This window comes from Planomonospora alba, from assembly GCF_039534085.1.
In the GTDB taxonomy this organism is placed as follows: Bacteria; Actinomycetota; Actinomycetes; order Streptosporangiales; family Streptosporangiaceae; genus Planomonospora_B; species Planomonospora_B alba.
The window spans coordinates 1-56338 of the sequence record NZ_BAAAUT010000036.1; the positions used below are offsets into that span (position 1 = coordinate 1).

Below are 56338 nucleotides of genomic sequence, written 5' to 3' on the forward strand. Positions count from 1 at the left end.
GGGGCGGGGCGGGCCCCGGCCGCCGGACGGGCCGGGGCCGAGGGGCCGGCAGGCCGCTACGGGCGCGGCGCGTAGGCCCGGAGCAGGAGCTCCTCGGCGTCGTCGAGGTAACGCTCCAGCGCGGCCCCGGCCTCCGCCGTGCGGCCGGCCTCCAGCAGCTCGACCAGCTCCAGGTTGCGGCTCACGAACGGTTCGTGGAAGGCCCGGGGGTTCTCCATCACGTGGAAGACCAGGCGCAGCTCGGCCAAAAGCTGGCGCATGGCCTCGTCCAGCCTCGGGCTGCCGTTCAGCGCGGCCAGCGCCTGGTGGAAGCGGATGTTCGCGGTGCCCACGTCCTGCCAGCCGCCCCGCTCCGCGGCCCGGACCGCGTCGGCGACGGCCTCCCGGAGCGGCGCGAACGCCTCGGGCGGGGCGGCCGCGGCGTGCCGTACGGCGGCGCCCTCGATCACCCGGCGCACCCGGTAGACGTCGGCCACGTCCTGCGCGGACAGCACCCGCACGAACACGCCGCGGTTGAGCCGGTGCTCCAGCAGGCGCTCGTGGCCGAGCAGCCGGAACGCCTCGCGCAGGGTGTTGCGGGAGACCCCGAGGGCCGCCCCGATGGCCTCTTCGGACAGGCGCTGGCCCGGCGCGAAGAGCCCCTGGGCGATCCGCTCGCGCAGGATGTCGGCGACCCGCTCGGCGGTGCTGCTGCGCCCCAGGCGGTCGCGGTCGTGCGCGAGTTCGGCGACGGCGTTGTCCACGGGCCAACAGAATCATCGAACAAGTCTCTTGTCGAATTGTTGAACGATCCTTATGTTGAATCTAGTCCCCCACCGTAAGGAGCGAGTGCGATGGCAGGCTCCCAGACCAGGCGGGTCATCCTCGCCGGACTGATCGGCACCTCACTGGAGTGGTACGACTTCTTCCTGTACGGCTCGGCCGCCGCCCTGGTGTTCAACAAGCTCTTCTTCCCCACCTTCGAGCCTCTGACCGGGACGCTGCTGGCCCTGCTCACCTACGCCATCGGGTTCGTCGCCCGCCCCCTGGGCGGCATCGTCTTCGGCCACTTCGGCGACCGCGTCGGCCGCAAGAACGTGCTCGTGGCGACCCTGCTGCTGATGGGCGTCGCGACCTTCCTCATCGGCCTGCTGCCCACCTACGCCACGCTCGGCGTCACCGCGCCGCTGCTCCTGGTCGCCCTGCGCTTCCTGCAGGGCCTCGGCCTGGGCGGCGAGTGGGGCGGGGCCGTGCTGATGTCCATCGAGCACGGCGATGCGCGCCGGCGCGGCTTCAACGCCAGCTGGCCGCAGGTCGGCGTGCCCGCCGGGAACCTGCTGGCCGCCGGTGTGCTCGGGATCATGTCCGCGGCCCTGCCCGAGGAGGCGTTCCTGTCCTGGGGGTGGCGCGTGCCGTTCCTGCTGTCGGGACTGCTCGTGGTCGTGGGCCTGTGGATCCGGCTCCGGATCGTGGAGTCGCCGCTCTTCGCCGAGGTGGAGCAGAGCGGGAGGAAGGCGAAGACGCCGCTGCTGGAGGTCTTCCGCGCCCACCCGCGGGCGCTGGCCTCGGCCTTCTGCGCGCGCATCGGCGTGGACGTCGCCTTCTACACGTTCGTCACCTACAGCCTCTCCTACGTCAGCGGGACCCTGGGCATGGACCGCGGCGTCGCGCTGAACGCGGTGCTGATCGGCTCGGCCGTCCAGCTCTTCCTCATCCCGCTGTTCGGCGCGCTCTCCGACCGGCTGGGCAGGCGCCCGGTCTACCTGGCGGGCGCGGTCGCGACCGCCGCCTGGGTCTTCGTCTTCTTCCCGCTGCTGGACACCCGCTCCTTCCCGGTGATCGCGCTGGCCTCGATCGCCGCGCTGGCCTGCCACGCCGCGATGTACGGCCCGCAGGCGGCGTTCATCGCCGAGCTGTTCAGCACCCGGCTGCGCTACAGCGGCGCCTCCATGGGCTACCAGGTCGCCGGGGTCTTCGGCGGCGCGCTGGCCCCCATCGTCGCGCTGGAGCTGTACGGCAGGTTCCAGAGCACCGTGGCGATCTCCCTGTACGTGGTGGCGGCGCTCGCCGTCACCGCCATCGGCCTGGTGATCGCCCCGGAGACCCGCGACGCCGACCTCGCCGCCGACCCGGGGGCGTCCGCGGGGGCCGTCCCCCAGGGGGCCTGACATCCCGCCACGGAGGGAGGGCCCGCGCCCGGCGGGGGGGACGGCCGTCCCCGCCGCCGGCTCCGGCTCCCCGCGCCCCGCCGCCGCGGGCGCGCGGGGAGCCGCCCCGCCCTGCCCCGCCCAGGGGATCCGCCCCATGGCCCCGAAATCCGAAAATGGTACGGACCGGAACGATGCCTAGCCGCGGGACTCCTGAGGCGTTAGCGTCAGCGCATGCGCCCTGTTGAGATCTCCGGCAAGAGACTCCGACTGAGGGAAGTGACGCCCGCCGACGTGGACGCCCTGCACGCCGTGTACGGCGACCCGGCGGCCACCGAGCACCTGCCGTTCGATCCCCGGACCCGGGAGGAGGTCGAGGAGATCGTCGCCGAGGCGATCGAAGCGGCCGGAAAGGACCCGCGGCGGCTCTACGTGCTGGCGGTGACCGAGCGGGACAGCGGCGAGGTGATCGGCGTCGCGCGGTTGCACATCGAGGCCGACCACCCGCACAGCGCGGAGATCGGCCTCGGGCTCCGCCCCGACCACTGGGGCCGGGGGATCGGCACCGACCTGATCCGGCTGCTGCTCGACTTCGGCTTCAAGCACCTGCGCCTGCACCGCGTCTGGGGCGCCCGCTCCCCCGCCAACACCGCCGCCCAGCTCGCCATGCTGGTCGCCGGGATGGTCGAGGAGGGCCGGATCCGGCACCACGTGCGGGCCCACGGGGCCTGGCGCGACTCCATCGTGCACTCGGCCCTGGAGGACGAGTGGGAGGGCCACCGCGAGGTCTGACCCGGGGCGGCGGCGCGTCGGGGCGCCTCCACCACCGTTTCGGTGGGTTGTGACAGAATCGGTGCCGTTTTTCGGCAACGGAGCGGTCGAAATGGCCCTAGAGTTCGCGCGTGTGAGTGAGAGTTCCAGCCTCCCCGTGCGCGGACGCGCGGTCCGGCCCTCCGGCCGGCACCGCAAGCCCGTGCCTTCCCAGCTCCCGCCCGAGGCGCCCGCGCTCGTGCTGGCCGTGCCCGGCGACGCGTCGGGCGTCGCCGCCGAGCTCGCGGCCATGGTGCGGGTGGACAACCCGCAGATCGAGGTCCGGCTGGCCGGCCTCGGCGAGGACGGCAAGGAGCTGACCTCCGAGCTGGAGGCCTCCGCCCGCTCCCGGCCCGAGGACGGCACCGCCGCCATCGTGGTTCCCCTCCTGACCGGACCGCACCCCGTCGCCGACCGGATGATCGCCGAGGCGGTCGCGGCGAGCGGCGCGACCGTCACGGTCACCGAGTCGCTCGGGCCGCACCCGCTGCTCGCCGAGGCCCTGCACATCCGTCTGTCGGAGAAGGACCTCGCCCGGCCCGACCGCGTGCGGCTGCTCAACGTCTCCAGCCCGGTCGACGCGGTCGTCCTCGCCACGGTCGGGGGGGACAGGGCGGCCGCGGAGGCGCAGCCGACGGCCGTCCTGCTGGCCTCGCGGCTGACGCTCCCCGTCCTGGTCGCCTCCCTGGACGGCACGCCCGCCGTCGCCGACGCCGCCGAGCGGCTGCGCGGGATCGGCGCCCGGCGCATCGCCGTGTCCCCCTGCCTGATCGGCCCCGAGGCGGACCCCGGCCTGGTGGCCGCCGTCGCCGCGGACGCCGGCGTCGAGTCCGCCGACCCGCTGGGCGCGCACGGCCTCGTCGCCGAGCTGGCGGCCCGCGCCTACGGAAGCGTGCTCGCCGAGGCGTAGCCCTCGGATCACCGGCAACCCGGCGGCCCCGCGGCGAGGCCGCGGTGGTGCCCGCCGCAGCGGGGTTCACCGCGGAGCGTGGTGCCCGGAGTGCGGCCCGCACCCCGCCGCGGGGGGGACGCGGGCCGCGCTCCGGGCAGGCGCCGCGGGAGCGGAACGCACGCCGGCCCGGGATTCCCGCGCGGTCCGGCCTCCGCCATGATTCACGCATGACACGCGAACACCGCTACCGGCTCACCGTCACCTGGACCGGGAACCGCGGCGAGGGCACCGCGGGCTACCGGAACTACGGCCGCGAGCACGAGATCACCGCACCGGGCAAGGCGCCCCTGGCCGGCTCGTCCGACCCCGCCTTCCGGGGCGACCCGGCGCGGTGGAACCCCGAGGAGCTGCTCGTCGCCTCGCTCTCGCAGTGCCACATGCTCTGGTACCTGCACCTGTGCTCCACGGCCGGCGTCGTGGTGACGGGCTACGTGGACGAGCCCGAGGGCACGATGGCGGAGGAGCCGGGCGGAGCCGGCCGGTTCAGCGAGGTCGTGCTCCGCCCGACGGTGACCGTGGCCTCGCCGGAGATGGCGGCCGAGGCGGAGCGCCTCCACCACGAGGTCCACGCCTACTGCTTCATCGCCCGCTCGGTGAACTTCCCCGTCGTCCCCAAGCCCGTGATCATGTTCTGAGCCCGCCGCGGGCCCGTGCCCGTCACCGCAGGAGCGACCGGTAGAGCTCCGCCGTCCGCTCGGCGATCCGGGCCCAGGAGAAGTGCTCCACGGCCCGCACCCGCCCCGCCCGGCCCAGCTCCGCGGCGAGCGCCGGGTCGGCCAGCAGCCGGTTGACCCGCTCGGCGAGGTCGGCGGCGAAGCGGGCCGGGTCGTCCGGCGTGCCGTCCGCGGCGCTCTGCTCGATCGGGACCAGCAGGCCGGTCTCGCCGTCGGCCACCACCTCGGGGATGCCGCCGGTGGCCGTGGCGACCACGGCGGTCTCGCAGGCCATCGCCTCCAGGTTCACGATCCCCATGGGCTCGTAGACCGAGGGGCAGACGAACACGGTGGCGTGGGTGAGGATCTGGATGACCTCGGGGCGCGGGAGCATCTCCGAGATCCACACGACGCCCGCCCGCTCCCGCTCCAGTTCCCGGACGAGCCCCGTCACCTCGGCGGCGATCTCGGGCGTGTCGGGCGCGCCCGCGCAGAGCACCAGCTGGGCGCCGGGATCGAGGTCCCGGGCCGCGTGCAGGAGGTGGACCAGCCCCTTCTGCCGGGTGATCCGGCCGACGAACACCACGTACGGCCGGCCGGCGTCGATGCCGTGCTTCTTCAGCACGTCGGTGCCGTGGTCCGGGGCGTACTCCGCGGTGTCGATGCCGTTGTGGATCACCGAGACCCGTTCCGGGGCGATCTCCGGATAGCAGGCCAGCACGTCCCCGCGCATGCCCTCGGAGACCGCGACGATCGCGTCGGCGCCCGCCAGGGCGGTCCGCTCGGCCCACGACGAGAGCGCGTACCCGCCGCCGAGCTGCTCGGCCTTCCAGGGCCGGAGCGGCTCCAGGCTGTGCGTGGTCACCACGTGCGGCACGCCGTACAGCAGCTTGGCCACGTGGCCGGCGAGGTTCGCGTACCAGGTGTGGCTGTGCACGAGGTCGGCGCCCTCGCACCCGGCGGCCATCTCCAGGTCCACGCCGAGCACCTGCAGCGCGGCGTTGGCCGCCCCCAGCCCCTCCGGGACCCGGTAGGCCGCGACCCCCGGCTCGGACCTCGGCGCCCCGAAGCAGCGGACGCGGGTGTCGGCCAGCCGCCCCAGCTGCCTGGCGAGGTACTCGACGTGCACTCCCGCGCCGCCGTAAACCTCCGGCGGGTACTCTCGGCTCAAAAGATCGACGCGCATGGCCCCACCCTAGTGTTTGGCCCCTGTTGTCGGGGTTAAGGTCATCCCTATGAGAGTCCTCGCGATCGTGCTCGCCGGCGGTGAAGGCAAGAGGCTCATGCCGTTGACGGCGGACCGGGCGAAACCGGCGGTGCCGTTCGGGGGGATCTACCGGCTGATCGACTTCGTGCTGTCGAACCTCGCCAACGGGCACTACCTGAAGATCGTGGTGCTGACGCAGTACAAGAACCACAGCCTCGACCGGCACATCTCGCGCACCTGGCGCCTGTCGGCGATGCTGGGCAACTACGTCACGCCGGTGCCCGCGCAGCAGCGGCTCGGGCCCCACTGGTTCTCCGGGTCGGCCGACGCGCTGTTCCAGAACCTCAACCTGATCTACGACGAGATGCCCGAGCACGTCATCGTGTTCGGCGCCGACCACATCTACCGGATGGACCCCCGGCAGATGGTGGAGCAGCACGTCGAGTCGGGGGCCGACGTGACCGTGGCGGCGATCCGGCAGCCGCTCTCGCTGGCCGACCAGTTCGGGGTGATCGAGACCGACCCGGCGGGGCGGCGGATCACCGCCTTCCGGGAGAAGCCCAAGGACGCCGTGGGCCTGCCGGACGCGCCCGACCAGATCTACGCCTCGATGGGCAACTACGTCTTCCGGACGCAGGCGATGATCGACGCGCTCCGGGAGGACGCGCTCGACCCCACGAGCAAGCACGACCTCGGCGGGAACATCATCCCGATGATGGTCAAGGCCGGCAGCGCCGAGGTGTACGACTTCGCCGACAACGTCGTGCCCGGCTCCACCGAGCGCGACCGCGGCTACTGGCGCGACGTGGGGACCCTGGACGCCTACTACGAGGCGCACATGGACCTCATCTCGGCGCACCCGGTCTTCAACCTCTACAACGACCGCTGGCCGATCTACACCGGCCACGACCCGCTCCCCCCGGCCAAGTTCGTGCACAACGAGGGCGACCGGGTCGGCCGGGCGATCGACTCGCTGGTCTCCGCCGGCGTGATCATCTCCGGCGGCCTCGCCGAGCGCTCCGTCCTCTCCCCCGGCGTGGTGATGCACTCCCACTCCGTGGTGGAGGACTCGGTGCTGATGGGCAACGTGAAGGTCGGGCGCGGCGCGATCGTGCGCCGCGCGATCATCGACAAGAACGTGGTCATCCCGGACGGCGCCCGGATCGGCTTCGACCTGGAGCACGACCGCTCCCGCTTCGCGGTGACCCGCGGCGGCGTCGTGGTCATCGGCAAGAACGAGATCATCGACCGGTGACCTCCCGCCGCGGAGCGCAGAGCCGTACGGCCCTGCGCTCCGGCGCGGGACCCGTCCCGGCCCGGCCACCGCGCCCCGCGTCCGTGCGGGTCCGGCCCCCGGACCGGGCTCCGCGCGCCGGGCCCGCGCCGCCGGCCGCCTGGAGGTACGGCCGGCGCACGCCCCCGTGGGCGCCTACGCCCCGGCGGACCTCGGCTCGGGCAGCCGTTCCAGGATCGCCTGGAACATCGCCGCGTTGGACTTGGCCAGCGCGTCGACCCGGGTGTTCAGCTCACCGACCCGGGCGTTCAGGTCACCGACCTGGGTGCTGAGCCCGTCGATCCGTCCGGTGAGGCGCTCGTCCATCTCGGTGACCCGGCCGTCGAGCTCGTGGACCCGCAGGGCCAGCTGGTCGACCCGGCCGGTCAGCTGGTCGACCCGGCCGGTGAGCCGGTCGTCCATCTCGGTGACCCGCATGGACACCTCGCCGACCCGCTTCTCCAGCCGCTCCGCCCTGTTCTCGAGGCAGTCGAGCCGCCCCTCCAGCCTCCCGAACCGCCCGTCGGCCTTGTCCATCCGGCCGCAGAGACGGCGGTTGAGCTCGGCCAGCTCCTCCATCCGCTCATCGAACGACTCCATGCGCTCGTCGAGCGACTCCATCCGCTCCAGCAGGAGCACGGCGTCCCGCTTCGTCGCCGTGGCCGTCTCCTCGACCGCGGCGAGCCGGTGCTTCGTCTCCTCGATCAGCCGGTAGGCCGGATCCACCGCCTGGTAGGTGTGGTCCAGCGACCGCTGCCTGCATCGCATGCCGAGTTCCATGATCTCGCGCTCCAAGTGGTCGACCCGCTCCTCGAGCGTGGGGGTGGGCACCGTGTCCACGGACTGTCCTCCGGATGTGTCGCAGCGTAGCCGAGGCCCGCCGGCGAGGCGGGGGAATGCCTCGCGGGAAGCAATTCTGGAGGCGCGTGGAACCGTTTCCCCGGAAATCAAAAAACTGAAAAACCTCAGAACCGGGGAATCGACGGATGATCCTTCAACCGCACCGGAAGAAAACCTCACCGGGAGGGTGACGAATCATCCGCTCCTCGATCACACATCTGGAAATGTCCTGACTGGAGGCAGCGGCGCCCCGCCGGAGCGGGTCGCCCGGCGATGTCCCTCCGGCCCCTCATCCGGCCGTTCCCCTGACCCGGTTCCAGAGGCGCCCGGCGGCGGCCCGGGCGGTCAGCGGCCCCAGGTGAAGCGGGGCGCGCGGCGCTCCAGGAAGGCGGCGACCCCCTCGGCCAGCTCGGCGCGGGAGGCCTTCTGCCACTCGCGGAAGCGGTCGTCGCCGGCCCGGCCCTCCACGATCTCCTTGCTGGCCGCCAGCGTGAGCTGCGAACGCCCGGCCATCGTGCGTGCCAGGCCGTACACCCGCCCGGCGAGCTCCTCCGCCGGCAGGAGCTCGTCGACCAGGCCGATGCGCAGGGCCCGCTCGGCGTCGATCAGGTCGCCGGAGTAGAGCAGGAGCTTGGCCGCCGACGGGCCGACGTGCTCGACCAGGCGGCGCGTGGAGGACAGCGGGTAGACGATGCCGAGCTTGGCCGGGGTGACGCCGAAGCGGGTCCCGGCGGCCGCCAGGCGCAGGTCGCAGGCGAGGGCGAGCTGGCAGCCGCCGCCCACGCAGAAGCCCTCGATCATCGCGATGACCGGCTTGGGGAACCGGGTCAGCGCCCGCTCGGCGGTCACGGTCAGGCCGGTGGCGTCGTCTCCCTCGGACAGCTCGGCGACCTCGGTGATGTCGGCCCCGGAGCAGAAGGTGCCGCCCGCCCCGGCGAGCACCAGCACCCGCACCTGCGGGTCGGCCGCCAGCGGCGCGAGGATGCCGGGCAGCGCCCGCCACATGTCCGCGCTCAGCGCGTTGCGCTTGGCCGGCCGGTCGATCAGCAGCGTGGCGACGTGCTCGGCGCGGTCGTGGACGGACAGGCGGAAACCATCAGGTGTGTGCACGGAATGGATTCTCCCGCTACCGTCGTCTGATCATGGAGCAGCCCCCCGCCCCCGTTCCCGTGAGAGGTCCCGGATGCGCCTGACGCGACCGCTGCGGAGGTTGAGCCCGGCCGAGCGGAGGCTCTGGGACGCCTATCCGACCGGCGCCTGGGTGGACCTGCGCTCCGGCGACCCCGCGGCCGACGACCCGGGCAACGGGGCGGACTGGGGTCCGGAGCGGACGGTCCGGGCGGAGGTCATAGCGGCGCTCCTGCTCGGCGCCCGGGAGGCGGAGCCGGGCTCGACGCCCGGCCTCCGGCTGGCCGGGGCGCGGATCACCGGTGACCTGGACCTGTCGGACGCCACCGTCGGGGCCAAGCTCCACCTGCTCAACTGCCACCTGCGCGGGACGGTCGACCTCAGCGACGCCAGGACCCAGGGTCTGCGCTTCCGCGGCTGCGTGCTGGGCCGGGTGCGGGCGGCGCGCAGCACCGTCGACGGGCTGCTGGAGTTCGACGGCTCCTGCCTGCGCGGCCTGCGCATGGACAACGCCCACGTCACCGGCCAGTTCCGGCTGGGCAGGGCGCAGGTGAGCCCTCCCGGCGAGGAGGACATCGCCCGCGCGACGTTCAAGGAGGACGTCAGGAAGCCCTACAGCGAGGCCGAGCGGCGCGAGCGCGGCCTGGACGACGGCCGCCGGTGGGCGGTCTGGGCGGGCGGGCTGGTCGTGGACGGCGGAGCGTTCCTGCGGGGGCTGCGCACCACCGGCGGGCTGCGCCTGGTGGGTGCGAAGTTCCACGGCGGCCTCTACCTGCAGGAGGCCTCGATCACGGCCACCGCGGCCGGCGGGCCCGCGACCGGCGGGTCCGCGGCGGACGGGTCCGCGGCCGACGATCTGGCGAGCGGCGAGGCACCCGTCGCCTACGCCGTCTACGGCGACTTCCTGGAGGCCTCGGCGGTCGAGTTCAGCGCCGGGTTCACCGCCGCGGGCACCGTACGGCTGCGCGGGGCGCGGGTCAACGGCGTGCTCTCGTTCCACCGGGCGGCGGTGAGGGCCTCCGGCAGGGCCCTGCACCTGAGCCACATGCAGGTGGACGAGCTGATCCTCACCGCGGCGGAGATCGAGGGCGGGGTCAACCTCGGCTACTCGCGGATCGGCGTGCTGCTCGACCGGCTCGCGTCCTACCCGGATCAGGTCCAGCTGAACGGGCTGACCTACGAGGCGCTGCGCGGGCCGTGGACCGTGGCCGAGCGGCTGGCGTGGGTCTGCCGGGACCCGGACGGCTACCGGCCGCAGCCGTACGAGCAGCTGGCGGCCTGGTACCGGCGGATCGGCCACGAGCCGGACGCCCGCCGGGTGCTGCTGGCCAAGCAGCGCGGGCACCGCGGCACGCTGCGGCCCACCGGCCGGTTCTGGGGCCGCCTGCTCGACGTCGCCGTCGGGTACGGCTACCGCCCCTGGCTGGCCGGGCTCTGGGCGACGGTGCTGCTGGCCGCGGGTACGACGGTCTTCGCCGCGGTGCCGCCGGTGAAGATCGACCCGGAACACGTCCGGACCTTCAGCTCCTTCGTCTACACCCTGGACCTGCTGGTCCCGGTGAGCGTCTTCGAGCAGCGCGCGGCCTGGGAGCCGGTCGGCTGGACGCGGTGGCTGGCCTGGACCCTGATCGCCTCCGGCTGGGTGCTGGCCACGGCCCTGATCGCCGGCGCCGCCCGGGTGCTCCGGCCTCCGAACACCGCCTGACACCGGCGCCGCCCGGTCCCCGGCGGCCCGCCCTCGCGGCGCACCCGGGGCCGCCGCCCGCCCGGGCCGGTCAGGGAGTGGTCTCCACCCGGAAGCGGGGCAGCGCGTCCGGGTACTTCTCCCGGACGAACCTCACCATGTGCTCGCGGATGTCGCACTTGAGGTCCCAGGCGCTGGCGGAGTCGGCGGCGCTCATCAGCGCGCGCAGCTCCAGCAGCCCGTTGGGCAGGACGTCGGTGACCTGGAGCACCCAGTCCTTCTGGTCCCAGAGCGGATGCTCGCGCAGCGCGTGGTAGAGCTCGGTGCGCAGCTCCTCCACCGGGACGGACCAGTCGACCCGGAACATCACGTGGCCGATCACCCGGCTGCCGTGCCGGGTCCAGTTCTGGAACGGGTTGCTGGTGAAGTAGGAGACGGGCAGCACCAGCCGCCGCTCGTCCCACAGCCGCACGACCACGTAGGTGAGGGTCAGCTCCTCGATCCGGCCCCACTCGTTCTCCACCACGACCACGTCGTCCAGCCGGAGCGCGTCGCTGAAGGCGAGCTGGAGCCCGGCGAGCATGTTGCCCAGGGTGGACTGGGCGGCGATGCCCGCGACCACGCCGGCGATCCCGGCGGAGGCGAGCAGTCCGGCGCCGAGCGCGCGCACCTGCGGGAAGGTGAAGAGCATCGCGCCCAGTGCGACCACGATGACCACCGCCGAGGCGACCCGGCGGACGAGGGCGATCTGGGTGCGGATGCGCCGGGCCCGCATGTTGCGCTCGCCCTCGATCCGGAGCAGCCGGTCCAGCACGACGTCGGTCACCGCGTAGGCGCCCTGGATGACCAGCCAGGTGACGGAGCCGATCATGGCGAGGCTGAGGAGCCGCTGGATGTTCTGGTTGGTCTCGCCGTCGGTCATGCCCGGCTCGTAGACGGTGTAGGCGGCCACCACCGCGGCCGTGGCGAAGGCGGGCCAGGTGCAGCGCCGCACCAGCGGGCCGGCGAGGACCCACCTCTCTCCGATCAGTCGTGAGCGCAGCACCCGCCTCACCACCTCCACGGCCGCGACCGCGGCCAGCACGGAGCCCAACAGGATGATCCAGTCGGACACGGAAGACGTCCCCCCTCGTCAGCTTTCGCCGGTCTTTACCGGCGATTACCGACGGGAGGCTTCCCCTTGGGTTTCACCTGTAATCAGAAATCCTCATCGAATGTGACGTTCCCCTCGACGGCCACCTGATACGCCGAAACCCGGCGTTCGAAGAAGTTCGCCAGTTCCTGCACGTCCTGCAGCTCCATGAAGGCGAACGGGTTGGCCGTGCCGTACCGGACCGGCAGGCCGAGCCGGACCAGGCGCCGGTCGGCCACGTACTCCAGGTACCGCCGCATGTCCCGCACGTCCAGCCCCGGCAGGCCGTCGCCGCACAGATCGGCGGCGAAGGCCAGCTCGGCCGCGACCGCCTCCTCCAGCATCCGGGTGACCCGCGCGCCGAGCTCGTCGTCGAACAGGTCCGGCTCCTCGGCCCGTACGGTGTCCACCACGCCGAAGGCGAACTCCATGTGCATGGACTCGTCGCGGAAGACCCAGTTCGTCCCGGTGGCCAGGCCGCCGAGCAGGCCGCGGGAGCGGAACCAGTAGACGTAGGCGAAGGCGCCGTAGAAGAACAGGCCCTCGATGCACGCGGCGAAGCAGATGAGGTTGAGCAGGAAGGCCCGGCGGTCCTCGCGGGTCTCCAACCGCCTCAGGTCGCCGAGGGAGTCGATCCAGCGGAAGCAGAACTCGGCCTTGTCCCGGATCGACGGGATGTGCTCGACCGCGGCGAAGGCCCGGGCCCGCTCGTCGTGGTCGGGCAGGTAGGTGTCGAGCAGTGTCAGGTAGAACTGCACGTGCACGGCCTCCTCGAACAGCTGGCGGCTGAGGTAGAGCCGCGCCTCGGGGGCGTTGACGTGCTGGTAGAGGTTGAGGACCAGGTTGTTGGCCACGATCGAGTCGCCGGTGGCGAAGAACGCCACCAGCCGGTTGATCAGGTGGCGCTCCTGGGGCGTCATCCTCGCCAGGTCGGCGAGGTCGGAGTGGAGGTCCACCTCCTCCACCGTCCAGGTGTTGCGGATGGCGGCCCGGTAGCGCTCGTAGAAGCCGGGGTAGCGCATCGGGCGCAAGGTCAGGTCCATGCCGGGGTCGAGCAGCATGCTTGCGTGTCTCCGTATCGGTTCGTCCGCGGGCCGCGGGGGCCGTCGCGGGGTGTCGGAGGTCGTCGGCCGCGCGGAGGGCGGCCGTCCGCCGGGAGGGGGCGCCCGCCCGCCGGAAGGCGCCGAGGCGGCCGCGCCGGGCGCTACTGGCAGGCCTCGCAGACCTCGGGGTTCTCCAGGGAGCAGGCGACGGCGCCCGCGTCGGAGGCGGCCGCGCCCCCGGGGGCGGTCCCGGCGGCTGGTCCGGCCTCACCCGCGGCCGCCGGGGCCACGGTGGTCTGGGCGATCCGCGTCGCGGGGCGCGAGCGCAGGTAGTAGGTGGTCTTCAGGCCCGACTTCCAGGCGTAGGCGTACATCGAGGAGAGCTTGCCGATGGTCGGGGTGGCCATGAAGAGGTTCAGCGACTGCGACTGGTCGACGTACGGCGTGCGCGCGGCGGCCAGGTCGATCAGCGCCTTCTGCGGCAGCTCCCAGGCGGTCCGGTACAGGAGTTTGAGGTCGGCGGGGATCTGCGGGACGTCCTGGACCGAGCCGTCGGCCCGCTTGATCGCGTCCCGGACCTCCTCCGTCCACAGGCCGCGCTCCCGCAGGTCGCGGACGAGGTACCGGTTGACCTGGAGGAACTCCCCCGACAGGGTCTCGCGCTTGAAGACGTTGGAGACCTGCGGCTCGACGCACTCGTAGCAGCCGGCGATGGAGGCGATCGTGGCGGTCGGCGCGATCGCGATCAGCAGCGAGTTGCGCAGGCCGGTCTCGGCGATCCGCTCCCGGAGCGCGGCCCACTCCGCCGAGCGGGCGGTCCCGTGGCTGTCGGCGTAGTGGTCGGGGTGGAGCACGCCGGCCGCGGCCCGGGTCGCGCCGTAGGAGGGGTGGCGGCCCCGCTCGGCGGCCAGGTCCGCGGAGGCGGCGTAGGCGGCCAGCGCGATCTCCTCGGCGATCCGGGTGGACAGCTCCAGCGCCTCGCGCGAGTCGAACGGCAGGCGCAGCGCGAAGAACACGTCGGCCAGGCCCATCACGCCCAGCCCGATCGGCCGCCACCGCCGGTTGGCGGCCTCGGCCTCGGGGGTCGGGTAGAAGCCCAGGTCGATGGTGCGGTCCAGGAAGCGCACGGCGGTGCGCACGGTACGGCGCAGCCGCGCCCAGTCGAGGCCGGCGCCGTCGGCGGCCAGGTGGGCGGCGAGGTTGACCGAGCCGAGGTTGCAGACGGCGGTCTCGGCGTCGCTGGTCACCTCCAGGATCTCGGTGCAGAGGTTGGACAGGTGGATGACGTTGCCGGGCAGGGCGGTCTGGTTGGAGGTCCGGTTGGCCGCGTCCTTGAAGGTCATCCAGCCGTTGCCGGTCTGGGCCAGGGTGCGCATCATCCGGCCGTAGAGGGTCCGGGCCGGCAGCCGCCGCACGGCCAGCCCGGCGGCCTCGGCGGCCCGGTAGGCCCCGTCGAAGGCCTCGCCGTACAGGTCGACCAGGTGCGGGACGTCCTTAGGGTCGAACAGCGACCACTGCGCGTCGGCCTCGACCCGGCGCATGAACTCGTCGGGGACCCAGTTGGCCAGGTTGAGGTTGTGGGTGCGGCGGGCCTCCTCGCCGGTGTTGTCGCGCAGCTCCAAGAACTCCTCGACGTCGGCGTGCCAGGTCTCCAGGTAGACGCAGGCCGCGCCCTTGCGGCGGCCGCCCTGGTTGACCGCGGCGACGCTGGCGTCGAGGGTGCGCAGCCACGGCACGATCCCGTTGGAGTGGCCGTTGGTGCCGCGGATCAGCGAGCCCCGGGAGCGGATCCGGCTCCAGGAGATCCCGATGCCCCCGGCGTACTTCGACAGGCGTGCGACCTGCCCGTAGCGCTCGTAGATCGCCTCCAGCTCGTCGCGGGGCGAGTCGAGCAGGAAGCAGGACGACAGCTGCGGGCGGCGGGCGCCGGAGTTGAACAGGGTGGGCGAGCTGGGCAGGTAGGACAGGCTCGCCATGAGCCCGTACAGCTCGGCGGCCTCGGCGACCGTCCCGGACAGGCCGCAGGCCACCCGCAGGAAGAAGTGCTGGGGCCGCTCCAGGACCTTGCGGGTCTCGGGGTGGCGCAGCAGGTAGCGGTCGTAGACCGTGCGCAGCCCGAAGTACTCGAAGCGGGTCTGCTCGCGCACCAGCGCGTCCAGCTCCGCGGCGTGCGCGGCCACGAACTCCGCCAGCCGGTCGGCGACCAGCCCGGCCGCGTGGGTGGCGGCGACGGACTCCGAGAAGGTCCGCACGCCGTGCCCGGCGGTCTCCTCGGCGATCAGCCCGTCCAGCAGGGCCGCGGCGGTCCGGGAGTTCTCCGGGTCGGAGATCACCCGGGCGGCGGCCTCCTCGATGGCCAGCCACCCGGCCGCCGGGCCGCCGGGCTCGGCGCCCGCCGCGCCGCCGGCCCCCGCCGCGGTGTGGGCGGCCGTGCCGCCGGCCGCCCCGGTGCCGTCCATGGTCTGTGTCGGATGCATTCTTCGCGCGCTCGCATTCCCCGTCGTCGGTACGGCTCGGCGGGACGGGCGCGCGTCGGGGGCGGATCCCGGCCTGATGCGGGCATGCGGGACCGCCTCGTCCGCGGGCCCTCCCTCGAGGCCCTGGACTGTCTCCGTGGCGGGAGCCGCGGCCACCGCGCTCCCGCGGGCCGCCCCAGGCGTCCCCGGTCGCCGGACCCGGCTCCCTGACCACGCGTCACCGGCAGGTCTTCGGACTCACGGGCGTCGTGCTGCGCTTCCTACTGGCCGTCGCTTCCCAGGTCTCCCCAGTGCTCGACTGACGGCGGTCGTTCCCGTTCACCGCTGCGGGGCAGTCCCGGAATCCCACCGGGTTCCCTCTTGCCTCGCCCCTCCAGGGGCGAACCGACAACGAGAGGGATCCTACATCTAGGGGCGGATCGCGCAACCGGCCCTACAATTTGTGTTTGAGGGGTTCAGCAGCCCGAGCTCGTAGAGCACTCCGCGGGTGCGTTCGATCTCGGTGGACAGCCACTGCCGGAAGTCGTCCCCGCTCAGGTAGAGGCGGCTCCACCCCTGCCGCGCGCACAGTCCGCGCCAGCGCGGGGAGGCGTCGATCCGCTCGCAGAGCGCGACGGCGGCCTCGCGGTCCTCTGCGCCCATCTCCGCCGGGCCCATCAGCCCGCGCCAGTCGCTGTACTCCAGGCGGACGTCCAGCTCCATGAGCGCCGGGGCGTCGACGCCGTCGACGCGCTCGCGGGAGGAGACCGCCAGCGGCCGCAGCCGCCGCGCGGCGATCTCGGCGGCCAGGGAGCGCACCGGCCCCAGGACCGCGGCCACCCGCCCGCCGTACAGGGCCTCGACGGCCTGGGGGGTGGCGGCGTACCCGGCGTAGTCGAGCAGCCTGGCGTCCACGCCGAGGCACTTGCCGATCATCCCGTACAGGACGTGGTCCGGGCCGCCCGCCGCCCGGCCGCCGACCACCAGCTCCGCGGGGTCGCGCCGGAGCGCGTCGGCGACGTCCTCGAAGGAGCGCAGGCGCGAGTCGGCGGAGACGGCCAGCACCGCCCACTCGCCGACCAGGCGGGCCAGCGGGGTCGTGGACGCGAGCACGGGGGTCGCGCCGGAGATCTCCGCGCCCGCGACCAGCGGCATCCCGGCGACCAGCAGGCCGCCGCCCCGGGCGAAGGGGAGGCCCGGCGGGCCCGCCGCGGCGAGCGCGGCGAGCGCGGCGGCCCCGGCGCCGCCCGGGTGGTTGCCCACCTCGGCGGCCAGGGCCAGCCCGTCGCCGGTCACCGCGGCGGCCAGAGCGCGGGCGACGCGGTCGGCGTCCTGCCCGCGCTCCGCGGGCGCGATGATGGCCAGCCTCCCGGCGACCGGGCCGGGCTCGTCCGCCGCGCCGCATCCCGCCGCGGCGAGCACGAGTCCCGCGGTGAGCCAGCAGAAGCGCCTACGGTGCATCGGTGCCCCTTCCCCAGGGTGCCCTTGCCACCCTAGGTTACAGCACCATCACTTTCTGCCACCGATGGGGACTTGTCTGGATGCATCCCTTCTGCCGGAATCACCCGGGGGCACCGGGGGTCACTCGACGGTGACGCTCTTGGCCAGGTTGCGCGGCTTGTCCACGTCCCGGCCCAGGGCCACCGCGGCGTGGTAGGCGAACAGCTGCAGCGGGATGCCCAGCAGGATCGGGTCCAGCTCGACCTCGTTCTTCGGCACCACCAGGCAGTCGTCGGCCAGCTTGGCGTCGGCGACGCGGTGGCCGACCATGAGCACCTTGCCGCCCCGCGCGCGGATCTCGCCCAGCGTGGTGAGGTTCTTGTCCAGCAGCTCGTCGTCGGGGACGATCGCCACCGTCGGCATCTCCGGGCCGATCAGCGCCAGCGGACCGTGCTTGAGCTCGCTGGCCGGGTACGCCTCGGCGTGCACGTAGGAGACCTCCTTGAGCTTCTGCGCCCCCTCGCGCGCCACCGGGTAGCCCCGGACCCGGCCGACGAACATGATGCTCGGCGAGTCGGCGTACTTGTGGGCGAGCTCCTTGATCTGGGGCTCCAGCGCGAGGATCTCCTTGATCTGGTCGGGCAGCCTGCGCAGGCCCTCGCAGATGCGGCGGCCGTCGGCGGGCGACAGGTCGCGCACCCGCCCCAGGTGGAGGGCGAGCAGCGCGAAGGCCGCGGCGGTGGAGGTGAACGCCTTGGTGCTGGCGACGGAGACCTCGGGACCGGCGTGCAGGTAGACGCCGCCGTCGCACTCGCGGGCGATGGCGCTGCCGACGGTGTTGACGATGCCGAGCACCCGGCCGCCCTTGCGCTTGAGCTCCTGGACCGCCGCCAGGGTGTCGTAGGTCTCCCCGGACTGGCTGATCGCCACGTACAGGGTGTCGGGCTCCACCACCGGGTTGCGGTAGCGGAACTCGCTGGCGGGCTCGGCGTCGGCCGGGATGCGGGCCAGCTCCTCGATGAGCTGCGCGCCGATCTGGCCGGAGTAGTAGGCCGAGCCGCAGCCGATGATCTTCACGCGGCGGAAGGAGCGGGTCTCCCGCGCGTCCATGTTGAGGCCGCCCAGGTGGGCGACGTGGAAGCGGTCGTCGAGACGGCCGCGGAGCGTGCGGGCGACGGTCTCGGGCTGCTCGGAGATCTCCTTGAGCAGGTAGTGCTCGTAGCCGCCGGTGTCGTAGTGCGCGGCCTCCCAGTCGACGGTCAGCGGCTCCTTGGCGGTCTCCCGCGCGTCGCTGGCGAAGGTGCTGAACCCGTCGGCCCGCAGCACCGCGAGCTCGCCGTCCTCCAGGTGCACCACCTGGCGGGTGTAGCGGACCAGCGCGGCCACGTCGGAGGCGGCGAACATCTCCTTCTCGCCGATGCCCAGGACGATCGGGCTGCCGTTGCGGGCCACGACCACCTCGCCGGGGCGCTCGGAGTCGACCACCGCGATGCCGTAGGTGCCGACGACCCGCTTGAGCGCGAGGCGGACGGCCTCCTGCAGGGAGTCCGTCTCCTTGACGGTCCGGGCGATCAGGTGCGCCAGCACCTCGGTGTCGGTCTCGGACAGGAAGGTCGCGCCGTCGGCCTCCAGCTTGCCCCGCAGCTCGTCGGCGTTCTCGATGATGCCGTTGTGCACGACGGCGATGCGCTCGTCGTTGGACAGGTGCGGGTGGGCGTTGACGTCGCTGGGCACGCCGTGCGTGGCCCAGCGGGTGTGGCCGATGCCCGTGGTCCCCTTGAAGCGCGCGGGCACGGCCGCGGCCAGGTCGGCCACGCGCCCCTTGACCTTGCGCATCTTCAGGCCCTTGTTGGCCACCACCACGCCGGCCGAGTCATAGCCGCGGTACTCCAGCCTCTGCAGGCCCTCCAGCAGGATCGGCGCCGCGTCCTTGGGCCCCACGTAGGCCACGATTCCACACATGGTGATCGCCCTTTCGATGCAGTGATATATGCCTTCTTATGCGGTTTCACCCGTAAACGATCCGCCGGAGCTGGCGGAGCGAGAGCCCGGGCGCCGCGACCCGGCGGGCCGCCAGCTCGGCGGCGATACGGGGGAAGATCTGGTCGTTGACCAGCCCCTTCGCCTTGAGCTCGGCGTGCCGCCGCCGGACGTACTCCTCGGCGCTCTCCGAGAAGTACGCCAGCACGTCCGCCACGACCCGCGCCGCCTCCCCCGGACCGAGCGCGCTCGTCCTGACCAGGTGAGTGATCAGCTCCTCGTGCGGATGCCATGTCATGGACACAGAGCAGGACCATATGCAGAAGAGATGCCGCTCGCCAACTTCCCTGCCCGATATCGGGCAGGAACCGGCCCTTTCTCGCCACCGATCCGGTCTCGCTACGATCGGTAGTTTCAAATCACTCTGGGTAGTGGTCCGGGCGGGAGGAACCACTATGAGCCGCCTGCCGTACACCGCCGTCGTCACCGTCCTCGCCGTCCTCGCCGCCCTCGCGGCCTGCGCCGCGGCGGTTCCCGCGTCCGGTGCGGAACCTGCCCCGCGAGCGGGCGCGCAGACGCGCGCCGCGCAGCCTCCCCCTGCCGAGAACCGTCCCGGCAGGCAGGCGGCCTTCGCCCGGGCCGCCCGGACGTACGGCGTGCCGGAGAGCGTGCTGCTGGCCGTCTCCTACCTGCAGTCCCGCTGGGACGCCAACGGCGGTCGGCCGAGCGTCTCCGGCGGCTACGGCCCCATGCACCTGGTCGACGGCGCCGCCGTCCCGGCCCCGCCGCACGGCCGCCGCGGCCATGGCGGCCACCACGGCGCCGGACGGGACGGCCGGGGCGACGGGAGCAGGCCGCTGCGGGTGGCGGCCCCCCGCACGGCCCCCGGCCCGGGCACGCCGGCCCGACCCCGGGACACCCTGGGCCGGGCGGCCCGCCTGACCGGGCTCTCCCCCGCCCGGCTCCGCACCGACCCGGCCGCCAACATCCTGGGCGGCGCCGCGGTCCTGGCCGACCTCCAGCGCGCGGCGGGCGGCCGGGCGAGCGCCGACCCCGCCCACTGGTACGGCGCGGTGGCCCGCTATCCGGGCACGGACGGCCGGGCCGCCGAGGTCTTCGCCGACGAGGTGTACGCGACGCTCCGCGCGGGAGCCGCACGGGTGACCGACGACGGCGAGCGGGTGGCCCTGCGCCCGCACCCCGGCCTGGCGGAGCCGGTCCGCCCGCCCCGGCGGCTCGTGCCGAACCGGGCCGCCCCCGGCCCCGACTGCCCGCCCGACCTGTCCTGCGAGTGGCTCCCCGCCGCCTACCGCAGGCTCGGCGGGGACCGCTACGGCAACCACGACCGCTACGAGGGGCGCCGGGAGATCGACTACATCGTCGTCCACGACGGCGAGGCCCGCTACGACACCATGACGCGCCTGGTGCGGGACCCGTCCTACCTGAGCTGGCACTTCACGCTCCGCTCGAGCGACGGCCACGTCGCCCAGCACCTGCGCGGCCAGGACGTCGGCTGGCACGCCGGGAACTGGTACGTCAACTCCCGCTCCATCGGCCTGGAGCACGAGGGCTACCTCGCCCAGGGCGGCGCCTGGTACACCGAGGCGATGTACCGCGCCTCCGCCCGGCTGGTCCGCCACCTCGCGCAGCGGTACGGCGTGCCGCTGGACCGGGCGCACATCCTCGGCCACGACAACGTGCCCGGCGCCACCCCGCAGGCGGTGCGGGGCATGCACGACGACCCGGGCCCCTTCTGGGACTGGGAGCACTACTTCGAACTGCTCGGCAGCCCGCTGGGGGACAGGCCGCTCCGCCCCGCCGCAGCCTCCCTGACCGGCCGTGCGGCCGCGCGGTCGGTGACGATCCTGCCGGACTACGCCACCCACCGCCCCCGCTTCACCGGCTGCGACGGCGGCTCGGCCGACTGCCCCCCGGCGGGCGCCTCGTCGGTCTGGCTGCACACCGCGCCCTCGCACGACGCCCCGCTGGTCAGGGACGCAGGCAAGCACCCGGAGGGCGGCTCCAGCCAGAGCGTCTACGACCACGCCGCCCGCGCCTCCGCCGGCCAGCGCTACGCCCTGGCCGAGCGCAGGGGCGACTGGACGGCGATCTGGTACCTCGGGCAGAAGGCGTGGTTCCACGACCCGGCCGGCGCCCGCACCTCGGTGGAGGCGCGCGGCCCCGTGGTGACGCCCCGGCCGGGCCTGGCCTCGGTGAAGCTGTACGGCCGGCCCTATCCCGAGGCCTCGGCCTACCCCGCGGGGGTCGAGCCGGACAAGCCGGTCGCCCTGCAGTACCGGATGGGGGCCGGGCAGCGCTACAGCCTCGGCCTGACCCGCGCCGGCACCCACCTGCGGGCGGTGACCTTCGACCCGTCCCGGCACCTGGTCGTCCGCGGCACCCGGCGCTACCACCAGGTCCAGTTCGGGCACCGGATCATGTTCGTCCGCGCCGAGGACGTCGTCCGGGTCCGGGGCTGAGCCGCGGGGCCGGAGCGCGGGCCTGACCGCGGACCGGGCTCCGGGTCCAAGGACCGGAACCCGGCGCGGCGCGCCGGCGGATCCCCAGGTCACCGGGGTGCTCCCCGCGTCCGCGCACCCGACCGGGAGCGGGATGTGACGTGCACCACACCGACCTGACGCTCCGGCGGGCGCCCGGTTGGACGCACGCACTCCCAGAACGCGCTAGAGTCTTCCCGTGCACCCGGACGAAACGGCCGGGAAACACGCGGAAGTGGCTCAGGGGTAGAGCATCACCTTGCCAAGGTGAGGGTCGCGGGTTCGAATCCCGTCTTCCGCTCTGCGGATCCTCCGGGATCCGACTGGTGGAGTGGCCGAGAGGCGAGGCAACGGCCTGCAAAGCCGTGTACACGGGTTCAAATCCCGTCTCCACCTCACCGCACGGACATCGGAGCCTCCGGGATCCGGTAAAGTGTTGCAGGCACCGCCGAGGGGAGACCCGCAGCGGGCACGCGGAAGTGGCTCAGGGGTAGAGCATCACCTTGCCAAGGTGAGGGTCGCGGGTTCGAATCCCGTCTTCCGCTCCAGGTTCACCCGAGGACGATTAGCTCAGCGGGAGAGCGCTTCCCTGACACGGAAGAGGTCACAGGTTCAATCCCTGTATCGTCCACCATCCGAAGATCCCCGGGCCGCCCGGCCCGGGGATCTTCTGTTCTCCGGGTGGAGCGGCCGGCCGCACCGCGCGACTCCCCGCCCCCGGCTCGCACACTCCGGCAGGCACGCCTTCGAATCCTCCCACCGGCACGCCTCGATCCGCCCGCCTCGGCGGTCCGTCCGCGCGCCCCGTCGCCCGTCGCGCGCCCTCCCCGGCTACGGCGCCGAGCGCCAGACCACCTCGCCGTCCACGCGCTCGCCGGTCGGGACCAGGCCGAGCCGGCGGGCGACCCCGATGGAGGCGGCGTGCCGCGGATGGATCGCGGCCGCCAGCGCGCTCACTCCCCGCCCGGCCAGCCAGCCGGTCATCGCGCGGGCGGCCTCGACCGCCAGCTTCCTGCCCTGCCAGGGCGTGCCGACCACCCAGGCGAGGAAGGCCCCGTCCGGGGTCACGGTGGCCTGGACGTAGCCGACCAGGCGGCCGGCCGCACCCCCGCCCGGCGGGCCGTGCGGGCCCCGCGTGCCGCCCGCCGGGCCGTTCACGCCGCCCGCGCCGTCCGTCAGGCGGATCACCCAGTTGAGCCAGGTCTCGGTGCTGCCGGGCGGGGGCCCGGCGACCAGGCGGGCGTAGCGGTCACGCAGCTGCGCCGCGGTGGCGGGCGAGCCGCCGGTGAAGGCGTGCAGCGCGGGATCGGCCAGCACCGCGGCCATCTCCTCGGCGTGCCCGACGGCGAGCGGTTCGAGCCGGAGCCGGTCCGTCACGATCGGCTCGGCCCGCAGGGAGTCGTCCACAGCGGCGATCCTCGCACCGGCCGCCGCCCGGTTCCACCGGATATCCGGGGCATCCGCCGCACCGGCGGGGTCAGCCGCCGTTCCGCTTGTTGAACTCGGCCCGCAGCCGCCAGAACTCCGACTCCTTGTCGGTGAACTCGGTGATCCGCCTGGCCGGGTCCGTCGTCACGAACCACAGCCAGCGCCCCTCGGCCGGGTGCAGGGCCGCCTCGATCGCCTCCTGGCCGGGGTTGCCGATCGGGCCGGGCGGGAGCCCGCCGTACCGGTAGGTGTTGTACTTCGAGGTGCTCTTCGTCTGCTTGTCGGTGGCCGCGATCCCGTAGGCGTTCAGCCCGTAGAAGACGGTGCTGTCCATCTGGAGCTTCATCGGGGGCTCGAGGGCGAGCCTGTTGTAGATCACCCTGGCCATCTTCGGCATGTCCTGGGGCCGCCCGGCCTCGGCCTGCACGATGCTGGCGATCGTCATGATCTCGTGCGGCGTGCGGCCCAGCCGCTCGGCCCCCGCCTCCAGGTCCGTCTCCTCCGCCGCCCGGCGGTAGCGCTCGACCATGGCCGCGAGGATGTCGGCGGCCGTCATGTCCGGGGTGAACTCGTAGGTGGCCGGGAAGGCGTAGCCCTCCAGGTTGCCCCGGGCCTGGGCGGGCAGGTCCAGCGCCTCGGCGTCCCGGGCCGCCGCCTCGAACTCCTCCTTCGGCCTCCCGGTCGCCTCGGCCAGTGCGTCGACGATCTGGGAGAGCCGCCAGCCCTCCTTGACGAGGACCTTCCCGCGGTGCCGGTTGTCGGGGTCCGTCAGCAGCGCGACGGCGGCCCGCGCGGACATGCGCTCGCGCAGGGTGTAGCGCCCCGGCTGGAGCGCCCCGCTCTTGCCCGCCGCGTCGATGGCGTCGGTGAAGGCCCGGGCGCTGGCGACGACGCCCCGCTCCTCCAGGGTCCGGGCGACGTCGGCGGCGCTCTGGCCCTCCTCGATCCGGACCGTCACCTCACCGGTGCCCTGCCCGGTGAAGTCGTCCGGCACCATCACGTCCGACAGCCACCGGTAGCCGTAGTAGCCGCCGCCTCCGAGGACGCCGGCCAGCACCACGAGGGCGAGCAGCGGGGCGAGGAAGCCGCCGCGGCGGCGCCGGCGGCGGCGCCGGCCCGCCCGCGACCGGCCCCGGGCGGGGGCGTCCTCCTCGGCGCCGAGCACCAGGTCGAGGTCGCTCATGGCCGCGGCAGCCGATCCGCCGGCGGCCGGTCCCCCGGTACGGCCCGTCCGGCGCCGGCGGCGCGGACCGGGTCCCACGCGCGGCCCCGCGCGGCCCCGCGCGGGACGGTGAGTGTTCCGATGAGCATCAGTACATCCCGAGGACGTTCGCTGGACTCTTCCCGGTATCTCACGAACTCACTCCATTTCTCAGTGAATTACATGATTCGGCATGTCAGGCGGCCCGCGGAGGGGCCGGGAGGCCGCGTCCCCGGAGCGGATCCGCGGCCGTGATCCCGCGCGATCCTCCGCCCGCGTCCGCCGCACCGCCCGCCACGATGCACCATGGAAGCACGCCTGGCAGGGGATCAGGCCGATGTGGGTGGTTTTCGGCGGAGGGAGCGGGCCCGTGCTGCGTGTGGTGGTCGATCCGGAGGTGCCCGCGGAGGCCGCCAACCTCATGCGCCGGAACGGGCCGCTGCTGTCCCGGTTCCACCGCGGCTGGAATCCCGAGGCGCGCGACAACGCCCGCATCCCCGGCCCGGTCGCGGGCGTCTTCGGCCTGACCGTGGCGCTGGCGGGGGTGACCTTCATCGCCGTGGGCGCCGGGGCGGCGCCCCTGTTCCTCCTGGTGGGCATGGAGCTGTTCGCCATGGCCGTCCTGTACGTCGTCAGAAGGCCCACCCCCGCCGACTCCCTGGAGCGGGTGCTGTACCGCCACGCCCAGCAGTGGCGGGGCCGCTTCCTGGTCCTGGAGGACTTCGACCCGCCCTCCAGGCACCTGCTCGGCCGGGTCCAGCAGGCGATCGACCAGGTCCTGCGCTCGCGGGTCAACACCATGGGCCTGCTGGACAGCGTCCGCAACTCGGTGATGCTGCCCGCCGAGGAGTGGGAGATCGCCCGGCTGCTGGCCAAGCTCTCGGCCCTGCGGCTCCGCCACCGCGGCCTGGTCCGCGGCGGGCGGACCCCGGAGGTGGCCGCCGCGGTGGAGCCGCTGGAGCGGGCGCTGGCCGCCAGCGAGGCCGCCGTCGTCGCCCGGGTCGAGGCCCTGGAGCGCTACGCCGCCCACGTCGCCGAGGCCGAGCGCGCGATGCTCTCCCACCACCAGATCGAGGCGCTCCGCGCCCACCTGCCGGAGTACGAGCAGCTCGTCGCCGAGGCCGGCGCGGGGAGGTTCATGGCCCCGGAGATCGGGCACCTGGCGCAGGACGCCGACCGGTTGCGGCGGGCGCTGGACGAGAGCATCCGCTCGGCCCATGAGGCGTTCCGCTATCTCGATGGATAGTCGAAAATATAAGATTTCTTGACCACGGTCCGACCGCGGGAAAGGGGAGAGCGAACCGGTGCAGTATGTGGCGGTCGATCCCGAGGTGCCTGCGGAGATCGCCGAGCTGTTCCGCAGGAACGCCTCCCTGCTGTCCCGCATCCGCGCCGGCTGGGCCCCCGAGCCGGAGGCCGCCCCGTCCCGGCTTCCGGTCCGGGCGCTGCAGGTCGTCGGGGCGGTCACGGCGCTCCTGCTGGTGGGCGTCGGCGTCACGGCCGACGGGGGCGGGCACACCGGCGTGTTCGTGGCCGCGCTGCTGGTCTTCGTGGTCTTCATCGGCCACCTCACCGCCCAGGAGCCCCTGGACGCGGGCGACCCCGAGCAGGACCTCTACCGCAACGCGCGCTGGTACGCCGACCGCTACCTGCTCCCCGAGGACTTCGACGCCCCCGCCGAGGAGCTGCGCGAGCGGACCCGCAGGGCCGTCGAGTACGTGCTCAGGTCGCAGGTCAACGCCGCCGGGATGCTCGACGACGCGCGCAACTCGGTGATGCTCCCGGCCCAGGAGTGGGAGATCGCCCGGTTGCTCGCCAAGCTCTCGGCCCTGCGCCGGGAGCACCACGACCTCGCCGTCGACGGCGACTCCCCCGAGGTGGCCGCCGCGCTGGAACCGCTGGAGCGGGCGCTGGCCGCCAGCGAGGCCGCCGTCGTCGCCCGGGTCGAGGCCCTGGAGCGCTACGCCGCCCACGTCGCCGAGGCCGAGCGCGCCTTCCTGGCCCACCAGCGGATCGAGCTGCTCCGCTCCCGGCTGCCCAAGTACGAGGAGCTGCTGGCCGAGACGGGCGCCGACGCGCTCGCCGTACCGGAGATCGACCATCTGGCGCGGGACGCCGGGCAGCTGGAGCAGGCGCTGCGGGCCAGCATCCGCTCCGCGCACGAGGCGTTCCGCTACCTGGACGGCCCTCCGACTGAAGGTGATAAGTAGGGTTTGTCTATGACAAATCGACCAGTGCTGATCTATGACGGCGACTGCGCGTTCTGCACGGCGAGCGTGCGCTTCGCCGAGCGGTGGATCGGCGTCCGGGCCCGCGTGACGCCCTGGCAGCTCGCCGACCTGCCCGCGCTCGGGACCACGGCCGAACGGGCGGACCGCGAGGTGCTCTGGATCGAGCACGGCCGGGTGTACGGCGGGGCGCAGGCCGCCGCCCGGCTGCTGGTGGCCGCGGGAGGGCCGTGGCGCGCGCTGGGGCACGCGCTCCGGGTGCCCCCGCTGCGCTGGGCGGCGCACGGCCTCTACCGGCTGGTCGCGGCCAACCGGCACCGCCTGCCGGGCGGCACCCCCGCCTGTTCGCTCCCGGCGGCCCGGCGATGAGGGCCCTGCTGACGGGCTTCGAGCCCTTCGACGGTGCGGCCGTCAACCCGTCGTGGGAGGCGGTCCGGCTGGTGCCGGGCGTGCAGACCGCATTGCTGCCGTGCGAGTTCGGCACCTCCCTGGAGCGGCTGCGCGCGGTGATGCTGGAGTACGAGCCCGAGGTCGTCGTCTGCGTCGGGCAGGCCGGCGGTCGGGCCGACGTCACCGTCGAGCGGGTCGCGCTCAACCTCGACGACGCCCGCATCCCCGACAACGCGGGCGAGCAGCCGGTGGACCGGCCGGTGGTGCCCGGCGGCCCGGCCGCCTACTTCGCCACGCTGCCGGTGAAGGCCTGCGTGGCGGCGGCCCGGAAGGCGGGGGTGCCGGCGAGCGTGTCGCACAGCGCGGGCACGTTCGTCTGCAACCACGTCTTCTACGGTCTCATGCACCTGATCGCCACCGAGTTCCCGCAGGTCCGCGGCGGCTTCGTGCACGTTCCGTTCACCCCAGGGCAGGTCCTCGACCACGCCGGCCCGTCCATGCCGAGCGCGCTGGTCGCCGAGGCGCTGACCGCGATCGTGACGGCCGCCGTCATGGTCCGCGACGATCTGCGCCTGACGGGCGGCTCCCTGCACTGACGGCGGGGCGCGGCGGGGCACGGCCGGGGCGCGGGAACGCCGACGGGGGCATCCCCGGCCGCGCACCGGGGCGCGGCGGCTACAGCGGCACGCCGTACACGACGCGGCGGCCGGCGAACTCGGTCACGCTCCACACCTGCCCGCGCCCGCGGACGCAGGTGAGGTCCTCCGGCCCCACCGGGTACGGCCGGCGGGTGAGCTTGTCGCCCGCCACGATCAGCGTGCCGTTCCCCGCCGACCCGGCGCTCTGGCTGAGGTACCAGGTGCCCTTGTGGGACAGGGCGCCCTGGATCTTGGCGCCGGGCAGCGCGTAGGCGTCGAGCGCGGCGGCGACGCCGTCCGCCCCGGCCCGCAGCGTGCCGTCGGGGTCCAGCGCCCAGCGGGCCACCCGGCCGGTCCTGCCGGGCTCGTCGACGTACTCGCCGGAGATCAGCAGGTCGGGGTCGGCGCTGCGGTCGATCGCGGCGAAGGAGAACCGGGCGGCCTTGGTGGTCGTGGCCCACGCGCCGGTCTGCGGCATCACGTAGCGGTAGCCGAAGGCGTTGTACACCCCTCCGCTCCGGCCGATCTCCTCGCCCGCCTCGCCGTCCACCTCGAAGATCTGCCGGACGTCGAAGACCCGGAGGCCCCGGACGGTGTCGGCGACGTAGACCAGGTCGCCGTACCAGGCGATGCCTCCGGCGTGGATGTCGATCGGGACGATGTCGCCGTCGGCGCGGGCCTCGACGAGCAGGACGTGCCGGTAGCGCAGGGTCGCCGCGTTCAGGAAGGTCAGGCGCACGCCCCGCTCGCCGTCCTCGGGCCGGTAGTACCAGCTCACCACGTACACGTTCCCGCCGGTGCCCGCGTCGGAGGAGCAGGTCAGGCCCTGCGGGTACCAGTAGGAGACGGCGTTGTCGGCGGCGTCGAAGCAGTACCAGTCCACCGGCCGGGGCCGCATCGAGCCGAACGCCCCGCTGCCGGTGGGCCCCCGCCGGGTGGCGGCCCGGTTGGCCCTGGCCAGCACGGTCTCCAGCGGCACCCGCTTCAGCTCCCGCTCCAGCGCCTGGATCCCGGCGCCGAACCGGTCGTCGGCCCGTCTCAGCTCGAACGGCCCCGCCGGCACGGCCTTCATCGCGCTCATGGAACTCCTCCCGTCCCGCCCAGTCTGGCGGATCAAGGTATGGAATTCATGAGTATTCCGGGTGGCTCCCTTTTATGATCATCCGGGCCCGGCGGGCCGCCGCCCGGCCCGGACGGGCGGTCAGAGCGGCCAGGTGTGCACGGGCGCGCCGGTCAGCGCCAGCTCCCGGTAGCGGGTGACCATCCGGGCCCGGTCCCCGCCCGCCGCCTCCAGCGCCCGGCGCTGCCAGACCGACCCGGTACGGCGCCGCGTGACGCGCTCCCGGATCACGTCCAGCGTCCGCCCGATCTCGTCCTGCTCCACTCCCACCCGGTCGAGGCCGGCCGCGGCGACCGGGAGCAGGTCCAGGGCGAGCCGGGCCGCCGGGGTCTCCCCCGACCGGCCGGGCCAGGCCAGGGAGGCGTCCAGGCCGTCGATCGCCGCCCGGTAGAAGTTGCGGTAGGCGGAGGAGAAGGCGAAGTCCTCGACCGGCTCGACGGCCAGCTCCGCGGTGAGGCCGAGCAGGAACGCGGCGTTGGCCGCCATGTCGGCCGGGGTCGGCCCGGCGGGCAGCGCGCGCATCTCCACCCGCAGGTGGCCGCCGCCCGCCGGGTCGTAGACCGGCCGGTTCCACTGCCAGACCGTGCCCTGGTGGAGGCGGAGCTCGGCCAGCCGGGGCGCCGGGCCGTCCTCCTCGCGGGAGGTCATCGGCAGCAACGGCTCGTAGTCGCGCACGCACGCCTCGAACAGCTCCTCGGCGCCCTTCACCCAGCCGGAGCCGAAGGCCACCCGCCGGTCGCGGCGGCCGAGCCGTTCCAGGTCGCGGTCGTCGGCGGCCTCCTCGAAGAGCGCGATGCGGGTCTCCTCCCAGAGCCTGCGGCCCAGGAAGGCCGGGGAGTTGCCGCTGACCGCCAGGACCGGCCCCATGGCCAGCTGCGCGGCGTTGTAGACGCGGGCGAAGTCGGCGGGAGGGGTGCGCAGGTGGACCTGCCAGGAGGTGTTGGCGCTCTCCAGGATCACGCCCTCGACCTCCAGCTCCAGCTGCTCCACCCCGTGGATGCGCACCCGGAACGGCTCGCTCCGCAGCCGCCGCATGCCGCGGCTCATCGCCCGGTAGCGGCTCTCGTCGCTCATCGCCGCGTGGGTGAAGTCGAACTCGTGCAGGGTGGGCAGGATCCCGATCGCCACCGCCTGCCCGCCGTGCTCGGCCGCCGCCGCGTCCACCACGGAGAGCGTCTCGTGCAGCTCCTTCTCCAGCGCGGCGAAGGGCCGGCCCGCCAGCGGGAGCGGGGTGAGGTTGATCTCCAGGTTGAACCGGCCCAGCTCAAGGGTGAGCCGGTCGTCCCCGGCGGTGTCGCGCACCTCGTGGTTGCACGGGAGCGGCCGGCCATCGGGTGTGATCAGGAACAGCTCCAGCTCGGCCCCGATGGTCGCCGGACCCGTCCCGAACCCCGGCCGGGCCAGCAGCTCGCGGAGCTCCGCGAGCTGCTCGGCCAGGCGCTCCCCGAAGTGCGCGAACTCCGCCTCCGAGAACCGGTCCTTGTCGAGTTGCTGCCCCATCACACCGTCCGATCAATCAGTCGATTCGCGCTGCCACCCCCTTCTGTCCTGCCCGCCGCCGTCTAATCCGCACCCGGGGTAAATCACCAGGGGACGACGCCGTCCTCGTCGTGGCAGAGGCCGCTCGGGCCGTCGTCGCCCAGCAGCGCCAGCCGTACGGCGACGGCCGCGCCCTGCTCGGGGGTGCGGTGGCCGGCGTGGGCGTTCATGTCCGTGGCGCAGTAGCCGGGGTCGGCCGCGTTGACCTTGATCGGGGTTCCGGCCAGTTCCTTGGCGTAGACGACGGTGACCATGTTGAGCGCCGTCTTGGAGGAGTTGTAGGCCAGGTGGTTGCTCGCCCAGAACGGGTCCTGCGGGTCGCCGGCCCGGGTCAGGGAGCCCAGGCCGCTGGAGAGGTTCACGATCCGGGCGGCGGGCGCCCGGCGCAGCAGCGGGAGCACGGCGTTGGTGACGGCGACCACCCCGAAGACGTTGGTCTCGTAGGTGGCGCGCATGGCCTCCACCGGGGTCGCGGCGGCGGCGGGGTCCTCCTGGGCGAGGAAGACCCCGGCGTTGTTGACGAGGACGTCGAGCAGGCCGTACTCCTCCTCGATCCACTCGGCGGCGGAGGAGACGGACTCGGCGGAGGTGACGTCGAGCCGGACGGAGCGGGCCCCGAGCTCCTGGGCGGCCCGCCGCCCCTGCTCGGCGTCCCTGGCGCCCACGATGACGGTCACGTCCCGCTCGGTGAGCAGCTTGGCGATGTGGTAGCCGATGCCCCTGTTGGCACCCGTGATGAGAGCGATCATGCCCGCCACCCTCGCCCCGGGGCGGGCCCGGGCGGGAGAGACCTCCGCAGGCTGGTATCCGCGGTACCACCCGCGGGCCGGGCGCGGGCCGCGGCGTCCGGCCATGCTGGAGGTGTGAACCGGAGTGAGCTCGCCGAATTCCTGCGCGACCGCCGCGCCCGCCTGACGCCCCGCGCGGCGGGGCTGCCCGACGGCGGGCGCAGGCGCACCCCCGGCCTGCGCCGCCAGGAGGTGGCCCAGCTCGCGGGCATGTCCGTCGACTACTACATCCGCCTGGAGCAGGCGCGGGGGCCGCGCCCGTCCCGCCAGGTGCTCGGCGCGCTGGCCCGGGCGCTGATGCTGACCGCCGACGAGCGTGCGCACCTGTTCCACCTGGCCGGCGAGGTCCCCGTGCCCGGCGGCCGCCCCTCGCGGGACGTGCCGGAGGGGGTGCTGAACATGCTGGCCTCGATGGAGGACGTGCCCGCGTACGTGATGGACGCCAAGTACGACATCCTGGCGTGGAACCCGCTGGCCGGCGCGCTCCTGGACGGCCTGGACCGGGCCGGTCCGGGCGACCGCAACATGATCCGGCGGATCTTCCGCTCCCCGGGCCTGCGCGCCGGCCTGTGCGACGAGGTGTCGGGCCGCTTCGCCCGGGCGGCGGTCGCCGACCTGCGCGCCGCCGCGGCGCGCTACCCGGGCGACCCCTCGATCCGCGGCCTGGTGGCGGAGATGCTGGCCTCCAGCCCGGACTTCGCCCGGATGTGGGCGGAGCACGACGTGCGGGTCCAGCGCGACCACCGCAGCCGGATGCACCACCCGCTGGTCGGCTCGGTCGAGGTCGCCTGCCAGACGCTGCACGTCCCCGACCGCGACCAGCGCGTGGTGCTCTACACGACCGCTCCGGGCTCGCCCTCCCACGACGCCCTGCGGCTGCTGCGCATGCTCCTGTCCCAGGACGCGGGCACTCCGCTGTCCCAGGACGCGGACGCCCCGCGTTGAGGACCGCCGCGGGCGCGGCGGCGCCCCAGCGGGGAGACCGCCGGGGCGCCGCCCGGCCGCTGCCGGGGCCTCAGCGGCCGCACAGCGCCCGGTCGACCAGCTCCTTCGCCGCCGCGTCGCTGTCGTCCCCGGTCATGCCGGTGGCGTACAGCACGGCCTGGCGGCGGGCGTCGCGCGTGAAGCCGACGTAGGTCGCGTAGCCGGGGATGCTCCCGCCGTGGCCCCAGCTCCTGACGCCGCAGGAGAGCTTCACCGACTCCAGGCCCAGGCCGTACCCGAGGCCGGGCACGCCCGTCTGCCGGGAGATGTCCACGAGGGTGGTCATCTCCCGGAGCTGCTCGGGGGCGAGCAGCTTCCCGCCGAGCAGCGCGGTGAAGAACCTGCCGACGTCGGCCGTGGTGGAGATCATCTCTCCCGCCGCGCCCGCGAAGGAGGGGTTGAGCTCGGTGACGTCGACCAGCCTGCCGACCGGGTCGACGGTGCGCGGGAAGTAGCCCCGGGCGTGCGGGCCGGGGATCCTGACGGACGTGCCGGGCAGGAACGTGTCCCGCAGCCCGAGGGGCTTGAGGATGCGCCGGGCGACCTCCTCGCGGTAGGTGTTCCCGGTCGCCCTCTCGATGATCATTCCGGCGAGGATGTAGTTGGTGTTGGAGTACATCCAGCCCGCGCCGGGCGCGAAGTAGGGCGGGTTCGCCACCGCGGTCCGGACCAGCTGCTCGGGCGTGTAGGTGCGCCGGCCGTCCCGCAGGACGTCACCGCCGTCCTTCGGCATGCCCTCGGTCTGCAGGTAGTCGAACAGGCCGCTGGTGTGGTTGAGCAGCTGCCGGACGGTGATGCGCGACCCGCCGGGGACCAGGCCGGGCAGCCACCGCTCGACCGTGTCGTCCAGGGAGACCTTCCCCTCGGCGACCAGCTGCAGGACCACCGTGGCGGTGAAGGGCTTGGTGGTGCTGCCGATCCGGAACCGCCCGTTCTCCGGCACGGGCCGGCCGGTGCCGAGTCTCGCCGTGCCGCTCCGGCCGGTCCAGCGGCCGCGCTCGTCGCGGACCTCGGCCTGGGCGCCGACCGCCCCCTCCTTCACGACCTTGCCCAGGGCCGCCTTCAGGGCGCCGCGGTCGGCCGCGGCGACCACGTCGTCACCGGTGTCCGCGGCGGCGGCCGCCGCCCACGCCGGGACGGCGGAGACGGTCAGCGCCGCCAGGACGGCGGCGGCGCGCAGGCGGCGGGGTCGCGTGGTCGTCATGGGTGTTCCTCTCGGTGGGGCGGGCCGGGACCGGCCCGCGGGATCTGCTCGGCGTGCCGGTCCCAGGCGGAGCGGCACGCCGACAAGCCTCCGCCGGGCGGGGTGGTCCGCGGAAGCGCGGAACGGACCGGCCTCGCCCCCTGCCTGCGGCGCCGCCGGAGGGCGGCCGGTACCTACGAAAGGAGGATGTCCGCCCGGCGAAGGTCGGCATTCGGCACGCGACGGTAATCAAGGGCGATATGTCCAGATACGGTATGGCGCGTGCATGAGATCGGATGGCGGAGCCTGCTCGCCGACGCGCTGCTGGCGCTGGGCGTGGCGGCGGCCGGAGCGGCCGGGAGCTGGACGACCGCCGGTGACACGGGCGGCCACGGCCTGGTGCCGCACACGGCCGTGGAGGTGGCCTGCGGCGCGGCGCTGGTCCTGCGCCGCAGCCGCCCGGCGCCGCTGACGCTGGGCGTCGCCGCCGCGAGCCTGGCCGGCGGCGTGCCGCTGGCGCTGCCGTTCGCCGTGTACGCCCTCGCCTCCCGCGTCCGCGACCCGCGCCTGCTGTGGGGGGTCGCCGCCCTGACCGTGCTGGCCACCGGATGGGTCGCGGCGCGGTCCGACCCGTCGTGGGCCACGGCGCCGCCCGGACCGGGCGCCGGGTGGGCCGTGACCGACTCCGGCCAGGACGGCTCCCCGTTCCAGCACCTGGCCGCGGCGGGCTCGATGGTGGCGGCCCCGCTCCTGCTCGGCCTGTACGTGCGCGCCCGCAGGGACCTCGCCGAGCGGGAGGGCGGCGCGCGGGTGGAGCGGGCGCGCACCGAGGAGCGGGCCCGGCTGGCGCGCGAGATGCACGACGTGGTGACGCACCGGGTCAGCCTCATGGTGCTCCAGGCGGGGACGCTGCGGCTGCGCGCGCAGGCGGAGCGCATCCCCCCGGAGGAGGTCGCGTCGATCGCGGAGCAGATCCGGCAGACCGGTTCGCAGGCCCTGGACGAGCTGCGGGCCGTGGTCGGGGTGATGCGCTCGGGCGACGCGCTGGAGCGGGTGCCGCTGGCCCCACCCCCGGCCCTGCCCGACCTGCGCACCCTGGTGGAGGAGAACCGCGCCGCCGGGGTCGAGGTGGACCTCGTGGAGACGGGCGAACCGGTGGAGACGCCGCCGCCGGTCGGCAGGACCGCCTACCGGATCGTGCAGGAGGCGCTGACGAACGCCCGCAAGCACGCCCCCGGCGCCCCGGTCGCCGTGGAGGTCGACTCCGGGCCCGAGCGGATCCGCCTGCGCGTCGCCAACGGCCCGGCCCCGGCCGCCGCCCGGCACGACCCGCTGCCCGGCGGCGGCGCCGGGCTGCTCGGCCTGCGCGAGCGGGTCGCGCTCGTCGGCGGGACCCTGCGGACCCTGCCCACCCCGTCCGGCGGCTACGAGGTCCGCGCCGAGCTGCCCGTGCACGGGGGCGCCCCGTGATCCGCGTCCTGCTCGTCGACGACGAGCGCATGGTCTGCGCCCACCTGCGCGCCCTGCTCGCCACCGCCGGGGACATCGAGGTGGTGGCCGAGGCCTACGACGGCGCCGAGGCGGTGGAGCAGGCGGTCACGCACCGGCCGGACGTCGTCCTGCTCGACGTGCGCATGCCCGTCGCGGACGGGCTGGTGGCCGCCGAGCGGCTGACCCGGCTGCCGCACCCGCCGAAGGTCATCATGCTGACCACGTTCGACCTGGACGAGTACGTGTACCGGGCGCTGCGCGCGGGCGCCGTGGGCTTCCTGCTCAAGGACACCCGGCCGGAGGACATCATCACCGTGGTCCGGGTGGTGGCCGCGGGCAACGCCATGCTGGCCCCGTCGGTGACCCGGCGGCTGATCGCCGAGTTCGCCCGGGGCGACGGCGGCGCGCGCGAGCGGGCCCGCCGGGCCGTCGCGGAGCTCACCGGACGGGAGCGGGACGTGCTGGCCGGTCTGGGCGAGGGCCTGTCCAACGCCGAGATCGCGGGTCGGCTGTACCTGGAGGAGACCACGGTCAAGGGATACGTCTCCCGGGTCCTGGCCAAGCTCGGTTGCGCCAACCGCACCCAGGCCGCGCTCGTCGCCCACGACGCCGGGCTCACCGCCCGCTGAGCCCGGCCCCGCGGGCCCGGGGCGGTGGCCGCCGCGACGCCGCCGCGACGGCCCCGCCCCCCCGGGGCCCTCAGCCCTCGCGCTTGGGCAGGCGGCGGACCTTCAGGCCGCCGCCCCACCGGTCGATCGCCTCGTCGTCGGCGAACGCCAGCGCGCGCAGCATGTTGCCGCCGTCGGAGGCCTCGACCGCGCGGCGGAGCCGCCGCCGCATCGGCTCGGACAGCTTCGTGGTCCCGGCCTCGACGGTGTCGCCGTAGAAGGGCGCGAAGGCCACCCCGGCGAACCCGGTACGGCGCAGCAGCACCGGCATCGTCTCGGCCGAGTAGAACATCAGGTGGTTCTTGGTGAACCCGTTCCACTCGCTCCCGAACGCCTTCAGCTGCAGCGAGGCGGCGTTGACGGTGAGGATCATCAGCACCCCGCCCGGCGCGAGCAGGCTGCGGAAACGCCGGAAGTCCTCCAGCGGCCGGGGCAGGTGGGCCAGGACCGACCAGAGGGTGATCACGTCGAAGCCGCCCACCGCGATCTCCGGGACGTCCTCGGGGGCGCCGTGGTAGGCCCGCGCCCGGGTGAGCCTCCGGTTGGCCTCCACCACCGAGTCCGGCGACAGGTCGACCCCGGCCGCGTCGAACCCGCGCTGCTCGGCGAGCTCCAGGAAGAGCCCGGCCCCGCAGCCGAAGTCCAGCAGCCGCCGTCCCGCGCCCTCGGCGAAGACGGGGTGGAAGGCGTCCATGGTCAGCCGGTAGCGGCGCTGCCGGTCCGCGGCGTACTTGCCGGTCAGGAAGGCGCTGTAGTTGTCGGCGTACAGGTCGCCCAGGCGGTCGGGCCGGATGTTGGGGTTGCGGTAGAGGAACCCGCACGACGGGCAGCGCACCACGTGGTAGCTCCACCTGCCCTTGGGGTCGGCGGGCGTGAACAGCGGCTGCTGGCGGCTGTCGCCGCACAGGTGGCAGACGACGAACTCCTCCAGCTCGCCGAGCTTCGTGCGCTGCCGGTACTCCGCCAGCGTCATCAGCGGGGCCCGGCGCAGCCGCAGCCGCCACAGCGCCTGGCGCACGTGCCTCTCACCGGGCCGGACGTAGAGCCGCTGGCTCCACGGCACGTCGTCGTAGCGCGAGCCGTACACGGCTCGGTAGAGCACCCTCTTGACCGCTTTAATGGCATGTCCGTTCACCGGCGTTCCGTCCCTGAGCGTCACGGTTCCATCGATTCGGTGAACCGGTACCCGACGTGTGATCGGGACAGACCCGGAAGCCGGTATAGCGTTCTTCATCGGGTGATAACGTCCCAGGCCATGCGCCCAGAAGACCTCGCCCTGCTGCACGTTCCCGGCAGCGTGACCCTCCACGAAGACCTCCTGCTGGTCGACGTGGCCCACCCGGACCTGGAGGCGGACGCCTACCGGGGCGGCCTGTGGCGGATCCCGCCCCAGGGCCCGCCCGTCCCCTTCACCCACGGGGACCTCGACACCTCCCCCCGCATCTCGCCCGACGGCGCCTGGGTGGCCTTCCTGCGGGCCGCCGCGGGCGGGCGCCCGCAGCTGCACGTGATGCCCACCGGCGGGGGCGAACCCCGTGCGATCACCGACCTGCCGCTCGGCGCGGGCACGCCGGTCTGGGCGCCCGACTCGCGGCGGATCGCGTTCACCGCCCGGGTCCCCGAGCCCGGCCGCTACGGCACCGAGGAGGGCGTGGAGGCGGCGGCCGAGGCGCCGCGCCGCATCACCGGTTTCCGCTACCGCCGCGACGGCGTCGGGTTCATCCAGGACCGGCGGCTGGTGCTGTACGTCGTCAACGCGCTGGCGGAGATCCCCCAGCCGGTGGCGCTGACCGACGGCCGCTACGACGTCGAGGACCCCTGCTGGTACGGCGAGGAGCACCTGCTGGTCTCGGCCCCGCGCGACCTGGACCCCGAGAGCCTGCACACCGACCTGTACGCGGTGCCCGCGCTCGGCGGGGAACCGGTCCTGGCGGTGCGCAGCGCCGGTTCGGCGGGCCACCCCGCCGTCCTGCCCGGCGGCGACGTGGTCTATCTCGGCACCGAGTTCTCCGGGATCCACGCGGTGGCCCGCAACACCGGGCTCTACCGCGCCTCCCCGGCCGCCCTCGCCTCCGCCGCCTCCTCGCGGGCCGGCGGCGGGCCCGCGACCGGCACGCGGCTGACCGAGGAGGAGTCGGTGGACTGCGAGTCGCTGCCGCCGCTGCCGGCCGAGGGCGGCGTCCTGGTCGCGGTCCGGGTGCGCGGCGCGATCGAGCTGCGCCTGGTGCCCCTCGACTCCGCCGGCACGCCGCTGGGCAAGCTGCCGGTCGTGCTGGGCGAGCGGGGATGCGTCAAGGCGTTCGCGGCCTTCGGCGGGCGGACCGTCGCGGTGGTCTCCACGCCCGAGCACCCCGGTCAGGTCGTCGAGGCCGACCGGACGCTCGCCGACTTCTGCGGGCCGCTCCCCGGGGTCCGGCCGCTGAGGGAGATCACCGCCGTCGCCCCCGACGGCTATCCGGTGCACGGCTGGATCGCCCTGCCCGAGGGCGAGGGACCGCACCCGGTCCTGCTGAACGTGCACGGCGGACCGTTCCACCAGCACGGCTGGGGCTTCCTCGACGAGACCCAGGTCTACGCCGCCGCCGGCTACGCGGTGGTCCTGCCCAACCCCCGGGGCTCGGCCGGGTACGGCCAGGCGCACGGCCGGTCCGTGATCGGCGCGCTCGGCACGGTCGACGCCGACGACGTGCTGGCCCTGCTGGACGCGGCGCTGGCCCTGCCGGAGTGCGACGCCGGGCGGGTGGGCGTGATGGGCGGCTCCTACGGCGGGTTCATGACCAGCTGGCTGGCCGCCCACCACGGGGAGCGCTTCCGCGCCGCCTGGAGCGAGCGCGCGGTCAACGCCTGGGACTCCTTCACCGGTTCCTCCGACATCGGCTGGTACTTCGCCGAGGCCTACTGCGGGCCGGACGCCGGGACGCAGCGCGCGATGAGCCCGCTCCACCACGCCGACCGGATCCGGCTGCCGTTCGCGGTGGTGCACTCGGAGGAGGACTGGCGCTGCCCGGTCGAGCAGGCCCAGCGGATGTACGTCGCCCTGCGCCGCAACGGCGTGCCCGCCGAGTTCCTGCTCTTCCCCGGCGAGGGTCACGAGCTGAGCCGCAGCGGCCGGCCCCGGCACCGCCTGCAGCGCTTCGAGGCCGTCCTGGAGTGGTGGTCCCGCCACCTGACCGCCTAGCGCGGGGCCCGCGAGGCCCCGCCGCCCGACCGATCGGCGGGAGCGTGCGGGCCGGCCCGGCGCGGTCACGCCAGGCAGGTCAGCGGCCTGCCCCCGTTGTAGTCGATCATCTCCAGGACCGCGGTGACCAGGTCGATCGGCTCTCCCGGGGGCAGGCCGTCCAGCTCGGCGTAGGCCCGGTGCAGGTTGCCGACGATGCGCTCGGGATCGAGCAGGGCGCCGTACTCCCCGAGGTCGGTCCCGCGCGCCGCCTCCAGCGGCGACAGCCCGGCCGCGCGGCCGCGCTCGGCGGTCTCCCACACGAAGCGCAGGTAGCCCCGGACCCGGTCGATCACCTCCGGCCCGCAGACCGCCCCGTGGCCGGGCACGATCGTCTCCGCGCCCAGGGCCTGGATCTCGTCGAGCGCCCGCAGCGCCCCGCGCACCGAGCCCATCATGACGAAGGGGGTGCCCCCGTTGAAGAGCAGGTCGCCGGAGAACAGCAGCCGGCGCTCCGGGATCCACACGATCGAGTCGTTGGTCGTGTGCGCGGGGACGCCGATGTGCCGGACCTCGCACCGCAGGTCGCCCGCGTGGACCGTCACCCGGTCGGTGTAGGTAAGGAACGGCGGGCAGGCCTCGAGGTCCCCCCACTCCACCTCGGTCCAGGCCATGCCGAGGTAGGACGGGATGCCCTCGGCGAGGATCGCCTCGCGGGTCTTCTCGTGCCCGACGATCGTCGCCTCGGGGAAGGCGGAGTTGCCGAAGGTGTGGTCGCCGTGGTGGTGGGTGTTGACCAGCGTGGTGACCGGGCGGTCGGTGACCGACCTGATCGCCTCCCGGTAGGCCAGGGTCCGCCGCTCGGTGGAGCAGGAGTCCACGCTGATGACGCCGCGCGGCCCCACGAGGAAGCCGGTGTTGTTGATCCACCAGCTCCCGTCGGGCTGGACGTAGGCGTAGACGCCGTCGGAGACCTCCTCGACGCGGGGCGGCGGGAGGGGGTGGTCGTGCCTGGATGAGCTCATGATCTCGATTGTCGGGCCTGCCGGGCCCCCGGTCACCGGGATCGCGGGGCCCGGTCCGGCACCCGCACGACGAGGACGGCGATGTCGTCGCTCGGCAGCCCCGACTGGAACGCCACCACCTCCTCCACGAGCCGGGTGGCGATGCCCGCCGCGTCCGCGCCCCGGGCCGCCTCCAGCGAGCGCGCCAGCCGCTCCTCGCCGAACATCCCCTCCTCGGCGCGTCCCTCGGTGATCCCGTCGGTGTAGAACAGCAGCGCGTCCCCCGGGGAGAGCTCCACCTCGGTCTCGTGCAGCCGCGGGTCGGCGAAGACGCCCATCAGGTCCCCGGGGCGGCCCACCGCCTCCGTCCCGCCCTCCCGCAGGACCCGCAGGGGCGGCGGGTGCCCGCCGAGGGCCAGGGCCAGGCGGGCCCGTCCCTGCCCGGTCTGCCGGATCCAGGCGTAGGCCGCGGTCAGGAAGCGGCCGCCGCGCTCGCGCAGGAGCGCCTGGTTGAGCACGGAGAGCACCTGGCCGGGCCGGGGCTCCCCCATGGCCGCGGCGCGCAGCGTGTACCGGGCCAGGCTGGTGACGACCGCCGCGCGGGCGCCCTTGCCGCACACGTCCCCGAGGGAGAGCCCCCAGCCGTGCGGGGTCTCGAACAGGTCGTAGAAGTCGCCGCCCACCTCGTCCCCGTGCCCGGCGGGCCGGTACACGCCCGCGACGTCCAGGCCGGGGACCTCCGGCAGCGCCGACGGCACGAAGCTCGCCTGCAGGATGTGGGCGAGCTGCCGCGCCTCGGCCTCGGAGCGCTCGGCCCGCCGCCGCTCGTGCAGCAGCTCCCGCTCGTAGCGCCTGCGGTCGGCCGCCGCGACGGCGGAGAGCCGGATGACCGCCGGCCGCCCTCCGGCGGCCGCCTTCAGCACCCCGTTGAGCAGGACCGGGATCCGGCTGCCGTCTGCGTGCTTCAGCTCGACCGCGATCTCCCGGACCTCGCCCTGCATCACGAGCAGGGGTGCGAAGTGGGTCTCGTAGAAGATGCGGTCGCCCACCGGCAGGAGGGCGTGGATGCGCGTCCGGCCGACCAGGTCGGCGCGGGTGTAGCCGGTCATGGCGAGGAAGGTGGCGTTGGCCCGGACGACCGTGCCGTCCGTGAGCGTGGACAGGTAGCCGAACGGCGCGTTCTCGTACAGGTCCTCGAAGTCGTCCTCGACGGGACCGGTCGGCGGCGTGCCGCCCGCGCGGGTGGCGGTCTCGTCCGGCTGGGCCACGGGAGAGGTCCTCCGTCCCCGCTCAGTCCCGCAGGAAGGAGCGGATCGCCTCGACGGTCTCCTCCGGGGCGCTCAGGTTGGGGCAGTGGCCGGTCGCCTTCATGAGGACCAGCTCGCTGCCCGGGATCGCCCGGTGGACGTACTCCCCCACCTGCCGGGGGGCGATCACGTCCTCGGAGCACTGCAGGACGAGCGTGCGGGCCCGCACCCGCCGCAGGTCGTCCCGGTTGTCCGACAGGAAGGTCGCCCGCGCGAACCGCCGGGCGATGGCGGGGTCGGTGCGGCAGAAGCTGTTGGTCAGCTCCTCCCCCAGCTCGGGGCGGTCCGGGTTCCCCATGATCATCGGGGCCATCGCGCCGGACCAGCCGAGGTAGTTGCTGTCGAGCGATTCGAGCAGCTCGTCGATGTCCTGCCGGCTGAATCCGCCGACGTAGTCGCCGTCGTCGATGTAGCAGGGCGACGGACCCACCAGCACCAGCCGCTCGAAGCGCTCCGGCTCCTCGTTCGCGGCGAGGACGCCGATCATCGCTGCGACCGAGTGGCCGACGAACACGGCCTGCTCGATGTCCAGTTCGCGGCAGATCTCCAGCAGGTCGCGGGCGTAGCCGTCCAGGGAGGAGTGGCGCTCGGCGGAGTAGCTCGCCAGGTCGGAGCCGCCGTAGCCCAGGTGGTCGAAGAGCACGATGCGGTGGTCGTCGGCGAAGGCGGGGGCGACGAACCGCCACATGCTCTGGTCGCACCCGAATCCATGAGAAAAGACAATGGTTTTTCCAGAAAGATTACCGGATATGGTGACGTTGTTACGGGCCAGAACATCCACTGCCGCAGACCGCCTTTTCCACAAAAACCAAAACCAAATTGTGTTCGGAGCATATCCTGCCCCGGGAGGGGCCCGGACGCCGCATCGCCGCGGCCCCGCCCCCTGCCCCGTCCCGGCTCCGGCGAACCGGGCGGCGGCCCGGCCCGTTCCCGCCCCGCGGGGTCCTCCCCGGCGGAGCAGGCAGAACACCCGGCAGAACAGGAGCCGCCATGGGAAACGCGATCCGTCCGGCGGGCCGGCGGGCCGGCGCGGCGGCGGCCGCGCTCACCGCCGCCGTCCTGCTGGCGTCCTGCTCCCCGGGCGCGGGCGCGGGACACGCGGCGGGGCAGCGCCACCCGTCCGCCTCCGGCGCACCGGACGGCGCGGCCGGCGGCGGCCGCGGAGCGCACGGCGGCCACGGGAGGGCCGCGCAGCCGCCGCCCGCGGCGCCGCTGCGGGACTCCGAGCGCTTCGTCGACCTCGCGCTGCCCCGGCCGTACACGCCGCAGGCGCCCGCCGGGGCGACCGACGAGTACCGCTGCTTCCTGCTCGACCCCGGGCTGAAGGAGCGGGCGTTCCTGACCGGCAGCCAGTTCCTGCCGCAGAACACCGGCCTCGTGCACCACGCGATCATCTTCCGGGTCGGCCCGCGGGCCGCGGAGCAGGCGGAGAAGGCCGACGCCGCGGCCCCGGGCGACGGATGGACCTGCTTCGGCAACGCCGGCTTCGACGACGGCGCGTGGATCGGCCACTGGGCGCCCGGGGCGGACGAGACCCTGCTGAAGCAGAAGGTCGGCTACCCGATGCCGCCCGGCAGCCGGCTGGTCGTGCAGGTGCACTACAACCTGCTCGCCACAGGGGGCGAGCCGGCGGGCAGCGACCGGTCCGGGATCCGGCTCCGGCTCGCCGACGGGACGTCCGACCTCGCCCCTCTGGACACCGCGCTGATCACCGCGCCGGTCGAGCTGCCCTGCGCGCCCGGCGAGTCCGGCCCGCTCTGCGAGCGCGGGGCCGCGGTCCGCGACGTGGCCGCCCGCTTCGGCGACCAGGCCATGGCGATGGTCGACGTCCTCAACCGGTTCTGCTCCGGGGGCAGGCCCCCCGCCGCCGGACCCACCCAGCGCTGCGACCGGAGGACCGACCGGGCCGGCACGGTCTACGCCGCCGCCGGGCACATGCACCTGCTCGGCCGCTCGATCAAGGTGGAGCTCAACCCGGGCACGCCCGGCGCGAAGACCCTGCTCGACATCCCGAACTACGACTTCGACGAGCAGGCCGTCCGCCCGCTGCCCGAACCGGTCGCCGTCAAGGCCGGTGACACCTTCCGGGTCACCTGCACCCACGACGCCGGGTTGCGCGCCAAGCTGCCCGCGCTGCGCGGACTGCCGCCCCGCTACGTCGTGTGGGGCGAGGGCACCAGCGACGAGATGTGCCTGGGCCTGCTGGTCTGGTCGCCCGCCGCCTGACCGCGCCGCGGGGCGTGCCCGCTCCGGCGGGACGGCCCCGGCCGCGTCACCCCGCCGGAGCGGGCGCGCCCCGCGCGGCGGTTTCCCCGGCCGCCTGCGGGTAGCGGGACGGCATGCGCATCGGAAACACGGAGGTCGGGTTCGTCGGCGGCCGGGCGGGATGCCTGACCATGATCATCGTCTCGGTCCTGCTCTCGATCCTGCTGACGGTCCTGCTCAACCTGCTCCTGTGAGGCCCTCACCCGCCCGGCGGCCGTACGGTCCGACCGCCCCGGGACCGGCGCCCCGTTGTCGCGGGCGCGGGTCCGGCGTACGTTCCGGTTACACACCGCCGATGGCAGGGAGACGCCGTGGCCGATCTCGTTCCGCCCCAGCTCGTCGTCGACAGCAGGATGATCTACTTCGGCTGGTTGCCCGCCGACCCGGACGCCGTCGCGGCCCTGGTGCCCGACGGGCTGAAGCCCGCCGCCGACCGGCGGGTCTTCATGAACCAGTACGTCGTCGACCGGCCCGAGCAGACCTCGGGGTTCGGCGCGTACTCGCTGACCTACATCGGGCCGGACTTGGAGGACGCCTACGCGCCCGACGGCGTCACCCCCGGCCGCTGGTGGACGCACTACTTCAACTCCAGCGCGGTGGTGCGCGAGTACGCCGCGGCCCGGGGCGTGCCCGCCACCCCGGGCCGTACCGTCATCGAGGTCGAGGACGGCAGGCTCGTCGCGACGACCGAGGCCGACGGCGTGCCGGTGATCCGGACGACCGCCCGGGTGGGCGAGACCGGCACGGCGGTCAACCGCGGGCAGCTGCGCTACATCACGGAGGCCGGCGGGCGGCGGATGAGCGGGATCTACCCGTTCGTGGCGGAGCCGGTCGATCCCTTCGAGGTCCTGTCACTGGAGTTCCTGGAGCCCGGCCACCCCGTCCACGCGCTGCGGCCCGCCGACCCGCTGCAGGTCGTGTGGGGCTTCTACTCGCCCCGCTCGTCCTTCGCCTATCCCGGCGGCGAGTCGGCGATGGACTGACCGCCCGCGCCCCCGGGGCGGCGGGCGGAGCACCCGTCGCTCCGGGGACCGGCGCGGGTCGGCGGACGTCCTGACCGCCCGCCGACCCGCGCCGGATCCTCAGGGGCGGCGTCGCGCCAGGCGGCGGCAGTGGCCGAGGGTCCGCTCCGTCGACGCGATCAGCTCCGGCTCTCCCTTCGCCCTGCGCAGCTCCAGCGCCCGCCGGAGCAGGTCCTCCGCCTCGGCGAGGCGGCCCTGGTCGATGCGCTGCTTGGCGAGGTGCTGGAGGGCGAAGTCGCGCATGTCCGGCGGGGCGGCGGCGAGCGCCTCCAGATAGAGGGGCTCGGCCCGCTCCAGGTCCCCGGCGTAGCGGTGGGCGTCGGCCAGGTTGATCCGGACGGCCGCCCTGGCCGCGGGGTCCTCCCCCGCCAGGGGGACGGCCCGCTCCAGGCAGGCCACGGCCTCGCCGTACGCGCCGAGGACGACCAGTCCGGACCCGATCCGCCGTAGCAGCCGGAACACCTCGCCCGGCCCGGCCGGCCCTTCCCGCTCGGCCCGCTCCAGATCCGCCTTCAGTGCCTCGACCCGGGCGGCGTAGGCGTCCCGGTCCGCCGGGACCATGCGGAGCCGCTCGTCGTAGACCACCTCGGTGCTCATGCGGGCCAGGCTACGACCGGCCCGCTCCGGTGCCGCACGGGTGCGCCGGGTGCGGTCCCCGCCGTGATCGGTACCCTGACGATGCATGACCGGGCGCGGCCGGGGCAGGCGGACGCCGATCGATCACCTCGATGACGGGAGGGTGGGATATGACCATGACGCTCGACGAACCGGCCGACCTCGAGACGAAGGGCTGGCAGGCCCTGTCCTCCACCCCGCAGGCCGCCACCGAGTTCTACGAGCGGGTCCTCGACCACACGGTCGTGATGCTCCTGCCCGGCGGCACGGTGCTCGACGACCGGGCGGCGGTCGTCGCCTCCATGTCCGGCCGGCCCTGGTCGTCCTACGAGCTCCAGGACCTGCGGGTCACGGAACCGGCTCGCGGCACCGCGCTGGTCACCTACGGCGCCGTCGCCAGGCGGGACGGCGCTCCCGCGTACTCGGCGCTGATGAGCAGCCTGTACGTGCTCCGGGAGGACGGCTGGAAACTGGCCTTTCACCAGCAGACTCCGCGCTGAGCTCCGGAAAGGGCCCGCCCCGCGGGGGCTGCCGCCCCGCGGGGCGGAGCGCCGTCCGGTCGCGCCGGGACGTACGAGGCCGTCGCCGCCGGGTGGCCGCTGCGCGCTCAGGCCCCAGCGGTCTCCCCGCGCCGGCCGGGGGCGGCCTCGGCCGCGTGGGGGCGCCCGGAAGCCGCGTGGGGGCGCCCGGAACGCCGTCCTTCGACGCAGAACCGGTTGCCCTCGGGATCGGCGAGCACGACGTACGCCGGCTCCTCGGGCCGCGGGTCGTCCGGATAGTGGGGCCAGTCGACCCGCCGCGCGCCCAGTGCCACCAGCCGGTCGACCTCCTCGTCGAGATCGCGGTCCCCCGCGTCGAGATCGAGGTGCGTCCGGGGGAACTCCTCGGCGGGGCTCCGGCTCACGTCCATCGCGATCGCGGCCCCGGGCACGCCCGGCGGAGGCTCCAGGACGATCCAGTCGTCACCCTCGAAACGCGGCGGCCGCCGCACGTATCCGAGCGCCTGGCGCCAGAACTCCCCCGCCCGCACGTCGTCGGTGACGCCCAGCGATATCTGCTTGATCGTCGTCACCCGCCGAGGCTACCAAGCCGTCCCGCCGCGGTGATCGGCCTGAGGGAACCGAGGACGGCACCGGCCAGGCCCCGTACGGGGCCCGGCCGGTGCCGGGCGGGCGCGCCGGGCGGGCGGCGGCCCGCCCGGCGCGGGGTGGGCGGCGTCCGGCGGCCCGCCCCGGGGTCTACCGGCGGGTGATGTCGGATTCGGAGTACCGGCAGTGCGTGCCGTCGGGGCCCTCACCGATCTTGCTGGGCTCGCTGCCCTTCGGCACGCCCTTGTACCGCTCGCAGATGGTGGTGTCGCCGTACACGGTGATCCGGCTGAAGCGCGCGGTGTCGCCCCAGTTGGAGTTGATCCCGGCCAGCACCTTGGTGGAGCGGGCGGTGACGCCGTCCATCACGACGTGGCGCTGGTAGGAGGTGGAGCAGTTGCCGCAGGCCCGGTACAGCTTGCCGGCGCTGTGCACCTGGAAGTTGCGGATGGTCACCGTGCCGGCGCCGTTGTGCTGGAAGACCTTGTCGGAGGCGGACTTGGCGCCGCCGCCGTCCACCAGGTAGGCCGCCGAGGAGCTGGAGCCGCGGAAGGTGGCGGCGTCCTCGCCGACGTCGTTCCACCACACGTTGCGGATGGTGCAGGATCCCTCGCAGTGGATGCCGTCACCGGCCGGGGCGTCGATGATGACGTTCTGGATCGTGCCGCCGTTGGCCACGACGAACATCGGATCCTGGCTCTCGCTCTGGCCGCCGTCGCCGATGCCGTAGTAGCGCTTCATGCCGCCGTCGAAGAACGAGCCCACGTTGCGGGTCTCCGTCTGGTGCACGCTGCCGGTGGCCGTGGGCCACGAGCCGCTGCCGTCACCGCCGCCGCTGGTGGGCGTCACGGTCGGCGTGGGGTCGGGGTCGGGCGTGCCGCCCCCGCCGGCCGGCCGCAGCGTCCACTGCTTGGTGGCCGCCGAGTCGCAGGAGTTCTGCTGGAGCACGGCGCCGGAGGAGGTGGAGTTGTCCTTGACGTTGAGGCACTTGCCTCCGTTGGCGTTGACCACCCGGTAGTTGGAGCCGGACGCGGTCAGCTGCCAGGTCTGCGAGGCGGCCGAGGTGCAGGACTCCTGCTGGACCGCCTTGCCTGCGCTGGTGGAGGCGTCGCGGACGCCGAGGCACTTGCCGCTGTGCGCCGCCTTGATCTGGTAGCCGCTCCCGGAGGAGGTGAGCGTGAAGACCTGCCCGGCGGAGCCCGCACAGGTGGACTGGACGAGCTGGACGCCGTCGCCGGTGCTCTGCCCGGGCACGGCGGCGCACAGGCCGCTGCCGGCGTTGACCAGCGTGTAGTTACCGTTGGACGGGGCCGCCGAGGCGGCCGTGGCGAACACGGTCACCAGCCCGCTGCCCGTCACGAGAGCGGCGGCCAGCACGACCGCCAGCCTTCTGTCTTTACGCACGGTGAACTCCAGTTCGGTTGAAGGGGGTGTGACGCCCGACCGGGGTCGGAGCGCGTCAGGAGGTGGTCTCTCCGGAGCCCGCGCCGGTGATGGCGGCCGACGCGGCGTCGGCGGCCGGGCCCGCCCTGCTCCTTGCCGTTCCGCTCAAGGCGAGCCCCTCTCCGCGAGGACCGACGAGTACGCGGCAACTTTCTGGAAAGCGCTTTCCAACAGCAGGGCCAGTAAATCACAAGGAGGCGGCGCGCCAAAGGCACTCCACTCGCCGCCCCAGCCGGCCGATCGCCGTCCGACCAGCTCAGGCCGTATTCCGGGAGCCCTCTGCGACCCCGGCGCCCCATGAAAGTTTCATCACCGGCCGCGCCGCCGCCCGGTGAGCGGTCGTCTCCAGGTCTTTCCGCGCCGCCCCGCAACCGGTGATCCGGCCGGTCCCGCCCCGCCGGAATCCGCCACGCGGCGGACGCTTTCCGTCCGTCCCGCCCGATAGCGTCCGCACATGATCGACACCGTGGTGAAGACCCGCCGGGGCCTGGTCCGAGGACGCGCCCGGGACGGCGCCGTCTCCTTCAAGGGCATCCCGTTCGCCGCCGCGCCGCAGGGCGCGCTCCGCTTCCGCCCGCCCGCCCCGCCGCCTGCCTGGGACGGGGTGCGCGACGCCGCCGCGTTCGGCACGCCCCCGCCGCAGTCGCCCCCGGCCCCCGGGGTGCCGCCGATCTGGCGCCCCGGCGACGGCCTGGCCCCCCTGACGCTGAACGTCTGGACCCCCGACCCGGGCGCCGCGGGACTGCCGGTCATGGTGTGGATCCACGGCGGCATGTGGAAGGCGGGCTCCGCCGCGATGCCGCAGTACGACGGCGCCGCACTGGCCCGCTCGGGGGTCGTGGTGGTGACCGCCGACTACCGGGTGGGCTTCGAGGGCTTCGGCCACCTGCCCGGCGTCCCGGACAACCGGGGCCTGCTCGACCAGCTCGCGGCGCTGGAGTGGGTGCACGGCGACATCGCGGCCTTCGGCGGCGACCCCGGCAACGTCACCGTCTTCGGCCAGTCCGCGGGAGCGGCCTCGGCCGTGCTGCTCCTGGCCGCGCCGGCCGCCCGGGGCCTGCTCCGGCGGGTCATCGCGCAGAGCGTCCCGGCCGGCTACCGCAGCACCGCCGAGGCCGAGCGGGTCACCGGGGCGCTGGCCGCGGCGGCCGGCGTGCCCGCCACCTGGGAGGGGTTCGCCGCCCTGCCGCCCGAGGCGATCCTGGCCGTCCAGGACGCGCCGACCGGCGCCGGCGCGGGCGGCGGCGCGTTCGGCCCGGTCGTCGACGGCGAGCTGGTCACCGGCCCGCCGTGGGAGGCGCTCCGGGCGGGCGCGGGCCGGGACGCGGACCTGGTCTGCGGCTTCACCCACGAGGAGTACCGGGGGATCGCCCCCGCGGGCCCTCCCCCGGGCGCCGGGCCCGAGGCCGCGGCCGCCGCGCTGGGACTCGGCGGGCAGGCGGCCGCCGCCTACCGCCGCGCCCACCCGGGCGCCTCCGACGCCGACCTGTTCACCGCGGTGATGTCGGACGCGCTGGTGCGGATGCCGACCACCTGGACGGCCGAGGCGCACGCGGCGGCGGGCGGCCGGACCTGGCTGTACGACTTCGCCTGGCGGGGGCCGGTGCTCGGCGCCGGGCACGGCGTGGACGTGCCGTTCACCTTCGGCAACGGCGACGGCCGCTTCGCGGCCCGCTTCCTGGGCTCCCCGCCGCCTACGGATTTCCCCGCCCTGTCGGAGCGGATCCGTACGGCCTGGGCCTCCTTCGCCGCGACCGGCGACCCCGGCTGGCCGCGCTTCGACCTCCGGGCCCGCCTGACCCGGATCTGGGACACCGTCCCCTCCGACGCCCCCTATCCGCTGGAGGACTCCCGGCGCATCTGGGAGCGGGCCGCGGAGCGCTGAACCGGGAGAGCGCGGAAGGCCCGGGACACGAGGCGGAGCTCTTCACCGCACCCGGCGCTCCAGGGAGGGCGGGCGCGTACACGGTGACGGTGAGCGCCCGCGGCAGCTGGTGGTGCGGTTCCCGGCCGAAGAGGCGTCCCTGACCCGCCGGGGCAGGCGGCTCCCGGCGCCGCCCGGTCGCCCCGGCGGCCGGGGTTCACCGGTGCGGGTCCGAGGGATGGCCGTAGGCTGGGGCGGTCGTCGAGATCGGGAGGGTTCGCGATGGAGTACGCGCGTCTGGGAACGACCGGCCTGAAGGTCTCCCGGGTCTGCCTCGGCATGATGAGCTACGGCGACCCCGCCAGGTGGGGCGAGTGGGTGCTGGACGAGGGCGCCGCCGAGCCGATCGTGCGCCGGGCCGTCGAGGCCGGGGTCACGTTCTTCGACACCGCCGACGTCTACTCGCAGGGCGCCAGCGAGGAGGTCACCGGCCGGCTGCTGGCCCGGATGTTCCCCCGCCGCGAGGACTACGTGCTGGCCACCAAGGTCTACTTCCCCATGGGCGAGGGCCCCAACGACCGCGGCCTGTCCCGCAAGCACGTCCACGCCGCCATCGACGCCTCCCTGCGCCGCCTGGGCACCGACCACGTGGACCTGTACCAGATCCACCGCTGGGACGACGAGACCCCGGTCGAGGAGACCATGCAGGCGCTGCACGAGATCGTGCAGGCGGGCAAGGCCCGCTACATCGGCGCCTCCAGCATGGCCGCCTGGCAGTTCGCCAAGGCCCAGCACGCCGCTGAACTCCACGGCTGGACGAAGTTCGTCTCGATGCAGCCGCACTACAACCTCCTCTACCGTGAGGAGGAGCGCGAGATGCTCCCGCTCTGCGCCGACCAGGGCGTGGGCGTCATCCCGTGGAGCCCGCTGGCCCGCGGTCTGATCGCCCGCGCGGGTTCCGGCGGGAGCACCGTCCGCACCGGGAGCGACCCCCGCATCGGGGCGCTCTACACCGACGAGGAGAACAACCGGCAGGTCCTGGAGCGGGTCGCCCAGGTCGCCCGGGAGCGCGAGGTGCCCCCGGCCCAGGTGGGGCTGGCCTGGCTGCTCCACCAGCCCCAGGTGACCGCACCGATCGTCGGCGCGACCAAGGACCGGCACGTCGACGACGCCGTCGCCGCGGTGGACCTGGCCCTGACGGACAAGGAGCTGGCCTTCCTCGCCGAACCGTACCGGCCCCGGCCCGTCAGCCTCTGACCGGCCCCGCGCCGGATCCCCGGACGGCCCCGCGCGGGCGTCGGGAGCCTTCCGGCGCGGACGTTCCCGGCGGCTCCCGCGCGGGCGTTCCGGCCCGCACCGGGGTCCCGGGCCGGAGTCCTCGGGGCGCCGGGCGCCCGCCGGTGCGGTTCAGGCGCCGATGGTGCGGATGACGCGGCGGGCCAGACCGGCCGGGACGGGCGGGATCGTGCGGGCCAGGCGGCGGGTGAGGTCCACCGCGGGGGCCACCACGGGCGGCCCGGTGATGAACAGGGCGGCGACGCGGGAGTTGAGCTCCAGCCGGTCGACGACGGCCTGCCGGGCGGCCGGGTCCGAGGCGCCGAGCAGGTCCAGCGTGTTGCGCCAGACCAGTTCGCGCCACTGGACGACCGTCGCCAGCGCCTGCGTGCGGGCCGGCCAGCCGGCCACCCCGGTGAAGACGGGGGCGACCGGGCAGCCGTAGCGCTCGGCCAGCAGGCTCATCACCCGGGGCGTCGCGGTCTTCAGGACGCGGTTGACCGCGTCGTAGTCGCGCTTGAAGGCGCGCAGGAGCGCGGCGTCGCGGGCGGGGGCGAGCTCCTCGACGACCTCGGCGGTGCCGAGGGCCAGGTCGAAGTTGACGTGGGCGCTGATGCCGAGTCCGGCGTGCTGGATGGCGGCCACGCCGGCCCGGCCGACCTGGCCGTAGGCGGCGGACCAGGCGGTGCAGTCCTGCGGCAGGCCGGACAGCGACCAGGAGAGCGTCTGCAGGTAGCGGCGGGCGAAGCGGCCGGCCAGCCGGGAGATGAACGCGGGTTGCGTGAAGAGGCCGGCGGCCAGGCCGTCGACCACCCCCTCGGTGATCACCGCGTAGACGTCGGGGAAGATCGCCCGCGCGTCGCCTTCGGCGCGCAGCGCGTCCGACACCGCGCGCAGGGCGGTCAGGACCTCGCCGGGACGGTCCGGTGCCAGGTCGCCGACGAGTTCGGCCGAAGTGGTCATATCGGGAGTGTTCCCCTGGAACGTTCCCGGCACCGCGTCATAGTGCACGGTTCCGGTGTGCCGAAATCCATGGTGGGGGTCCCGTGGCGCGGGCACGCTTCCGGACGACCGTTCACGGAATGGACCGGAAGGATCTGATCATGTCTCATCCCGACACCGTCTCAGCGGGCCCGCAGGCGGGCGGCGCGTGGCCGGACCCCGCCTCCCTGGCCGTCGACTCGGAGCGGCTGGACCGCCTGCTGGAGAGGGCGGTCACCGACGCCGGGGCGACGACCTCGGCGGGCCTCGCCGTGCTGGGGCTGCGGCTCGGCCTCTACGAGGCGCTGAGCCGCGGGCCGCTGACGAGCGCCGAGCTGGCCGCGCGGACCGGCACGGCCGAGCGCTACGTGCGCGAGTGGGCCAGGGCCCAGGCGGCGGGCGGCTATCTCACCTACGATCCGGACGGCGACCGGTACGGCATGGCGCCGGAGCACGCGCTGGCGTTCAACCCGCAGGGGCCGGTGAACCTGGGGGCGATGTTCCGCTTCGCCGTGCGGGCGCTGACCGGGCTCGACCGGCTGGAGGCGGCCATGCGCAGCGGGGAGGGCATCGGCTGGCACGAGCAGGACGACGAGCTCGTCGCGACGGTCGCCGACTTCTTCCGGAGCGGGTACGCCGCGCACCTGCTGAGCGAGTGGATCCCCGCGCTCGACGGGGTGCACGAGCGGCTCACCGCGGGCGCCCGGGTGGCCGACGTCGGCTGCGGGTACGGGGTCACCACGATCCTGATGGCCCAGGCCTACCCGGCCTCCGAGTTCGAGGGCTTCGACTACCACGACGTCTCGATCGAGCGGGCCCGCAAGGCCGCCGAGGCCGCCGGGGTCTCCGAGCGGGCACGGTTCACGGTCTGCGGGGCGGCCGACGTCCCGGCGGGCGGCTACGACCTGGTCTGCACCTTCGACGCCCTGCACGACTACGGCGACCCGGTCGGCGCGGCCCGGCGCATGCGCGAGGCGCTGGGCGAGGGCGGGACCTGGCTGCTGGTGGAGCCGGCCGCCGGGGACCGGGTCCAGGACAACTTCCACCCGATGGGGCGCATGTTCTACGCCGCCTCGACTTACCTGTGCGTGCCCAACGCCGTCTCCCAGGGCGGGGCGGCGATGGGCGCGCAGGCGGGTGAGCGGGCGGTGCGCCGGGTGCTGGAGGAGGCCGGCTTCACCGACGTGCGCCTGGTCGCCTCCACCCCGGTCAACCACGTCTACCAGGTGCGTTCCTGACGACGCGCCCCGTCCCGTCCCGTCAGGAGACGGTCAGCCGACCGCTGCCCTCGACGGCGGACACGCCGCTGACGGTGCAGGAGGTGAGGCCGGTGGTGGGGGTGGCGCGCCCTTCGACGCGGCGCCCCTTCAGCGGGCCGGAGACCACCTTGCCGACCAGCAGGGCGTCGGCGGGGTTGGTCCCGGACAGCTCGCTGGACTCCGTGCGGAGCCTGGAGGTGCCCGCGGCGCGCCCCTGGGAGTCGTACCAGGTGATGGTGCCCCGGCTGCGCAGGCCGGTGACGCCGGTGCAGCTGGCCCGTCCCGTCCCCCGCACGGTCAGCCGGCCGCTCCTGAGGCGGGGCTGGGAGCCGTCGGGGGAGGTGCAGGAGCTCAGCCGGAGGGTGCCCTTGGCGGTGACGTCCGCGGGCAGCAGGCCGACCGCCGGGGTGAAGGTGACCGGCCGCCCCTGCTCGGTGGCCACCGTACAGGCCAGCCTGACGGGCACGGCGGACGGCGCGGCGGGCACGGTCGGCGGCACCGCGGAGGGCACGGCGGACGGCGCGGCGGGCCGGGCCGCCGCCGCTGGGGTGACGGGGGCCGCCGCGGCGAGCACGGCGGCGAGCACCGCGAGCGGGCCGAGCACCGCCGGGCGTGACACGCGGCGTCGGGCGGGACGGGTACGGCCGGAGATCCGGGATGGGACGGTCATGGGTTCCCCCTGGCGACTTCTGTGACACAGAGTGGTTTTACAGTGACCATCTGTAGCATGCGGTGGTGGTCCCCGGAGGCGATCCGCGGGTTCGCGCGGATCGACGGCGGCTGTCCCGGCCGGACCGGACGGCGTCCGCGCGGCGGCGCGGACCGGCTCCTTCGTCAGCGCTCCGGGCCGGACGGCCGGGGCCCCACGCTGGAGACGATCGATGACGCTGCCGGCCGAACGCCTCGGCACCGGGTCCGGCGCTCCTCCCCGCCCGCCGGAGCGGGCCGCCGGCCCCGCGGGGCGGGTGGGGGCGTGGGCGGCGCGGCACCACCGGACGGTGATCGGGGCGTGGCTGCTGGCCGTGGCGGTCTCACTGGCGCTGCTGCCGGGGCTGGCCCGGACGCTGGGCGCCCCGTCCCTCCAGGTGGCGGGCTCCCCCTCGGCCCGGGCCGCCGAGCTGCTGGAGCGGGGGTTCCCGGACGCCGGCGCCGAGCAGGTGGTCGCGGCCTTCACCTCGATCCCCCCGGCCGCCTCGGCCGCTCCGACCGGCCTGCGGGCCGACGACCCGGCCTACCTGCGTGCGGTGGGCGCGGCGCTGCGGGCGCTGGCCGGCCGGCCGGGGGTCGGCGCGGTCCACGTCCTGCCGCCGGTGGCCGGGCAGGACCGGCGCAACCTGTACGCGCTGGTCGGCCTGACCGGGGACGCGACCGCGCGGCAGCGGCGGCTGGCCGACCAGCGCGCCGTCCTGCGCCGGGCCGTGGAGCAGGCCTCCGGCGGCGCGGTCGGCGTGTCCCTGGTCGGGATGACACCGCTGTTCACCGAGGTCAAGGACGTCGATCTGGCCGATCTGCGGAGCGCCGAGGCGATGGCCGTCCCGTTGGCGCTGCTGGTGCTCACCGTCGGGCTCGGCTCGCTGGGGGCGGCGCTGGTCCCGCTGGCCGCGGCCGGGGCCGCCGTCGCGGTCACCGCCGGGGTGCTGGCCGCGGCGGGCGCGGGCTCCGGTCCGGAGTCCGGCCCGGACACGCTGGGGCTGACGGTCGCCTGCTCGGTCGCGCTGGGGCTGGGGCTGGACTACACGCTGCTGGTCACGGCGCGTTACCGGCAGGCGCGGGGCCGGGGCCTCGACCGGTCCGCGGCGGCCGGGGCGGCGTCGGCCACCGCGGGGGCCACGGTGTGCTGGTGCGCGGTGGCGGTCGCGCTCGCCGCGTGCGCGCTGCTGGCCGTACGGGTCGACCTGGTCCGGTCGCTGGCGGGACCCGCCGCGGTGGCGGCGGTGGCGGCGCCGGCCGCGGCGCTGACGCTGCTGCCGGCCCTGCTGTCCGGGTGCGACCGCTTCCTGGCGTTCGGCGCGCTGCCCCGGCGCCGGGCGCGCGGCGGCGAGGACGGCTGGGCGCGCTGGGCGCGGCACCTGATGCGCCACCCGTGGCCCTACCTGGCGGGCGCCACCGCGCTGCTGCTGCTGGCCGCGGCCCCGCTGCCGGGCCTGCGGCTGGGCATGGAGATCGACCGGTCGTCCGTGGCGGGCACGGACGCGGGCCGCGGCCTGGCCCGGATGGAGGCCGACGGGGTGGCCGGGTTGAGCGCGGTGCTGCTCCCCCACCCTCCGGGCGCTCCCCCGGTGGACACCGCCGCGCTGGTGGCCGCGCTGCGCGGGGACCCGCGGGTGGCGCTGGCCGTGCCCGCCGACAACGGCCGCGACCTGACCGTCGTCATGGTGCTGAGCGACCAGGCCCCCGACCGGGCGGGCGCGGCGGCGCTGAACGCGCGCATCACGGCGGAGCTGGCCCCGCGGACGCTGCCCGCCGGGCAGCCGGTGCTGGTCGGCGGGCCCGCCGCGCTGATGGCCGACCTGGGTGAGGCGAGCACGGACCGGCTCTGGGGGGTGGCCGCCCTGGTGCTGTCCGGCTCGCTGCTGTTCCTGATGGCGGCCTTCCGCAGCGTGCTGCTCCCGCTGAAGGCGGTGCTGCTGAACCTGCTGGCGGTCGCGGCGGCCTCCGGGCTGACCGTCTGGGTGTTCCAGGGGCCGTCCGGGACGGGCACGGTCTCGGCGATGCTGCCGGTGGCCCTGCTCACGCTGGTGTTCGGGCTCTCGATGGACTACGAGGTGTTCGTGGTGCGCCGCATCGCCGAGTACCGCCGCGCGGGCGCCGGCGACACCGAGGCGGTCGCCCTGGGGCTGCGGCACAGCGCCCGGACGGTCACCCTGGCCGCCGCGGTCATGGTCGTCACCTTCGCCGGGCTGATGGCGGGCCACCGGCTGGAGGTGCGGCAGCTCGGCTTCGCCGTCGCGGCGGCGATCGCCATCGACGCCGCGCTCGTCCGCCTGGTCATGGTTCCGGCGTTGATGCGGCTGCTGGGGCGGGGCTGCTGGTGGCTGCCCACCCCGATGGCGCGGCTCCTGCCGCCCGCGGCGCCGGTGCCCGGATCGGGACCGGGGTCGGCGCCGGTGTCGGCGCCGGGACCGGGGTCGGGAGCGGAACAGCGGCCGGAGCCGGAACCGTGGCCGGGCCCGGCCCCGGTCCCGGTGCGGTCCCGCGGTGCCGGAAACCGTCGGGGTGATCTCCTAGGGTGGCGGCATGGCGAGAGCGAATGACGATGTGGCCGCCGCCCTGGAGGAGTACGCCGAGCTGTTCGCGATGACGGGCGGCGACGCGTTCCGGGTCCGCAGCTACCAGAAGGCGGCCAAGGCGATCGCGGGCTTCCCGGAGGACATCGCGTCCGTGGCCGTGCGGAGCGTGCCGGGGGTGGGCGAGGCGATCGCCAAGAAGGTCGAGGAGTACCTCCAGCGGGGCGGATTCCGGCAGCTCGACGAGTTGCGGGCCCGGGTCCCCGAGGGGGTGCGCCGGCTGACCCGGGTGCCCTCGCTCGGGCCGAAGAAGGCGGTCTTCCTCTACCAGGAGCTGGGCGTCGACTCCCCGGAGGCGCTGGTCGAGGCGATCCGGGCCGGGCGGCTCAAGGGCGTCAAGGGCTTCGGCCCCAAGACGGAGGAGAACCTCCTGCGCGGCGTCGAGCAGCTGGCGCGGACCAGCGTCCGGGTGCACCTGGGGGTGGCCGCGGATCTGGCCGAGCGGATCGTCGCCTCGCTGGAGGGCGGGGCCGAGCGCATCGCCTACGCCGGTTCGGTGCGCCGGATGCGCGACACGGCCGGTGACGTCGACGTGCTGGCGGTGGCGCCGGAGTCGCTGATGGACGTCTTCAAGGCCCAGCCGTACGTCGCGGAGGTCATCGCCTCGGGCGGGAAGAAGACCTCGGTCCGCACCCACCAGGGCGTGCAGGTGGACCTGCGGCTGATCCCGGCGGAGTCGTGGGGCGCGGGCCTGCTGTACTTCACCGGGTCGCAGGCGCACAACGTGCGGCTGCGCGAGATCGCGGTGAAGAAGGGCTGGAAGCTCTCCGAGTACGGCCTGTTCGACGGCGAGCGGCTGGTCGCGGCGGCCGAGGAGGAGGACGTCTACCGCGCGCTCGGCATGGAGTGGGTCCCCCCGGCGCTGCGCGAGGACGGCGGGGAGATCGAGGC

The 56338-nt window shown here is 74.5% G+C and carries 48 protein-coding genes, 4 tRNA genes and 1 riboswitch (1 of these 53 cut by a window edge); of the genes, 27 read left to right on the top strand and 25 right to left on the bottom strand.

Annotated features, from left to right (window positions below; all coding sequences use genetic code 11):
* Positions 1-56: 56 nt before the first annotated feature.
* Complete coding sequence (locus ABD823_RS21465) at positions 57-743, bottom strand: GntR family transcriptional regulator (RefSeq protein ID WP_344862353.1); 687 nt, start codon at positions 741-743, stop codon at positions 57-59.
* Between the two features lie 90 nt (positions 744-833).
* Here ABD823_RS21465 and ABD823_RS21470 point away from each other — a divergent pair, with 90 nt between their 5' ends.
* The 4 genes from ABD823_RS21470 (at position 834) to ABD823_RS21485 (ending at position 4523) form a co-directional block, all read left to right on the top strand.
* Complete coding sequence (locus ABD823_RS21470; protein ID WP_344862355.1) at positions 834-2147, top strand: MFS transporter; 1314 nt, start codon at positions 834-836, stop codon at positions 2145-2147.
* Positions 2148-2360: 213 nt separating this feature from the next.
* Positions 2361-2918, top strand: coding sequence for a GNAT family N-acetyltransferase (locus ABD823_RS21475; protein ID WP_344862357.1), 558 nt, complete (start codon positions 2361-2363; stop codon positions 2916-2918).
* Positions 2919-3030: 112 nt separating this feature from the next.
* Positions 3031-3846, top strand: coding sequence for a sirohydrochlorin chelatase (locus ABD823_RS21480; protein ID WP_344862359.1), 816 nt, complete (start codon positions 3031-3033; stop codon positions 3844-3846).
* Positions 3847-4055: 209 nt separating this feature from the next.
* A complete protein-coding gene (locus ABD823_RS21485) occupies positions 4056-4523 on the top strand; it encodes an OsmC family protein (protein ID WP_344862361.1) in 468 nt (155 codons plus the stop codon).
* Between the two features lie 22 nt (positions 4524-4545).
* On the opposite strand, the gene glgA is transcribed toward ABD823_RS21485, so the two are convergent.
* A complete protein-coding gene (gene glgA, locus ABD823_RS21490) occupies positions 4546-5727 on the bottom strand; it encodes a glycogen synthase (protein ID WP_344862363.1) in 1182 nt (393 codons plus the stop codon).
* Positions 5728-5776: 49 nt separating this feature from the next.
* Here glgA and glgC point away from each other — a divergent pair, with 49 nt between their 5' ends.
* On the top strand, positions 5777-7003 hold the full coding sequence (glgC, locus tag ABD823_RS21495) for a glucose-1-phosphate adenylyltransferase (RefSeq protein ID WP_344862365.1): 1227 nt from the start codon (positions 5777-5779) through the stop codon (positions 7001-7003).
* Between the two features lie 174 nt (positions 7004-7177).
* Here glgC and ABD823_RS21500 read toward each other — a convergent pair whose 3' ends face one another.
* Both ABD823_RS21500 and ABD823_RS21505 read right to left on the bottom strand, forming a co-directional pair.
* Positions 7178-7861: a hypothetical protein gene (locus ABD823_RS21500; protein ID WP_344862367.1), complete on the bottom strand. Its 684-nt coding sequence runs from the start codon at positions 7859-7861 to the stop codon at positions 7178-7180.
* Positions 7862-8206: 345 nt separating this feature from the next.
* The gene (locus ABD823_RS21505; protein WP_344862369.1) at positions 8207-8971 is read right to left on the bottom strand and encodes an enoyl-CoA hydratase/isomerase family protein; all 765 of its coding nucleotides are present in this window, start codon (positions 8969-8971) and stop codon (positions 8207-8209) included.
* 73 nt (positions 8972-9044) lie between these two features.
* Between ABD823_RS21505 and ABD823_RS21510 the strand changes: the two genes are divergently transcribed.
* The gene (locus ABD823_RS21510; protein ID WP_344862371.1) at positions 9045-10694 is read left to right on the top strand and encodes a pentapeptide repeat-containing protein; all 1650 of its coding nucleotides are present in this window, start codon (positions 9045-9047) and stop codon (positions 10692-10694) included.
* Positions 10695-10764: 70 nt separating this feature from the next.
* Here ABD823_RS21510 and ABD823_RS21515 read toward each other — a convergent pair whose 3' ends face one another.
* From ABD823_RS21515 to ABD823_RS21540, 6 genes are all read right to left on the bottom strand, one after another.
* The gene (locus ABD823_RS21515) at positions 10765-11787 is read right to left on the bottom strand and encodes a mechanosensitive ion channel family protein (RefSeq protein ID WP_344862373.1); all 1023 of its coding nucleotides are present in this window, start codon (positions 11785-11787) and stop codon (positions 10765-10767) included.
* A gap of 83 nt (positions 11788-11870) precedes the next feature.
* Positions 11871-12866, bottom strand: coding sequence for a ribonucleotide-diphosphate reductase subunit beta (locus ABD823_RS21520; RefSeq protein WP_344862375.1), 996 nt, complete (start codon positions 12864-12866; stop codon positions 11871-11873).
* 143 nt (positions 12867-13009) lie between these two features.
* Positions 13010-15325 (bottom strand): ribonucleoside-diphosphate reductase subunit alpha, encoded by a 2316-nt coding sequence (locus ABD823_RS21525; protein WP_344862378.1) that lies wholly within the window; start codon positions 15323-15325, stop codon positions 13010-13012.
* A gap of 205 nt (positions 15326-15530) precedes the next feature.
* Positions 15531-15729, bottom strand: a riboswitch (cobalamin riboswitch).
* Positions 15730-15733: 4 nt separating this feature from the next.
* On the bottom strand, positions 15734-16765 hold the full coding sequence (locus ABD823_RS21530; RefSeq protein ID WP_344862380.1) for a Bug family tripartite tricarboxylate transporter substrate binding protein: 1032 nt from the start codon (positions 16763-16765) through the stop codon (positions 15734-15736).
* Positions 16766-16885: 120 nt separating this feature from the next.
* The gene (gene glmS, locus ABD823_RS21535; protein ID WP_344862382.1) at positions 16886-18706 is read right to left on the bottom strand and encodes a glutamine--fructose-6-phosphate transaminase (isomerizing); all 1821 of its coding nucleotides are present in this window, start codon (positions 18704-18706) and stop codon (positions 16886-16888) included.
* Between the two features lie 46 nt (positions 18707-18752).
* Positions 18753-19022: a hypothetical protein gene (locus ABD823_RS21540; RefSeq protein WP_344862384.1), complete on the bottom strand. Its 270-nt coding sequence runs from the start codon at positions 19020-19022 to the stop codon at positions 18753-18755.
* 157 nt (positions 19023-19179) lie between these two features.
* On the opposite strand from ABD823_RS21540, the gene ABD823_RS21545 reads away from it, so the two are divergent.
* The 5 genes from ABD823_RS21545 (at position 19180) to ABD823_RS21565 (ending at position 21856) form a co-directional block, all read left to right on the top strand.
* Entirely contained in the window at positions 19180-21204 is a 2025-nt protein-coding gene (locus tag ABD823_RS21545; protein ID WP_344862386.1) for an N-acetylmuramoyl-L-alanine amidase, read from the top strand.
* 247 nt (positions 21205-21451) lie between these two features.
* Positions 21452-21523, top strand: a tRNA-Gly gene (locus ABD823_RS21550).
* A 24-nt stretch (positions 21524-21547) separates the two neighbouring features.
* Positions 21548-21618, top strand: a tRNA-Cys gene (locus tag ABD823_RS21555).
* 77 nt (positions 21619-21695) lie between these two features.
* Positions 21696-21770, top strand: a tRNA-Gly gene (locus ABD823_RS21560).
* A gap of 11 nt (positions 21771-21781) precedes the next feature.
* A tRNA-Val gene (locus ABD823_RS21565) sits at positions 21782-21856 on the top strand.
* A gap of 197 nt (positions 21857-22053) precedes the next feature.
* On the opposite strand, the gene ABD823_RS21570 is transcribed toward ABD823_RS21565, so the two are convergent.
* Positions 22054-22629, bottom strand: a complete 576-nt coding sequence (locus tag ABD823_RS21570) for a GNAT family N-acetyltransferase (RefSeq protein ID WP_344862388.1) — start codon at positions 22627-22629, stop codon at positions 22054-22056.
* A 70-nt stretch (positions 22630-22699) separates the two neighbouring features.
* The gene (mltG, locus tag ABD823_RS21575) at positions 22700-23833 is read right to left on the bottom strand and encodes an endolytic transglycosylase MltG (RefSeq protein WP_344862390.1); all 1134 of its coding nucleotides are present in this window, start codon (positions 23831-23833) and stop codon (positions 22700-22702) included.
* Between the two features lie 388 nt (positions 23834-24221).
* On the opposite strand from mltG, the gene ABD823_RS21580 reads away from it, so the two are divergent.
* The 4 genes from ABD823_RS21580 to pcp are packed head-to-tail and all read left to right on the top strand — an operon-like array spanning position 24222 to position 27065.
* A complete protein-coding gene (locus ABD823_RS21580; protein ID WP_344862392.1) occupies positions 24222-25097 on the top strand; it encodes a hypothetical protein in 876 nt (291 codons plus the stop codon).
* Positions 25098-25155: 58 nt separating this feature from the next.
* Positions 25156-26061 carry a hypothetical protein gene (locus tag ABD823_RS21585; protein WP_344862394.1) on the top strand — a complete coding sequence of 302 codons (906 nt, stop codon included), beginning with the start codon at positions 25156-25158 and terminating at the stop codon, positions 26059-26061.
* A 9-nt stretch (positions 26062-26070) separates the two neighbouring features.
* Positions 26071-26448: a thiol-disulfide oxidoreductase DCC family protein gene (locus tag ABD823_RS21590; protein ID WP_344862396.1), complete on the top strand. Its 378-nt coding sequence runs from the start codon at positions 26071-26073 to the stop codon at positions 26446-26448.
* A complete protein-coding gene (gene pcp / locus ABD823_RS21595) occupies positions 26445-27065 on the top strand; it encodes a pyroglutamyl-peptidase I (protein ID WP_344862398.1) in 621 nt (206 codons plus the stop codon). The genes ABD823_RS21590 and pcp overlap by 4 nt, the downstream gene beginning before the upstream one ends.
* 79 nt (positions 27066-27144) lie before the next feature.
* Here pcp and ABD823_RS21600 read toward each other — a convergent pair whose 3' ends face one another.
* From ABD823_RS21600 to ABD823_RS21610, 3 genes are all read right to left on the bottom strand, one after another.
* On the bottom strand, positions 27145-28188 hold the full coding sequence (locus ABD823_RS21600; RefSeq protein WP_344862401.1) for a hypothetical protein: 1044 nt from the start codon (positions 28186-28188) through the stop codon (positions 27145-27147).
* 120 nt (positions 28189-28308) lie between these two features.
* Positions 28309-29727, bottom strand: a complete 1419-nt coding sequence (locus ABD823_RS21605) for a glutamate-cysteine ligase family protein (protein ID WP_344862403.1) — start codon at positions 29725-29727, stop codon at positions 28309-28311.
* A gap of 83 nt (positions 29728-29810) precedes the next feature.
* Positions 29811-30515, bottom strand: coding sequence for an SDR family oxidoreductase (locus tag ABD823_RS21610; RefSeq protein ID WP_344862405.1), 705 nt, complete (start codon positions 30513-30515; stop codon positions 29811-29813).
* Between the two features lie 114 nt (positions 30516-30629).
* Between ABD823_RS21610 and ABD823_RS21615 the strand changes: the two genes are divergently transcribed.
* Complete coding sequence (locus ABD823_RS21615; protein WP_344862407.1) at positions 30630-31499, top strand: helix-turn-helix transcriptional regulator; 870 nt, start codon at positions 30630-30632, stop codon at positions 31497-31499.
* Positions 31500-31569: 70 nt separating this feature from the next.
* Here the strand turns inward: ABD823_RS21615 and ABD823_RS21620 are convergent, their stop codons facing one another.
* Complete coding sequence (locus ABD823_RS21620; RefSeq protein ID WP_344862409.1) at positions 31570-32742, bottom strand: serine hydrolase domain-containing protein; 1173 nt, start codon at positions 32740-32742, stop codon at positions 31570-31572.
* A gap of 261 nt (positions 32743-33003) precedes the next feature.
* Between ABD823_RS21620 and ABD823_RS21625 the strand changes: the two genes are divergently transcribed.
* Together ABD823_RS21625 and ABD823_RS21630 are read left to right on the top strand one after the other, a co-directional pair.
* Positions 33004-34191, top strand: coding sequence for a sensor histidine kinase (locus tag ABD823_RS21625; RefSeq protein WP_344862411.1), 1188 nt, complete (start codon positions 33004-33006; stop codon positions 34189-34191).
* Positions 34188-34841: a response regulator gene (locus ABD823_RS21630; protein WP_344862413.1), complete on the top strand. Its 654-nt coding sequence runs from the start codon at positions 34188-34190 to the stop codon at positions 34839-34841. The genes ABD823_RS21625 and ABD823_RS21630 overlap by 4 nt, the downstream gene beginning before the upstream one ends.
* A gap of 70 nt (positions 34842-34911) precedes the next feature.
* Here the strand turns inward: ABD823_RS21630 and ABD823_RS21635 are convergent, their stop codons facing one another.
* On the bottom strand, positions 34912-36015 hold the full coding sequence (locus ABD823_RS21635; RefSeq protein WP_344862415.1) for a class I SAM-dependent methyltransferase: 1104 nt from the start codon (positions 36013-36015) through the stop codon (positions 34912-34914).
* Between the two features lie 120 nt (positions 36016-36135).
* Between ABD823_RS21635 and ABD823_RS21640 the strand changes: the two genes are divergently transcribed.
* Complete coding sequence (locus tag ABD823_RS21640) at positions 36136-38058, top strand: alpha/beta fold hydrolase (protein ID WP_344862417.1); 1923 nt, start codon at positions 36136-36138, stop codon at positions 38056-38058.
* A gap of 65 nt (positions 38059-38123) precedes the next feature.
* Here ABD823_RS21640 and ABD823_RS21645 read toward each other — a convergent pair whose 3' ends face one another.
* From ABD823_RS21645 to ABD823_RS21655, 3 genes are read right to left on the bottom strand one after another with little or no spacing between them, the layout of a single operon-like run.
* Positions 38124-39062: an MBL fold metallo-hydrolase gene (locus ABD823_RS21645; RefSeq protein ID WP_344862419.1), complete on the bottom strand. Its 939-nt coding sequence runs from the start codon at positions 39060-39062 to the stop codon at positions 38124-38126.
* A gap of 32 nt (positions 39063-39094) precedes the next feature.
* The gene (locus tag ABD823_RS21650; protein WP_344862421.1) at positions 39095-40309 is read right to left on the bottom strand and encodes a PP2C family protein-serine/threonine phosphatase; all 1215 of its coding nucleotides are present in this window, start codon (positions 40307-40309) and stop codon (positions 39095-39097) included.
* A gap of 22 nt (positions 40310-40331) precedes the next feature.
* Complete coding sequence (locus ABD823_RS21655) at positions 40332-41129, bottom strand: alpha/beta fold hydrolase (protein ID WP_344862423.1); 798 nt, start codon at positions 41127-41129, stop codon at positions 40332-40334.
* A gap of 209 nt (positions 41130-41338) precedes the next feature.
* Between ABD823_RS21655 and ABD823_RS21660 the strand changes: the two genes are divergently transcribed.
* Both ABD823_RS21660 and ABD823_RS21665 read left to right on the top strand, forming a co-directional pair.
* Positions 41339-42574, top strand: coding sequence for a monooxygenase (locus ABD823_RS21660; protein ID WP_344862425.1), 1236 nt, complete (start codon positions 41339-41341; stop codon positions 42572-42574).
* A gap of 350 nt (positions 42575-42924) precedes the next feature.
* The gene (locus tag ABD823_RS21665) at positions 42925-43596 is read left to right on the top strand and encodes an acetoacetate decarboxylase family protein (protein ID WP_344862427.1); all 672 of its coding nucleotides are present in this window, start codon (positions 42925-42927) and stop codon (positions 43594-43596) included.
* 99 nt (positions 43597-43695) lie between these two features.
* Here ABD823_RS21665 and ABD823_RS21670 read toward each other — a convergent pair whose 3' ends face one another.
* Complete coding sequence (locus ABD823_RS21670) at positions 43696-44232, bottom strand: tetratricopeptide repeat protein (protein WP_344862429.1); 537 nt, start codon at positions 44230-44232, stop codon at positions 43696-43698.
* 155 nt (positions 44233-44387) lie between these two features.
* Here ABD823_RS21670 and ABD823_RS21675 point away from each other — a divergent pair, with 155 nt between their 5' ends.
* On the top strand, positions 44388-44750 hold the full coding sequence (locus ABD823_RS21675; RefSeq protein WP_344862431.1) for a DUF4440 domain-containing protein: 363 nt from the start codon (positions 44388-44390) through the stop codon (positions 44748-44750).
* Between the two features lie 107 nt (positions 44751-44857).
* Here the strand turns inward: ABD823_RS21675 and ABD823_RS21680 are convergent, their stop codons facing one another.
* Together ABD823_RS21680 and ABD823_RS21685 are read right to left on the bottom strand one after the other, a co-directional pair.
* Positions 44858-45322, bottom strand: a complete 465-nt coding sequence (locus ABD823_RS21680) for a VOC family protein (RefSeq protein WP_344862433.1) — start codon at positions 45320-45322, stop codon at positions 44858-44860.
* A 166-nt stretch (positions 45323-45488) separates the two neighbouring features.
* On the bottom strand, positions 45489-46742 hold the full coding sequence (locus ABD823_RS21685) for a pectate lyase (protein ID WP_344862435.1): 1254 nt from the start codon (positions 46740-46742) through the stop codon (positions 45489-45491).
* 493 nt (positions 46743-47235) lie between these two features.
* Between ABD823_RS21685 and ABD823_RS21690 the strand changes: the two genes are divergently transcribed.
* Both ABD823_RS21690 and ABD823_RS21695 read left to right on the top strand, forming a co-directional pair.
* A complete protein-coding gene (locus tag ABD823_RS21690) occupies positions 47236-48666 on the top strand; it encodes a carboxylesterase/lipase family protein (RefSeq protein WP_344862437.1) in 1431 nt (476 codons plus the stop codon).
* 261 nt (positions 48667-48927) lie between these two features.
* Complete coding sequence (locus tag ABD823_RS21695; protein WP_344862439.1) at positions 48928-49902, top strand: aldo/keto reductase; 975 nt, start codon at positions 48928-48930, stop codon at positions 49900-49902.
* A gap of 150 nt (positions 49903-50052) precedes the next feature.
* Here the strand turns inward: ABD823_RS21695 and ABD823_RS21700 are convergent, their stop codons facing one another.
* Positions 50053-50883, bottom strand: a complete 831-nt coding sequence (locus tag ABD823_RS21700) for a DUF5995 family protein (protein WP_344862441.1) — start codon at positions 50881-50883, stop codon at positions 50053-50055.
* A gap of 140 nt (positions 50884-51023) precedes the next feature.
* On the opposite strand from ABD823_RS21700, the gene ABD823_RS21705 reads away from it, so the two are divergent.
* Positions 51024-52139 (top strand): class I SAM-dependent methyltransferase, encoded by a 1116-nt coding sequence (locus tag ABD823_RS21705; RefSeq protein ID WP_344862443.1) that lies wholly within the window; start codon positions 51024-51026, stop codon positions 52137-52139.
* A gap of 22 nt (positions 52140-52161) precedes the next feature.
* Here the strand turns inward: ABD823_RS21705 and ABD823_RS21710 are convergent, their stop codons facing one another.
* Positions 52162-52830, bottom strand: coding sequence for a hypothetical protein (locus ABD823_RS21710; protein ID WP_344862445.1), 669 nt, complete (start codon positions 52828-52830; stop codon positions 52162-52164).
* A 211-nt stretch (positions 52831-53041) separates the two neighbouring features.
* Between ABD823_RS21710 and ABD823_RS21715 the strand changes: the two genes are divergently transcribed.
* A complete protein-coding gene (locus ABD823_RS21715; protein ID WP_344862447.1) occupies positions 53042-55414 on the top strand; it encodes an MMPL family transporter in 2373 nt (790 codons plus the stop codon).
* A protein-coding gene (polX, locus tag ABD823_RS21720) for a DNA polymerase/3'-5' exonuclease PolX (RefSeq protein WP_344862449.1) crosses the window boundary here: on the top strand, positions 55398-56338 show its 5' portion. It continues 748 nt past the right edge of the window; only the first 941 of its 1689 coding nucleotides appear in the window; it begins with the start codon at positions 55398-55400; its stop codon lies beyond the right edge, outside the window. Before ABD823_RS21715 ends, polX begins: the two co-directional genes overlap by 17 nt.

What these genes read in the sequence shown, in the direction of transcription:
- ABD823_RS21470 (WP_344862355.1), top strand. Translation starts at nt 834, where the DNA reads ATGGCAGGCTCCCAGACCAGGCGGGTCATCCTCGCCGGACTGATCGGC.
- ABD823_RS21475 (WP_344862357.1), top strand. Translation starts at nt 2,361, where the DNA reads ATGCGCCCTGTTGAGATCTCCGGCAAGAGACTCCGACTGAGGGAAGTG.
- ABD823_RS21485 (WP_344862361.1), top strand. Translation starts at nt 4,056, where the DNA reads ATGACACGCGAACACCGCTACCGGCTCACCGTCACCTGGACCGGGAAC.
- glgA (WP_344862363.1), bottom strand. Translation starts at nt 5,727, where the DNA reads ATGCGCGTCGATCTTTTGAGCCGAGAGTACCCGCCGGAGGTTTACGGC.
- glgC (WP_344862365.1), top strand. Translation starts at nt 5,777, where the DNA reads ATGAGAGTCCTCGCGATCGTGCTCGCCGGCGGTGAAGGCAAGAGGCTC.
- ABD823_RS21510 (WP_344862371.1), top strand. Translation starts at nt 9,045, where the DNA reads ATGCGCCTGACGCGACCGCTGCGGAGGTTGAGCCCGGCCGAGCGGAGG.
- ABD823_RS21520 (WP_344862375.1), bottom strand. Translation starts at nt 12,866, where the DNA reads ATGCTGCTCGACCCCGGCATGGACCTGACCTTGCGCCCGATGCGCTAC.
- ABD823_RS21525 (WP_344862378.1), bottom strand. Translation starts at nt 15,325, where the DNA reads ATGCATCCGACACAGACCATGGACGGCACCGGGGCGGCCGGCGGCACG.
- ABD823_RS21530 (WP_344862380.1), bottom strand. Translation starts at nt 16,765, where the DNA reads ATGCACCGTAGGCGCTTCTGCTGGCTCACCGCGGGACTCGTGCTCGCC.
- glmS (WP_344862382.1), bottom strand. Translation starts at nt 18,706, where the DNA reads ATGTGTGGAATCGTGGCCTACGTGGGGCCCAAGGACGCGGCGCCGATC.
- ABD823_RS21540 (WP_344862384.1), bottom strand. Translation starts at nt 19,022, where the DNA reads ATGACATGGCATCCGCACGAGGAGCTGATCACTCACCTGGTCAGGACG.
- ABD823_RS21545 (WP_344862386.1), top strand. Translation starts at nt 19,180, where the DNA reads ATGAGCCGCCTGCCGTACACCGCCGTCGTCACCGTCCTCGCCGTCCTC.
- mltG (WP_344862390.1), bottom strand. Translation starts at nt 23,833, where the DNA reads ATGAGCGACCTCGACCTGGTGCTCGGCGCCGAGGAGGACGCCCCCGCC.
- ABD823_RS21590 (WP_344862396.1), top strand. Translation starts at nt 26,071, where the DNA reads ATGACAAATCGACCAGTGCTGATCTATGACGGCGACTGCGCGTTCTGC.
- pcp (WP_344862398.1), top strand. Translation starts at nt 26,445, where the DNA reads ATGAGGGCCCTGCTGACGGGCTTCGAGCCCTTCGACGGTGCGGCCGTC.
- ABD823_RS21600 (WP_344862401.1), bottom strand. Translation starts at nt 28,188, where the DNA reads ATGAGCGCGATGAAGGCCGTGCCGGCGGGGCCGTTCGAGCTGAGACGG.
- ABD823_RS21605 (WP_344862403.1), bottom strand. Translation starts at nt 29,727, where the DNA reads ATGGGGCAGCAACTCGACAAGGACCGGTTCTCGGAGGCGGAGTTCGCG.
- ABD823_RS21610 (WP_344862405.1), bottom strand. Translation starts at nt 30,515, where the DNA reads ATGATCGCTCTCATCACGGGTGCCAACAGGGGCATCGGCTACCACATC.
- ABD823_RS21620 (WP_344862409.1), bottom strand. Translation starts at nt 32,742, where the DNA reads ATGACGACCACGCGACCCCGCCGCCTGCGCGCCGCCGCCGTCCTGGCG.
- ABD823_RS21640 (WP_344862417.1), top strand. Translation starts at nt 36,136, where the DNA reads ATGCGCCCAGAAGACCTCGCCCTGCTGCACGTTCCCGGCAGCGTGACC.
- ABD823_RS21645 (WP_344862419.1), bottom strand. Translation starts at nt 39,062, where the DNA reads ATGAGCTCATCCAGGCACGACCACCCCCTCCCGCCGCCCCGCGTCGAG.
- ABD823_RS21660 (WP_344862425.1), top strand. Translation starts at nt 41,339, where the DNA reads ATGGGAAACGCGATCCGTCCGGCGGGCCGGCGGGCCGGCGCGGCGGCG.
- ABD823_RS21670 (WP_344862429.1), bottom strand. Translation starts at nt 44,232, where the DNA reads ATGAGCACCGAGGTGGTCTACGACGAGCGGCTCCGCATGGTCCCGGCG.
- ABD823_RS21675 (WP_344862431.1), top strand. Translation starts at nt 44,388, where the DNA reads ATGACGCTCGACGAACCGGCCGACCTCGAGACGAAGGGCTGGCAGGCC.
- ABD823_RS21690 (WP_344862437.1), top strand. Translation starts at nt 47,236, where the DNA reads ATGATCGACACCGTGGTGAAGACCCGCCGGGGCCTGGTCCGAGGACGC.
- ABD823_RS21695 (WP_344862439.1), top strand. Translation starts at nt 48,928, where the DNA reads ATGGAGTACGCGCGTCTGGGAACGACCGGCCTGAAGGTCTCCCGGGTC.
- ABD823_RS21700 (WP_344862441.1), bottom strand. Translation starts at nt 50,883, where the DNA reads ATGACCACTTCGGCCGAACTCGTCGGCGACCTGGCACCGGACCGTCCC.
- ABD823_RS21705 (WP_344862443.1), top strand. Translation starts at nt 51,024, where the DNA reads ATGTCTCATCCCGACACCGTCTCAGCGGGCCCGCAGGCGGGCGGCGCG.
- ABD823_RS21710 (WP_344862445.1), bottom strand. Translation starts at nt 52,830, where the DNA reads ATGACCGTCCCATCCCGGATCTCCGGCCGTACCCGTCCCGCCCGACGC.
- ABD823_RS21715 (WP_344862447.1), top strand. Translation starts at nt 53,042, where the DNA reads ATGACGCTGCCGGCCGAACGCCTCGGCACCGGGTCCGGCGCTCCTCCC.